The 55,436-nt window shown below is 72.6% G+C and carries 52 protein-coding genes (1 of these 52 running past the window's edge); 23 read left to right on the forward strand and 29 right to left on the reverse strand.

The window, feature by feature from the left end:
* Positions 1 to 422 precede the first annotated feature (422 nt).
* The 4 genes from ACIP82_RS34195 to ACIP82_RS34210 form a co-directional block, all read right to left on the reverse strand.
* Positions 423 to 677, reverse strand: a complete 255-nt coding sequence (locus tag ACIP82_RS34195; protein ID WP_363607459.1) for a Txe/YoeB family addiction module toxin — start codon at positions 675 to 677, stop codon at positions 423 to 425.
* A complete protein-coding gene (locus ACIP82_RS34200) occupies positions 674 to 955 on the reverse strand; it encodes a type II toxin-antitoxin system prevent-host-death family antitoxin (RefSeq protein ID WP_363607458.1) in 282 nt (93 codons plus the stop codon). The genes ACIP82_RS34195 and ACIP82_RS34200 overlap by 4 nt, the downstream gene beginning before the upstream one ends.
* A gap of 198 nt (positions 956 to 1,153) precedes the next feature.
* A complete protein-coding gene (gene ychF, locus ACIP82_RS34205; protein WP_363607457.1) occupies positions 1,154 to 2,227 on the reverse strand; it encodes a redox-regulated ATPase YchF in 1,074 nt (357 codons plus the stop codon).
* Positions 2,228 to 2,302: 75 nt separating this feature from the next.
* Positions 2,303 to 2,719 (reverse strand): glyoxalase, encoded by a 417-nt coding sequence (locus tag ACIP82_RS34210; RefSeq protein ID WP_400659137.1) that lies wholly within the window; start codon positions 2,717 to 2,719, stop codon positions 2,303 to 2,305.
* Between the two features lie 115 nt (positions 2,720 to 2,834).
* On the opposite strand from ACIP82_RS34210, the gene ACIP82_RS34215 reads away from it, so the two are divergent.
* Positions 2,835 to 3,473, forward strand: a complete 639-nt coding sequence (locus ACIP82_RS34215) for a DUF6542 domain-containing protein (protein ID WP_363607455.1) — start codon at positions 2,835 to 2,837, stop codon at positions 3,471 to 3,473.
* A 116-nt stretch (positions 3,474 to 3,589) separates the two neighbouring features.
* Here the strand turns inward: ACIP82_RS34215 and ppgK are convergent, their stop codons facing one another.
* Both ppgK and ACIP82_RS34225 read right to left on the reverse strand, forming a co-directional pair.
* The gene (gene ppgK, locus ACIP82_RS34220) at positions 3,590 to 4,336 is read right to left on the reverse strand and encodes a polyphosphate--glucose phosphotransferase (protein ID WP_400659139.1); all 747 of its coding nucleotides are present in this window, start codon (positions 4,334 to 4,336) and stop codon (positions 3,590 to 3,592) included.
* Between the two features lie 121 nt (positions 4,337 to 4,457).
* Positions 4,458 to 5,432, reverse strand: coding sequence for a 4-hydroxy-3-methylbut-2-enyl diphosphate reductase (locus ACIP82_RS34225; protein WP_363607453.1), 975 nt, complete (start codon positions 5,430 to 5,432; stop codon positions 4,458 to 4,460).
* Positions 5,433 to 5,519: 87 nt separating this feature from the next.
* On the opposite strand from ACIP82_RS34225, the gene ACIP82_RS34230 reads away from it, so the two are divergent.
* Complete coding sequence (locus ACIP82_RS34230; RefSeq protein ID WP_400659142.1) at positions 5,520 to 6,863, forward strand: APC family permease; 1,344 nt, start codon at positions 5,520 to 5,522, stop codon at positions 6,861 to 6,863.
* A gap of 10 nt (positions 6,864 to 6,873) precedes the next feature.
* The gene (gene xseA, locus ACIP82_RS34235) at positions 6,874 to 8,127 is read left to right on the forward strand and encodes an exodeoxyribonuclease VII large subunit (RefSeq protein WP_363607451.1); all 1,254 of its coding nucleotides are present in this window, start codon (positions 6,874 to 6,876) and stop codon (positions 8,125 to 8,127) included.
* Here the strand turns inward: xseA and ACIP82_RS34240 are convergent.
* On the reverse strand, positions 8,118 to 8,609 hold the full coding sequence (locus ACIP82_RS34240; RefSeq protein WP_363607450.1) for a GNAT family N-acetyltransferase: 492 nt from the start codon (positions 8,607 to 8,609) through the stop codon (positions 8,118 to 8,120). The genes xseA and ACIP82_RS34240 overlap by 10 nt on opposite strands.
* Positions 8,610 to 8,765: 156 nt before the next feature.
* Between ACIP82_RS34240 and ACIP82_RS34245 the strand changes: the two genes are divergently transcribed.
* Entirely contained in the window at positions 8,766 to 9,014 is a 249-nt protein-coding gene (locus tag ACIP82_RS34245; RefSeq protein WP_363607449.1) for an exodeoxyribonuclease VII small subunit, read from the forward strand.
* A 114-nt stretch (positions 9,015 to 9,128) separates the two neighbouring features.
* Positions 9,129 to 9,740 carry a malonic semialdehyde reductase gene (locus tag ACIP82_RS34250; protein WP_363607448.1) on the forward strand — a complete coding sequence of 204 codons (612 nt, stop codon included), beginning with the start codon at positions 9,129 to 9,131 and terminating at the stop codon, positions 9,738 to 9,740.
* A gap of 100 nt (positions 9,741 to 9,840) precedes the next feature.
* Here the strand turns inward: ACIP82_RS34250 and ACIP82_RS34255 are convergent, their stop codons facing one another.
* Positions 9,841 to 10,377 (reverse strand): DUF4245 domain-containing protein, encoded by a 537-nt coding sequence (locus tag ACIP82_RS34255; protein ID WP_363607447.1) that lies wholly within the window; start codon positions 10,375 to 10,377, stop codon positions 9,841 to 9,843.
* Between the two features lie 216 nt (positions 10,378 to 10,593).
* Between ACIP82_RS34255 and glpX the strand changes: the two genes are divergently transcribed.
* Positions 10,594 to 11,634: a class II fructose-bisphosphatase gene (gene glpX, locus ACIP82_RS34260; protein WP_363607446.1), complete on the forward strand. Its 1,041-nt coding sequence runs from the start codon at positions 10,594 to 10,596 to the stop codon at positions 11,632 to 11,634.
* Positions 11,635 to 11,809: 175 nt separating this feature from the next.
* Here the strand turns inward: glpX and ACIP82_RS34265 are convergent, their stop codons facing one another.
* Positions 11,810 to 12,151: a WhiB family transcriptional regulator gene (locus ACIP82_RS34265; protein ID WP_400659208.1), complete on the reverse strand. Its 342-nt coding sequence runs from the start codon at positions 12,149 to 12,151 to the stop codon at positions 11,810 to 11,812.
* 311 nt (positions 12,152 to 12,462) lie between these two features.
* A complete protein-coding gene (locus tag ACIP82_RS34270; protein WP_363607482.1) occupies positions 12,463 to 13,152 on the reverse strand; it encodes a DUF1707 domain-containing protein in 690 nt (229 codons plus the stop codon).
* Between the two features lie 204 nt (positions 13,153 to 13,356).
* Between ACIP82_RS34270 and ACIP82_RS34275 the strand changes: the two genes are divergently transcribed.
* Positions 13,357 to 15,024, forward strand: a complete 1,668-nt coding sequence (locus tag ACIP82_RS34275) for a fumarate hydratase (protein ID WP_363607445.1) — start codon at positions 13,357 to 13,359, stop codon at positions 15,022 to 15,024.
* Between the two features lie 93 nt (positions 15,025 to 15,117).
* Here the strand turns inward: ACIP82_RS34275 and ACIP82_RS34280 are convergent, their stop codons facing one another.
* The gene (locus tag ACIP82_RS34280; protein ID WP_400659146.1) at positions 15,118 to 15,876 is read right to left on the reverse strand and encodes a GntR family transcriptional regulator; all 759 of its coding nucleotides are present in this window, start codon (positions 15,874 to 15,876) and stop codon (positions 15,118 to 15,120) included.
* 192 nt (positions 15,877 to 16,068) lie between these two features.
* Between ACIP82_RS34280 and ACIP82_RS34285 the strand changes: the two genes are divergently transcribed.
* The gene (locus ACIP82_RS34285) at positions 16,069 to 16,401 is read left to right on the forward strand and encodes a hypothetical protein (protein WP_363607443.1); all 333 of its coding nucleotides are present in this window, start codon (positions 16,069 to 16,071) and stop codon (positions 16,399 to 16,401) included.
* A 75-nt stretch (positions 16,402 to 16,476) separates the two neighbouring features.
* Here ACIP82_RS34285 and ACIP82_RS34290 read toward each other — a convergent pair whose 3' ends face one another.
* On the reverse strand, positions 16,477 to 16,725 hold the full coding sequence (locus tag ACIP82_RS34290) for a hypothetical protein (RefSeq protein WP_363607442.1): 249 nt from the start codon (positions 16,723 to 16,725) through the stop codon (positions 16,477 to 16,479).
* A 220-nt stretch (positions 16,726 to 16,945) separates the two neighbouring features.
* On the opposite strand from ACIP82_RS34290, the gene ACIP82_RS34295 reads away from it, so the two are divergent.
* From ACIP82_RS34295 to ACIP82_RS34305, 3 genes are all read left to right on the forward strand, one after another.
* Positions 16,946 to 19,924, forward strand: coding sequence for an AfsR/SARP family transcriptional regulator (locus ACIP82_RS34295; protein ID WP_400659149.1), 2,979 nt, complete (start codon positions 16,946 to 16,948; stop codon positions 19,922 to 19,924).
* A gap of 590 nt (positions 19,925 to 20,514) precedes the next feature.
* Complete coding sequence (locus ACIP82_RS34300) at positions 20,515 to 21,279, forward strand: class I SAM-dependent methyltransferase (RefSeq protein WP_400659151.1); 765 nt, start codon at positions 20,515 to 20,517, stop codon at positions 21,277 to 21,279.
* Positions 21,280 to 21,335: 56 nt separating this feature from the next.
* Positions 21,336 to 23,168: a SpoIIE family protein phosphatase gene (locus ACIP82_RS34305; RefSeq protein WP_400659153.1), complete on the forward strand. Its 1,833-nt coding sequence runs from the start codon at positions 21,336 to 21,338 to the stop codon at positions 23,166 to 23,168.
* A gap of 61 nt (positions 23,169 to 23,229) precedes the next feature.
* On the opposite strand, the gene ACIP82_RS34310 is transcribed toward ACIP82_RS34305, so the two are convergent.
* Positions 23,230 to 25,419, reverse strand: coding sequence for an MMPL family transporter (locus tag ACIP82_RS34310; RefSeq protein ID WP_400659156.1), 2,190 nt, complete (start codon positions 25,417 to 25,419; stop codon positions 23,230 to 23,232).
* A gap of 169 nt (positions 25,420 to 25,588) precedes the next feature.
* Between ACIP82_RS34310 and ACIP82_RS34315 the strand changes: the two genes are divergently transcribed.
* Entirely contained in the window at positions 25,589 to 26,206 is a 618-nt protein-coding gene (locus ACIP82_RS34315; RefSeq protein ID WP_400659158.1) for a TetR/AcrR family transcriptional regulator, read from the forward strand.
* Positions 26,207 to 26,255: 49 nt separating this feature from the next.
* On the opposite strand, the gene ACIP82_RS34320 is transcribed toward ACIP82_RS34315, so the two are convergent.
* Positions 26,256 to 27,206: a LysR substrate-binding domain-containing protein gene (locus tag ACIP82_RS34320; protein ID WP_363607436.1), complete on the reverse strand. Its 951-nt coding sequence runs from the start codon at positions 27,204 to 27,206 to the stop codon at positions 26,256 to 26,258.
* A 194-nt stretch (positions 27,207 to 27,400) separates the two neighbouring features.
* Here ACIP82_RS34320 and ACIP82_RS34325 point away from each other — a divergent pair, with 194 nt between their 5' ends.
* From ACIP82_RS34325 to ACIP82_RS34335, 3 genes are all read left to right on the forward strand, one after another.
* Positions 27,401 to 27,952 carry a peroxiredoxin gene (locus tag ACIP82_RS34325; protein ID WP_363607435.1) on the forward strand — a complete coding sequence of 184 codons (552 nt, stop codon included), beginning with the start codon at positions 27,401 to 27,403 and terminating at the stop codon, positions 27,950 to 27,952.
* 3 nt (positions 27,953 to 27,955) lie between these two features.
* Positions 27,956 to 28,498, forward strand: coding sequence for an alkyl hydroperoxide reductase (locus ACIP82_RS34330; RefSeq protein ID WP_363607434.1), 543 nt, complete (start codon positions 27,956 to 27,958; stop codon positions 28,496 to 28,498).
* A 129-nt stretch (positions 28,499 to 28,627) separates the two neighbouring features.
* Complete coding sequence (locus tag ACIP82_RS34335; protein ID WP_400659161.1) at positions 28,628 to 28,966, forward strand: hypothetical protein; 339 nt, start codon at positions 28,628 to 28,630, stop codon at positions 28,964 to 28,966.
* Positions 28,967 to 29,003: 37 nt separating this feature from the next.
* On the opposite strand, the gene ACIP82_RS34340 is transcribed toward ACIP82_RS34335, so the two are convergent.
* The 4 genes from ACIP82_RS34340 to ACIP82_RS34355 form a co-directional block, all read right to left on the reverse strand.
* A complete protein-coding gene (locus ACIP82_RS34340; RefSeq protein WP_363607432.1) occupies positions 29,004 to 30,467 on the reverse strand; it encodes an AI-2E family transporter in 1,464 nt (487 codons plus the stop codon).
* Between the two features lie 466 nt (positions 30,468 to 30,933).
* The gene (locus ACIP82_RS34345; RefSeq protein ID WP_400659162.1) at positions 30,934 to 31,707 is read right to left on the reverse strand and encodes a transglycosylase SLT domain-containing protein; all 774 of its coding nucleotides are present in this window, start codon (positions 31,705 to 31,707) and stop codon (positions 30,934 to 30,936) included.
* 452 nt (positions 31,708 to 32,159) lie between these two features.
* On the reverse strand, positions 32,160 to 33,494 hold the full coding sequence (locus tag ACIP82_RS34350; protein WP_363607430.1) for a PhoH family protein: 1,335 nt from the start codon (positions 33,492 to 33,494) through the stop codon (positions 32,160 to 32,162).
* 198 nt (positions 33,495 to 33,692) lie between these two features.
* Positions 33,693 to 34,487, reverse strand: coding sequence for an isoprenyl transferase (locus tag ACIP82_RS34355; protein ID WP_363607429.1), 795 nt, complete (start codon positions 34,485 to 34,487; stop codon positions 33,693 to 33,695).
* 410 nt (positions 34,488 to 34,897) lie between these two features.
* On the opposite strand from ACIP82_RS34355, the gene ACIP82_RS34360 reads away from it, so the two are divergent.
* Positions 34,898 to 36,493 (forward strand): carbohydrate binding domain-containing protein, encoded by a 1,596-nt coding sequence (locus tag ACIP82_RS34360; protein ID WP_363607428.1) that lies wholly within the window; start codon positions 34,898 to 34,900, stop codon positions 36,491 to 36,493.
* A gap of 105 nt (positions 36,494 to 36,598) precedes the next feature.
* Here ACIP82_RS34360 and ACIP82_RS34365 read toward each other — a convergent pair whose 3' ends face one another.
* Positions 36,599 to 37,312, reverse strand: a complete 714-nt coding sequence (locus ACIP82_RS34365; RefSeq protein WP_400659165.1) for a prepilin peptidase — start codon at positions 37,310 to 37,312, stop codon at positions 36,599 to 36,601.
* A 582-nt stretch (positions 37,313 to 37,894) separates the two neighbouring features.
* Here ACIP82_RS34365 and ACIP82_RS34370 point away from each other — a divergent pair.
* Positions 37,895 to 39,109 carry a pyridoxal phosphate-dependent aminotransferase gene (locus ACIP82_RS34370; RefSeq protein WP_363607426.1) on the forward strand — a complete coding sequence of 405 codons (1,215 nt, stop codon included), beginning with the start codon at positions 37,895 to 37,897 and terminating at the stop codon, positions 39,107 to 39,109.
* A gap of 179 nt (positions 39,110 to 39,288) precedes the next feature.
* Here the strand turns inward: ACIP82_RS34370 and ACIP82_RS34375 are convergent, their stop codons facing one another.
* Positions 39,289 to 41,130, reverse strand: coding sequence for a phosphoenolpyruvate carboxykinase (GTP) (locus ACIP82_RS34375; protein WP_400659167.1), 1,842 nt, complete (start codon positions 41,128 to 41,130; stop codon positions 39,289 to 39,291).
* Positions 41,131 to 41,405: 275 nt separating this feature from the next.
* On the opposite strand from ACIP82_RS34375, the gene ACIP82_RS34380 reads away from it, so the two are divergent.
* Positions 41,406 to 42,071 (forward strand): hemolysin III family protein, encoded by a 666-nt coding sequence (locus tag ACIP82_RS34380; protein ID WP_400659169.1) that lies wholly within the window; start codon positions 41,406 to 41,408, stop codon positions 42,069 to 42,071.
* Here the strand turns inward: ACIP82_RS34380 and ACIP82_RS34385 are convergent.
* Positions 42,042 to 42,533: a hypothetical protein gene (locus ACIP82_RS34385; protein ID WP_400659171.1), complete on the reverse strand. Its 492-nt coding sequence runs from the start codon at positions 42,531 to 42,533 to the stop codon at positions 42,042 to 42,044. The genes ACIP82_RS34380 and ACIP82_RS34385 overlap by 30 nt on opposite strands.
* A 306-nt stretch (positions 42,534 to 42,839) precedes the next feature.
* Here ACIP82_RS34385 and ACIP82_RS34390 point away from each other — a divergent pair, with 306 nt between their 5' ends.
* Positions 42,840 to 44,447: an MFS transporter gene (locus ACIP82_RS34390; protein ID WP_400659173.1), complete on the forward strand. Its 1,608-nt coding sequence runs from the start codon at positions 42,840 to 42,842 to the stop codon at positions 44,445 to 44,447.
* An 8-nt stretch (positions 44,448 to 44,455) separates the two neighbouring features.
* Entirely contained in the window at positions 44,456 to 45,112 is a 657-nt protein-coding gene (locus tag ACIP82_RS34395; RefSeq protein WP_363607421.1) for a TetR family transcriptional regulator, read from the forward strand.
* A gap of 74 nt (positions 45,113 to 45,186) precedes the next feature.
* Here ACIP82_RS34395 and ACIP82_RS34400 read toward each other — a convergent pair whose 3' ends face one another.
* Positions 45,187 to 46,035 (reverse strand): hypothetical protein, encoded by an 849-nt coding sequence (locus ACIP82_RS34400; protein ID WP_400659176.1) that lies wholly within the window; start codon positions 46,033 to 46,035, stop codon positions 45,187 to 45,189.
* 9 nt (positions 46,036 to 46,044) lie between these two features.
* The gene (locus ACIP82_RS34405) at positions 46,045 to 46,638 is read right to left on the reverse strand and encodes a papain-like cysteine protease family protein (RefSeq protein WP_363607481.1); all 594 of its coding nucleotides are present in this window, start codon (positions 46,636 to 46,638) and stop codon (positions 46,045 to 46,047) included.
* Between the two features lie 316 nt (positions 46,639 to 46,954).
* Here ACIP82_RS34405 and ACIP82_RS34410 point away from each other — a divergent pair, with 316 nt between their 5' ends.
* On the forward strand, positions 46,955 to 47,887 hold the full coding sequence (locus tag ACIP82_RS34410; protein ID WP_400659178.1) for a hypothetical protein: 933 nt from the start codon (positions 46,955 to 46,957) through the stop codon (positions 47,885 to 47,887).
* 39 nt (positions 47,888 to 47,926) lie between these two features.
* Here ACIP82_RS34410 and ACIP82_RS34415 read toward each other — a convergent pair whose 3' ends face one another.
* From ACIP82_RS34415 to mca, 4 genes are all read right to left on the reverse strand, one after another.
* On the reverse strand, positions 47,927 to 48,787 hold the full coding sequence (locus ACIP82_RS34415; protein WP_363607418.1) for a GNAT family N-acetyltransferase: 861 nt from the start codon (positions 48,785 to 48,787) through the stop codon (positions 47,927 to 47,929).
* A gap of 66 nt (positions 48,788 to 48,853) precedes the next feature.
* Positions 48,854 to 50,905 (reverse strand): thioredoxin domain-containing protein, encoded by a 2,052-nt coding sequence (locus ACIP82_RS34420; RefSeq protein WP_400659180.1) that lies wholly within the window; start codon positions 50,903 to 50,905, stop codon positions 48,854 to 48,856.
* Positions 50,906 to 50,947: 42 nt separating this feature from the next.
* Positions 50,948 to 51,139 (reverse strand): hypothetical protein, encoded by a 192-nt coding sequence (locus ACIP82_RS34425; protein WP_363607410.1) that lies wholly within the window; start codon positions 51,137 to 51,139, stop codon positions 50,948 to 50,950.
* Between the two features lie 48 nt (positions 51,140 to 51,187).
* Positions 51,188 to 52,093, reverse strand: coding sequence for a mycothiol conjugate amidase Mca (gene mca, locus ACIP82_RS34430; protein ID WP_363607409.1), 906 nt, complete (start codon positions 52,091 to 52,093; stop codon positions 51,188 to 51,190).
* Positions 52,094 to 52,366: 273 nt separating this feature from the next.
* Here mca and ACIP82_RS34435 point away from each other — a divergent pair, with 273 nt between their 5' ends.
* Both ACIP82_RS34435 and greA read left to right on the forward strand, forming a co-directional pair.
* Entirely contained in the window at positions 52,367 to 52,780 is a 414-nt protein-coding gene (locus ACIP82_RS34435; protein ID WP_363607408.1) for a DUF4307 domain-containing protein, read from the forward strand.
* Between the two features lie 283 nt (positions 52,781 to 53,063).
* The gene (greA, locus tag ACIP82_RS34440; protein WP_363607407.1) at positions 53,064 to 53,564 is read left to right on the forward strand and encodes a transcription elongation factor GreA; all 501 of its coding nucleotides are present in this window, start codon (positions 53,064 to 53,066) and stop codon (positions 53,562 to 53,564) included.
* Positions 53,565 to 53,633: 69 nt separating this feature from the next.
* On the opposite strand, the gene ACIP82_RS34445 is transcribed toward greA, so the two are convergent.
* Both ACIP82_RS34445 and ACIP82_RS34450 read right to left on the reverse strand, forming a co-directional pair.
* The gene (locus tag ACIP82_RS34445) at positions 53,634 to 54,491 is read right to left on the reverse strand and encodes an ABC transporter permease (RefSeq protein WP_363607406.1); all 858 of its coding nucleotides are present in this window, start codon (positions 54,489 to 54,491) and stop codon (positions 53,634 to 53,636) included.
* A 1-nt stretch (position 54,492) separates the two neighbouring features.
* Positions 54,493 to 55,436, reverse strand: partial view of an ATP-binding cassette domain-containing protein gene (locus ACIP82_RS34450; RefSeq protein WP_400659184.1) — the 3' portion only. It continues 142 nt past the right edge of the window; 944 of the gene's 1,086 nt are visible here — the last part of the coding sequence; its start codon lies off the right edge, out of view — the gene reads right to left on this strand; the stop codon is at positions 54,493 to 54,495.

Here is a 55,436-nt window from a genome sequence, read left to right on the forward strand (position 1 = left end):
GTGAAACGGAGGTCGTCGCCGTGTCCGGCAGATCCCCATGTGGGTGACCAGATCGAACAACCTCAAGCCGATCACCGGAGGTAAAACGACAAGCTGAGGGTCGGCGGCCGAGGCGCGACAGGACGACCCCCGGCCCGATACTCGGGAAGCCGCCCGCCTGCCGCTCCAGGACGGCGCACCGCAGTGATCCGCCCCGAATCTCAGCACCAGGTCGGCACGGAAAAGAAATCGAGGCTTGCCTCAAGAGAGGCAAGCCTCGCCCGACCTGTGCATTTGACAGATCAAGTTAACTTAGGACATTAACCCGGTCACACGTTGAAGCGGAACGTTGAGTACAGAGCTCCGACCTGTGGAAACGTCGATTCCAGCGACCTAAGTCAGCACGAAATCAGCACGGTGGGACGACCTTCGCCAGAGGACGATCAGTAGTGATAGCGAGCAGCGAGGATGATGATCTCCTCATCCGTGACCAGGTAGACGAGGCGATGCTCGTCGTCGATCCGCCGTGACCAGGCGCCGGCCAGGTGGTACTTCAGCGGCTCGGGCTTGCCGATCCCGGCGAAGGGATCACGGCAGGCGTCCTCAATGAGCTTGTTGATCCGGGCGAGCATCTTGCGGTCGCTCTTGAGCCAGGACGTGTAGTCCTCCCAGCCCTGATCCTCGAAGACGAGCCTCACGCGGCGCCCTGCCCCGCATCCGCCGCATCGGGGTCGACCAGTTCGCGCTCGGCGAGGTTGATGCGACCGAGAGCGTTTTCGTACGCCTTGAGCAGGCGGCGGGCATTGGCGGGCGAGCGCAGCAGATAGGAGCCCTCGCGCAGGGCGGCGTAGTCCTCGGCGGATACGAGGACGGCATTCCCGTGCTTGGAGACGATCTCGATGGCCTCGTGATCGTCATTGACTTTCTTGATGAGCGGGAAGAGATCCTTGCGGGCCTCGCTCGCAGTGATGGACATGGCAGGAAACCCTTCGAGAGTGGTACCGAATAACGTACCACTCACGGCGATGACCAGTGAGGCATTCAGCGCGATGCCGACCCGGAGAAGCCAGCACCAAGTCAGCACGGGAACAAGCAAGGGGCCCACCCCCCGAGAGAGTGGGCCCCATCTGACCTGCACAGTTGACAGGTCATCTAGCGCAAAGTATGCACATCGTCACACGTTGAAGCGGAACTCCACCACGTCGCCGTCCTGCATGGTGTATTCCTTGCCCTCGATGCGGGCCTTGCCCTTGGCGCGGGCCTCGGCGATGGAGCCGGTCTCGACCAGGTCGGCGAAGGAGATGACCTCGGCCTTGATGAAGCCCTTCTGGAAGTCGGTGTGGATCACACCGGCGGCCTCGGGGGCGGTGGCGCCCTTCTTGATGGTCCAGGCGCGGGCCTCCTTGGGGCCGGCCGTGAGGTAGGTCTGCAGGCCCAGGGTGTCGAAGCCGACCCGGGCGAGGGTGGCCAGGCCGGGCTCGTCCTGGCCCATGGACTGGAGGAGCTCCAGCGCCTCGGCGTCGTCCAGCTCGATCAGCTCGGACTCGATCTTGGCGTTGAGGAAGATCGCCTCGGCCGGGGCGACCAGCGCGCGCTGGGCGTTCTTGAAGTCCTCGTCGGCCAGCTCGTCCTCGTCGACGTTGAAGACGTAGAGGAAGGGCTTGGCGGTCAGCAGGTGCAGCTCGCGGATCGGGGCGGTGTCGAAGCCGGCCTCGAAGAGGGTCTTGCCGGTCTCCAGGATCGCCTGCGCGGCCTCGGCGGCGGCCAGCACGGGGGCGGTGTCCTTCTTCAGGCGCGCCTCCTTCTGGAGCCGGGGCAGCACCTTCTCGACGGTCTGGAGGTCGGCCAGGATCAGCTCGGTGTGGATGGTCTCGATGTCGTCCTTGGGCGACACCTTGCCGTCCACGTGCACCACGTCCGGGTCGGTGAAGGCGCGCACGACCTGGCAGATCGCGTCCGACTCACGGATGTTGGCGAGGAACTTGTTGCCCAGCCCCTCGCCCTCGCTGGCGCCGCGCACGATGCCCGCGATGTCGACGAAGTCGACCGTCGCCGGCAGGATCCGCTGCGAGCCGAAGATCTCGGCGAGCTTGCCCAGCCGGGCGTCCGGGACACCGACGACGCCCACGTTCGGCTCGATGGTGGCGAACGGGTAGTTGGCCGCCAGCACGTCGTTCTTGGTCAGGGCGTTGAACAGGGTCGACTTGCCGACGTTCGGCAGGCCGACGATTCCGATCGTGAGCGACATGAAGCGCAGTCCCGTGGGCTTGGAGGAGTTGGGTCGGCACCGTGCGGGCCGATCCCCCAGTCTACGGGCAGCCGGTCAGGCCGCCGGCGCCGCCAGCAGCGGCTCCAGGAACTCCAGGCGGTTGCCCAGCCGGTCGCTGGAGTGGAACCGCCGGTAGCCGGGCAGGTCACCGTCCCAGACGACGTCATGGCCGTGGGCCGCCAGCCGCTCGGCGAGCGCGTCCAGCCCGCGCACCTGGAGGCCCGGGTGCCCCTTGCGGGCGGGCCGGAACTCCGCCGCCACGCCCAGGTGCACCTCCACCCCGCCGCCCCGGAACCAGCAGCCGCCGCGCGCGGCCAGCACCGGCGGCTTGGTCACCTCCGTCATGCCGAGCACGTCCCGCCAGAACGCGCGGCATTCGTCCTCCGCGCCGGCCGGGATGTCGAGCTGGACGTGGTGCAGCCGCTCGAAGCCGAAACCGCCGGTGAGATCGCTGGTGAAATCGCTGGTCATGAATCCCCCTGGCCGAGTTGATCGACGATCACACGAGTACTCCGTCCGAAGACACGGACGAAGCCTCGAACAACCATTACACAGTGTGGCGATGATCGGACCGTACGTTGGGTGGGTGGAGCAGAGCATCCGAACCCAGCCGCCAGGGCCCAGACGCCGACCGCCGAGCAACGCGGCCAGGGCCGCCGTCCCCGGGCCCAAACGGGCCCCCGAGACCGCCGGAGCGCCCGCCCCCTCCCCCTCCCGGCTACGCCCCGTGGCCGGCGTCCCCGCCCCGAGCCGCTCCGGCGGGCCCCGGCTCCGGCTGCGTCTGCCGCTCGCCGCCCGTGGCGAGCGGCCGGCCGAGGGCCGCGTCTACGGCCGGCAGCGCAACGGCCGGCCGACCCGGCTGACGGCGATCGGCACCGGGGTGGCCGCCCTGGTCGCGACCGTCGCCGTGGCGGGCCTGGACCGGCTGGTGTTCGGCGGTCTCGGCCCGCTGTTCGGCATCGGCTACCTGGTGATCTGCTTCCAGCTGGCCGTCCGGGTGCGCTTCGCCGACCTGCCGGCCGCCCCGATCAGCGGGCCGATCGGCTTCGCCGTCGCCCTGCTGCTGTTCGGCCCGGTCACGTCCACGGGCACGACGGCCCAGGTGGTGGCGCTGGCGACGGGTCTGGCGCTGCGGGCCGGCTGGCTCTTCTCCGGCACCGGCCTGGCGGCGGCGATCGTCCTCGCCCGGTTCGTGGCCCAGCGGCGGATCCACCGCGCGCGCTGAGGAGTGGGAAGTCGGCCGGTCCGACCTTCCACTCCTGCGGCCGTGGATCGCCACGGTCCACCGGCCGGTACCGCGGGCCCGCCCGGCGCCGGACCCACCGCCGGCCGGACCGTCCGTCAGCCGGACGCCCGGGCCGCCGCCATGGCCGCTCCGACGATCCCGGCGTCGTTGCGCAGCTCCGCCGGGACGATCCGCGCCTCCCGCGCGCGCAGCAGCGGCAGGAACTTCTCGTGCTTGCGGCTCACCCCGCCGCCGATCACGACCAGCTGCGGCGAGAACAGCATCTCCACCGCGTCGAGGTACTCGTCGACCCGGACCGCCCACTCCTCCCAGGTCAGCCCGTGCCGTTCCTTGGCCGCCGAGGAGGCCCGCCGCTCGGCGTCCTTGCCGCGCAGTTCGAGGTGGCCCAGCTCGGTGTTGGGCACCAGTGTGCCGTCCACGAACAGGGCGCTGCCGATGCCGGTGCCGAAGGTGAGGACCAGGACCACGCCCCCCTGGTCGCGGCCGGCGCCGTGGACGGTCTCGGCGTACCCGGCCGCGTCCGCGTCGTTCAGCACGGTGGCCGGCAGGCCCAGCGCCTCCCGGAACAGGCCCTCGGCGTCCAGGCCGATCCAGCCCTTGTCGACGTTGGCCGCCGTCCTGGTGTGCCCGTTCACCACCACACCGGGGAAGGTCAGCCCGACCGGGCCCTGATGGTCGAACTGGCGCACCACCTCGCACACGGCGGCGACCACGGCCCCGGGGGCGGAGGGCTGCGGGGTGAGGACCTTGTACCGCTCCTGGGTGAGCTCCCCCCGGCCCAGGTCGACGGGGGCGCCCTTGATGCCCGAACCGCCGATGTCCACGCCGAATACCGCCGTCATGACGATCACCCTCCGCCGAAACCCTTGTCCACAGGCCTGTGCACAAAGCTACGAGAGGCCGGACGGCCCCGCACAGCAGAGAGCCCGGTACCCCGCAGGGGCACCGGGCATCCGCGTCCGGCTACAGCTTGCCCGCGGCCTCGGCGCGCAGGTCGCGGCGGAGCTCCTTGGGCAGCGAGAAGATCAGGTGCTCCTCGGCGGTCTTGACCGTCTCCACGTCGGCGTAGCCGCGCTCGGCGAGCCAGGAGAGCACGCCGTCGACCAGGATCTCCGGCACCGAGGCGCCGCTGGTCAGGCCGACCGTGGTGACGCCCTCCAGCCAGGACTCCTGGATCTCGTCGGCGAAGTCCACCAGGTGGGCGGCCTTGGCCCCGTACTCCAGACCGACCTCGACCAGACGGACGGAGTTGGAGGAGTTCTTGGAGCCCACCACGATCAGCAGGTCCGCCTCGGGCGCCAGCTGCTTGACGGCGACCTGGCGGTTCTGGGTGGCGTAGCAGATGTCGTCGCTGGGCGGGCTGACCAGCAGCGGGAAGCGCTTCTTCAGCTCGCCGACGGTGGCCATGGTCTCGTCCACCGAGAGGGTGGTCTGGGAGAGCCAGACGACCTTCGACTCGTCCCGGACCCGGACGCCGGCCACGTCCTCGGCACCGTCCACCAGGTGGATGCGGTCCGGGGCCTCGCCCATGGTGCCGACGACCTCCTCGTGGCCCTCGTGGCCCACCAGCAGGATGTCGTAGCCCTCGTCGGCGAAGCGGACGGCCTCCTTGTGCACCTTGGTGACCAGCGGGCAGGTGGCGTCGATGGTGGCGAGTCGGCCGGCCTCGGCCTCGTCGTGGACGGCCGGCGCGACGCCGTGCGCGGAGAACACCACGATCGAGCCCTCCGGCACCTCCTCCGTCTCATCGACGAAGATCGCGCCCTGCTTCTCCAGGGTCTGCACCACGTACTTGTTGTGGACGATCTGCTTGCGGACGTAGATGGGCGCCCCGTACTGCTCCAGGGCCTTCTCCACGGCGATCACGGCGCGGTCGACGCCCGCGCAGTAACCCCGGGGGGCGGCGAGCAGGACACGGCGCTGCGCGGTGTTGGACATGGCTCCATCGTACGGGCGGCGGCGAGCCGCGCCGACGGCCGGCGCCTTCGGGGCGGAATCGGTCCCGAATGCTCAAATGTGGAGTTTATGAGCGAGCGAGTCGAACCCGGCGGGCTGCGACGCAGCCTGGGTGTCCGCGATCTGATGGTCTACGGGCTGCTGTTCATCGCCCCGATGGCGCCGGTCGGCGTGTTCGGTGTGCTGGACGCCAAGAGCCACGGCGCGGTGGCCTCGGTGTACCTGGCGGCCACGGTCGCCATGGGATTCACCGCCTTCTCGTACGCCCAGATGGTGCGCGCGGTGCCGCAGACCGGCTCGGTGTTCGCCTACGCGCGGGCCGGACTGGGCGAGGGGCCGGGGTTCATCGCCGGGTGGATGGCGATGCTCGACTATCTGCTGATCCCGGCGGTGGCGTACCTGTTCTCCGGCATCGCGCTGAACTCCCTGGTGCCGGACGTCTCGCGCTGGGTCTGGACGGCGCTGGCGGTGCTGGTGACCACCGCGCTCAACCTGGTCGGGGTGCGGACGGCGGCGGCGGTCGGCTTCGCGGTGCTGGCGATGGAGATCGCGGTGCTGGCGGTCTTCGTGGCCGCCGCCGTGGTGGTGCTGGTCCGGGACGGCGCGCAGCGCGGCCTGGCCACGCCGTTCACCGCGGTCGGCGCCTTCTCGATGACCGCCGTAATCTCCGCGGTCTCGGTGGCGGTCCTCTCCTACCTGGGCTTCGACGCCATCGCGACCTTCGTGGAGGAGGCCGTGGGCGCCTCGGCGGCGGTGGCCAGGGCGGTGCTCTGGTGCCTGGTGCTGGCCGGGGTGCTGTTCGTGGCGCAGACCTACCTGGCGGCGCTGCTGGAGCCGATGACCCCGCAGCAGCTGGCGGCCGACCCGGCGGCACAGGGCTCGGCGTTCTACGACACGGTGGAGAACGGCATCGGGCACTGGCTGCACGTGCTGGTGGCGGCGAGCAAGGCGATCGGCGCGGCCTTCGCGGCGCTGGCCGGGCAGGCCGCGGCCGGGCGGCTGGTCTTCGCGATGGGCCGGGCGGGCCGGCTGCCGCGCTTCCTGGGCGCGGTCGACCCGGCCTCGGCGGTGCCGCGCCGGGCGCTGCTGACGGCGGCGGTGATCACGCTCGCCGCGGCGGTCTGGGCGGCCCGCCGGGACGACGGGCTGGACCAGCTGACCTCGGTGGTGAACGTGGGCGCGCTGACCGCGTTCGCCCTGCTGCACGCCTCGGTCATCGGCTGGTACGCGGTGAAGCAGCGCTCGCGGGACCTGCTTCGGCACGTGGTGGTACCGGTGCTGGGGATCGCGGTGATCGGCGCGGTGGTCTACGAGGCCTCGTCCACGGCGCAGACCGTGGGGGCGGTGTGGCTGCTGGTCGGGCTGGTGGTGCTGGCCGTCCAGGGCTCCCCCGGTGTCGGCGTGCGCCACTAGGTTGGTACGCATGGCCACCACCAGTTCTCCCGAAGCCCCGCTCCCGGTCGGCAAGGTCTCCGCACTGATCGGCGGCTGGATCGACCGGCTCGGCGCCGTGTGGGTGGAGGGGCAGATCACCCAGCTCAGCCGGCGGCCGGGCGCGGGTGTCGTGTTCCTGACGCTGCGCGACCCGCAGGCGGACGTCTCGCTGACGGTGACCTGCTTCCGTTCGGTCTTCGACCGGGTCGCGGACGCGGTGCAGGAGGGCTCGCGGGTCGTCGTGCACGCCAAGCCGGAGTGGTACGCGGCCCGCGGCCAGCTCTCGCTGCGGGCGGCGGAGATCCGGCTGGTCGGGCTGGGTGAGCTGCTGGCCCGGCTGGAGCAGCTGAAGCGGCGGCTCGCCGGGGAGGGCCTGTTCGCGGCCGAGCGGAAGCGGCCGCTGCCGTTCCTGCCGCAGTGCGTCGGGCTGGTCACCGGGCGCGGCTCGGCCGCCGAGCGGGACGTGCTGGAGAACGCCCGGCGGCGCTGGCCGGCCGTCCGCTTCGAGGTGCGCAACGTGCCGGTGCAGGGGGTCAGCGCGGTGGAGCGGGTGAGCGCGGCCGTCCGGGAGCTGGACGAGCACCCGGAGGTGGACGTGATCGTCGTGGCCCGGGGCGGCGGCAGTGTGGAGGACCTGCTGCCGTTCTCGGACGAGGGGCTGGTGCGGCTGGTCGCGGCCGCCCGGACGCCGGTGGTCAGCGCGATCGGGCACGAGCCGGACCAGCCGCTGCTGGACTTCGTCGCCGATCTGCGCGCCTCGACCCCGACGGATGCCGCCAAACGGGTGGTGCCGGACGTCGGTGAGGAGCTGACGAAGATCCGCCACCTGCGCGACCGGGCCCGCCGGCACGTCCTCGGCCGGGTGGAGCGGGAGCAGCACGGGCTGGACGGCGTGCGCAGCCGCCCGGCGCTGGCCGCGCCGCACCGGATGCTGGACGGGCGCGCCCATGAGCTGGAGTCGCTGCTGGAGCGGGCCCGGCGCACCCTCGGGCACCGGCTGGACCGCGCGCAGGGCGATCTGGGGCACACCCTGGCCCGGGTGGTCGCGCTCTCCCCGGCGGCCACCCTGGAGCGCGGCTACGCGGTGCTCCAGCGGGCCGACGGCACGGTGGTGACGGACCCGGCGCAGACGGCGCCGGGCGAGGGGCTGCACGCCCGGGTGGCACACGGCTCGTTCGGGGTGACCGTCGGGGAGCCGGCGGCCGTCGGAGCCGAGGCCCCCGCCGGCCGGGATCAGCCGTAGGAGCGCTGCCGGGAGAGCGCGACGGAGTGCTCGCCGAAGCCCAGGCTGCGGTAGAGCGCCTCGCCGCCACTGCTGGCATGCAGGTCGATCCGGCCGACCCGGCGGGCGTCGAACCAGTCGAGCAGCGCCTCGGTGCAGGCCCTGGCGTAGCCGCGGAGCCGGTGGCCGGGGTCGGTGCAGATGTTGAAGACGAAGCCGAACCGGCCGTCCGGGTTGCCCGGCGAGGGCAGCCGCTGCTCCAGGGTGCCGACGGCGCAGGCGGCGAGCGCGCCGGGGCGGCGCGGGTCGTCGACCACGAAGGACGGCATGGTGAGCAGTTCGGCCGGGACGGCGAGGCGTTCGCGCAGTACCGCCTCGGCGGTGGCCTGCCAGGGTCCGGGGCCGTGCAGGCCGGCCATGCCGGGCATGGCCTCGAACATCAGGTCGCGCAGGCGGACGAGCTCAGGTGCGTCGGCCGGAACGGCCGGTCGAACGTCGATCATGCGGCGGAGGTTAGCGCCCGGGGGCGCCGGGGCCTACTTGTTTTCCCCGGACGGACGAACGGGCGGACGGACGAACGGACGGACGAACGGACGGCCGGGCGAGCGGTACGCGCCGGAGGGGCCGCGCTGTCGGGGGCACCCTCTACGCTGGCTCCCATGGCAGATCAGCAGGAGCAGGCCGCGCCGCGGACCCCGGACGACGCGCTGGGCTACGAGCACGCCCGGGACGCGCTGCTGGAGGTCGTCCGGCAGCTGGAGAACGGCGGCACGTCGCTGGAGGAGTCGCTGGCGCTGTGGGAGCGGGGCGAGCAGCTGGCGAAGGTATGCCAGCGCTGGCTGGACGGCGCCAGGGCCCGGCTGGACGCCGCGCTGGCCGCCGGGGAGGACGAGCCCGCGGGCGAGTGACGCAGGTCACGCCGGCCGCCGGGAACAGTTGAAACTTCACTCATGTTGGGACCAGGTGATCGGCACCGGCCGACCGCACAGACGAACCCCGTTCCTCATGAGGTGTAGAGAAACATGACCACCGCCGCCACCGACGCCCTGGTTCTGGACGACGCCGCTCAGGACCTGCTGTTCCGCGAGGCCCGCACCGCGAACACCTTCACCGACGAGCCGGTCTCCGAGGAGCAGATCCAGGCCATCTACGAGCTGGTCAAGTTCGGCCCGACCGCCTTCAACCAGCAGCCGCTGCGCGTCGTCCTGGTCCGTACCGCCGAGGGCCGTGAGCGCCTGGTCCAGCACCTGGCCGACGGCAACAAGGCCAAGACCGCCGCCGCGCCGCTGGTCGCCATCCTGGCCGTGGACAACGAGTTCCACGAGGAGCTGCCGACCCAGCTCCCGCACTTCCCGCAGGCCAAGGACCTCTTCTTCACCGAGCGCTCGGTGCGCGAGCAGTCGGCGGTGCTGAACGGCGCCCTCCAGGCCGGCTACTTCATCATCGGCGTGCGCGCCGCCGGCCTGGCCGCCGGCCCGATGACCGGCTTCGACGCCGCGGGCCTCAACAAGGAGTTCTTCGGCGACGGCGAGCACTCGGTGCTGGCCGTGGTCAACATCGGCAAGCCGGGCGAGGACGCCTGGTTCCCGCGTTCGCCGCGTCTGGCCTACGACGAGGTCGTCACCTCCGTCTGAGCCTGACGGTCGCGTCCGACCGGCACGCGAAAGGGCCCCGCACCGGTGCGGGGCCCTTTCGTGTGTCCCGGGGCACGGCCCGGGGCGGCTTTCGCCAGGGTTACTTGAGCGCCTGCGCCAGCTCGGCCAGCTCCTCGTAGGAGGCGGTGCCGGTGAGCACGGTGGTGGCGCTGCCGCTCTGGATCGTCAGGGCGCGGGACTTGGGGCCCTGGAGGCGCTCCCAGGTCTGCCCGGCCACCTCCGAGGTGCCGTCCGGCTTGCCGCCGGCGACCGTCGAGCCGAGCACGGTGTCGCGGGCGAGATCACTCTGCTCGACCGCCGCGTACTGGCCGGACGGGGTGACGAAGCCCAGGTGCCAGGCGTTGCCCTTGCCGCCGCCGAGCGCGGCCGGCTGGTACGTGACCGAGGTGGCCCGCCACTGGTCGCTCAGGCCGTCCGGAGAGAGCAACGGGTACGGCGCGCCGCGCTTCGCCGAGGCCGCCGCCACCTTGTACTCGACCTTGTGCACGCCGTCGCCGTCCGCGTCGTGCGGAAGGAACAGGTACCCGATCCAGACCACGAAACCGACCGCGACCATCGACAGGACCATGTCCCGTACGGTCTGCCGACCCCTCATGCCCTTGTTGTTTCCTGCCACCCCCACATGGTGACTCATCGGGTCCGCGGTCCCGACACCCGGGGGTGTGCGCGCACGGGTGAAGCGGGACGAACCGGCCGGTTCCGACGGGGGGTGGCGACCCGCGCCACAGACAGTCATCTCATGGGCAGATACGATCGCAGGACCCTCACCACGGCGTTCGACCTGGCAGTAGTCGGGCGCTTACTGGCCGTCGCGTACAGAGAGGTAACGACGATGACCACGCAGTACCCGCACAATCTTCCGCGATCCCTTGAGGTCGCGCCCGAGGCTCCCGACCGGAACCTCGCGCTCGAACTCGTCCGGGTGACCGAGGCGGCCGCGATGGCCGCCGGCCGCTGGGTCGGCCGGGGCGACAAGAACGGCGCGGACGGTGCCGCCGTGAAGGCGATGCGCACCCTGGTCTCGACCGTGTCGATGAACGGCGTCGTCGTCATCGGCGAGGGCGAGAAGGACGAAGCCCCGATGCTCTACAACGGCGAGCGGGTCGGCGACGGCACCGGCGCCGAGTGCGACGTCGCCGTGGACCCGGTCGACGGCACCACGCTCACCGCCAAGGGCATGAACAACGCGGTCGCCGTACTGGCGGTCGCCGACCGCGGCACCATGTTCGACCCCAGCGCCGTGTTCTACATGGACAAGCTGGTCGCCGGCCCGGAGGCCGCCGAGTTCGTCGACATCACCGCCCCGCCGGCCGTCAACATCCGCCGGGTCGCCAAGGCCAAGGGCAGCGCCGTCGAGGACGTCACCGTCGTCATCCTCGACCGCCCCCGCCACGAGAGCCTGGTCCAGGAGATCCGCGAGGCCGGTGCCCGGATCAAGTTCATCTCCGACGGCGACGTGGCCGGCGCGATCATGGCCGCCCGCGAGGGCACCGGCGTCGACCTGCTGATGGGCGTCGGCGGCACCCCCGAGGGCATCATCGCGGCCTGCGCCATGAAGTGCATGGGCGGCGTGATCCAGGGCCGGCTCTGGCCGAAGGACGACGCGGAGCGCCAGAAGGCCCTCGACGCCGGCCACGACCTGGACCGCGTGCTCACCACCGACGACCTGGTCAGCGGCGAGAACGTGTTCTTCGTCGCCACCGGCATCACCGACGGCGAGCTGCTGCGCGGCGTGCACTACCGCCAGGAGACCGCCACCACCAGCTCGCTGGTGATGCGTTCCAAGAGCGGCACCATCCGGGAGATCCACTCCACCCACAAGCTGTCCAAGCTGCGGGCCTACAGCGCGATCGACTTCGACCGCGCCAACTGACCCCCGGAGGCGCACCGCGCCCCGCGGGCCCACCACGACGGCAGAACCCGGGGCCTCGGCGGAATCCCCCTCCGCCGAGGCCCCGGGCGTCCGGCCCACCGGCCGTCCGGCCGGCCGGGCGTTCCATCGGCGTCCCGCCGGCCACGCTCGGCCGGCGACGGGCGCTGACGCCCGCTCAGCCCGCTATCCGGCGCTGGGCGGCCTGCACCCGGGCCGGCTCGCGCAGTTCCGTCTCCCGGCGCCGCCGCCGGGCCAGCACCACCCGGCGCTCGGCCGCCGTCAGCCCGCCCCACACCCCGTAGGGCTCCGGCTGCGCCAGCGCGTGCTCCCGGCACTCGAGCAGCACCGGGCAGCGCGCACAGACCTGCTTCGCCTGCTCCTCCCGCGAAAGCCGGGCCGCCGTCGGCTCCTTGGACGGCGCGAAGAACAGCCCCACCTCGTCCCGGCGGCAGGCCGCGCCGGTGTGCCAGGGGTCGTCCTCCCCCTGTGGCTGGGCGCCTGGCCGGCGTTCCAGCAGCTGGGCGGCGGCAACGGGCGAGGTGGTGCGGGACTCGATCGGATGCAGCACGGCCGTACTCCTGACGAGGCTCTCGGACACGGGGGAAGCTCGCTCCCCTGCCCGGCTGCGAGCCCCCGCTCTTCACCCCCCGGGCCGGCCTCAGGCCGGCTCCGGTGCGCAGCCGTACAAGAAGCGATGTGCGAGAGGAACTACCCCGCCGCGCCGCGATTCATGCACACTGCACGCAATCGACTACGGAGTGCACCGGCCGCAACGACAAGTGCCCGGCCGGGAGTTGCTCCCGGCCGGGCAGTCCGGTCAGACAACTCCTAGTCGGCGCCGAGCTGCTTGCGCACCCACTCCTTGAGCTTCTTGCCCTTGCGCGGCTTGGCCTCGCAACCGCCGAACACCGCCGCCCCCTTGACCCGCACCACCGGCGCGTACGGGTCGGCGGCGGTCTGCTCCTTCACGTCGAAGCCCCCGAAGATGCCGACGCCGCCGCCGTGCAGGCTGACGTTCTCCGGCACCTTGATGTCGACCCCGCCGAACAGGGCCGTCACCTCGATCACCACCTCGGGCGACTCGAAGACCGCGTCGGTCAGGTCGATCTCCACCCCGCCGAAGACCGCGACCGCCCGCAGGTGCGAGCCGACCCGCCAGCGGCCCTTCCGGGACGCCCCGCCGAAGATCGCCACCATGGACGGCGACTCCTGCCGGGCCGGCAGCCGCACCGGGCCGGCCGGGCGCTGGTCCGGGGCGTCCAGCGGGGGCTTCTCGAAGGAGACCGCCCGGTGTGCGGGAAGGTCCCGGGTGAGCGGCACGAGGTCCCCCAGGGTCTTGGCCCCGTAGGCGGCCTCGATCCGCTCGGCGTGCTCCTCGACGTCCAGCCGGCCCTCGGCGTAGGCGTCGCGCAGCAGCTCCGCGACCCGCTCGCGGTCGGCGTCCGAGGCCCGCAGCTCGGCCTCGGCCACCGGAGTGTGCTCGGTCCGGACGGCGGGCTTGGCCTCCGGTTTGGTCATCGGTACGGGCGGCTGCCCCTGGTCGTCCTGCGACGGCGAGTTGTCCACGCGCCAAGCCTAGTCAACCGGGCAAGTCCCGTACGCGTGTCCGAGTGACCCCGGTCACGCAGGCCGACCTCTCCGCGTGCGACGTTCCGCCGGGTCCTACCCTTGAGGGTGCTTCGCCGACGCAGCCGGACCACTGGAACACTAAGGACCGCCCCCATGGCTCCCACGCCAGACTTCGAGTACAGCGACCTGCTCCCCCTGGGCGCTGACCCGACCCCGTACCGCAAGCTGACCTCCGAGGGTGTCTCCACCTTCGAGGCCGGCGGTCGCACCTTCCTCCAGGTCGAGCCCGAGGCCCTGCGGCTGCTCACCGCCGAGGCGATGCACGACATCTCGCACTACCTGCGCCCCGCCCACCTCGCCCAGCTGCGGCGCATCCTGGACGACCCGGAGGCCAGCCCCAACGACCGCTTCGTCGCGCTGGACCTGCTGAAGAACGTCAACATCTCGGCCGGCGGCATCCTGCCGATGTGCCAGGACACCGGCACCGCGATCGTCATGGGCAAGCGCGGCCAGAACGTGCTGACCTCCGGCGGCGACGACGCGGCGATCGCGCGCGGCGTGTACGACGCGTACACCAGGCTCAACCTGCGCTACTCCCAGATGGCGCCGGTGACCATGTGGGACGAGAAGAACACGGGCAACAACCTGCCCGCCCAGATCGAGCTGTACGCGACCGACGGCGACGCCTACAAGTTCCTGTTCATGGCCAAGGGCGGCGGCTCGGCCAACAAGTCGTACCTGTACCAGGAGACCAAGGCGATCCTGAACGAGGCGAGCATGCTCTCGTTCCTGGAGCAGAAGATCCGCTCGCTCGGCACGGCCGCCTGCCCGCCGTACCACCTGGCCATCGTGGTCGGCGGCACCAGCGCGGAGTTCGCGCTGAAGACCGCCAAGTACGCCTCGGCGCACTACCTGGACCACCTGCCGACCGAGGGCGACGCCCGGACCGGCCACGGCTTCCGCGACCTGGAGCTGGAGGCCAAGGTCACCGAGCTGACCCAGCAGATCGGCATCGGCGCCCAGTTCGGCGGCAAGTACTTCTGCCACGACGTCCGCGTCATCCGGCTGCCGCGGCACGGCGCCTCGCTGCCGGTCGCGATGGCCGTCTCCTGCTCCGCCGACCGCCAGGCGCTCGGCAAGATCACCGCCGAGGGCGTCTTCCTGGAGCAGCTGGAGACCGACCCGGCCAGGTACCTGCCGGACACCACGGACGAGCACCTGGACGACGACGTGGTCCGCGTCGACCTCAACCAGCCGATGTCCGCGATCCGCGCCGAGCTGTCCAAGTACCCGGTCAAGACCCGGCTTTCGCTCACCGGCACGCTGGTGGTCGCCCGCGACATCGCGCACGCCAAGATCAAGGAGCGGCTGGACGCCGGCGAGGGCATGCCCAAGTACCTCCAGGACCACCCGGTCTACTACGCCGGCCCGGCCAAGACCCCGGAGGGCTTCGCCTCCGGCTCCTTCGGCCCGACCACGGCCGGCCGGATGGACTCCTACGTCGACCAGTTCCAGGCGGCCGGCGGCTCGATGGTCATGCTCGCCAAGGGCAACCGCTCCAAGCAGGTCACCGACGCCTGCGCCAGGCACGGCGGCTTCTACCTCGGCTCCATCGGCGGCCCGGCGGCCCGCCTGGCCCAGGACTGCATCAAGAAGGTCGAGGTCCTGGAGTACGCCGAGCTGGGGATGGAGGCCGTCTGGCGGATCGAGGTCGAGGACTTCCCGGCGTTCGTCGTGGTCGACGACAAGGGCAACGACTTCTTCCGGGAGACCACCGAGGGTCCGCTGATCACCAGCCTGCGGGTGCGCTCCAAGGAGTGACGCGCCCGGCTCCGCACGGCACCGCCCCGGCCGCCCGCACGGCGTCCGGGGCGGTGCCGTCGGCCGCCTCCGGGCCCGGCGGGCGCGGCGTCCTCACGCGTCGAAGTCGTACTCCAGGACGTAGGACGCCGCGTCGAGCGTCATCTCGTTCAGCTCGACGACCTGGCCCTCGTCGGCGAAGGCCGTCCGGCAGATCAGGATGACCGGGGTACCGGCGGACAGGTCGAGCCGGCTGCTCTCCTCCGCGCTGGGCATCCGGGACCGCACCTCCTCGCGGAAGTGGACGGGCTTCGCGCCGATCTCGGCGAGTCGGGCGTAGGTCCCGCCCGGGCCGGTGTCCTCGCGGGTGATCGCCGTGCCGGCGACCAGCCCGGCCGGGAGGTAGGAGGTGGAGAGCAGCACCGGCTTGCCGTCCAGGACGAACCGGCGGTGCCGCACGCACATCGGCACCCCGAGGTCGACGCCCAGGACCCTGGCCACGTGGTCCGGCGCGCCCTGCTCGGTGACCGACACCTGGTCGACGACCAGCGTCCGCCTGTCGATGTCCGCGGACCATATCGACCGCCCGGACCCCCACTGCCCCTGGGCGAGCCGCTGGATCCCGCGCCGCCGCAGCGGCCGGAAGTCCCGGACGAAGACCCCCGCGCCCTTGCGCGCCTCGGCGATGCCCTCGCTCTGCAGGACCCCGAGCGCCTGACGGGCGGTCATCCGGGCGACGCCGTAGGTCTCCATGAGGTCGTTCTCGCCGGGCAGCCGGTCGCCGGCGCGGTACTCCCCCGAGTCGACGGCGGCCCTGAGCGCGTCGGCGATCCGTTGGTACTTGGGCTGCTTCTCGCCACTGCTGCCGGCCATCGCCCTGTTCCTCTCCTTCGCGAAAACCCTAGGCGCGCCCGCGGCCGTCGGTAAACCGATAAGACCGTTGACATCTCTAGAGATATTAGCTTCTCTAGAGATGCTGGGTAGTCGCCGAGCAGAACACGCACCGACAGCGACCAGGGCCGGCGAACCCATCGCCGCGCCCGCACCAGAGCAAGGAGCAGCGCGGTGAGCACCCGAAAGCGCGACGCCGCGGCCTACCGGCCGCGTGCGGGTGAACTCGTCCTGGACGGCAGGACCGGACGCACCGGCATCTACATGGACACCATCGGCGGGGAGCACTACCTGCGGCCCCTGGGCGGCGGCCGCGAGTGGACCACCCGCCCCGACCGCGTCGGCCCGGCACCGGAGGCGGTCCCGGAACCACGGACGGCCCAGGAACCGCAGACGGCCCAGACCGGGGCGGACCCCGATCCCGCCGCCGAGAGCCGGGCCAGGCTCAGCGCCCGCCTGGCGGCCCGCAACCGGGACTCCCGCCTCAACGAGGGCCGGGTGGCCTGACCCGGCGGGCCGGGAACGACGAACGCCCCGCACCTCAGGAGCGCCGAGGTACGGGGCGGATGGCCTTGCGGGCGGCTACGGGTGAGCGTTGATCGCACCGAGCGGGACGGTCTCGCCCGGCTTGGCCTCGACGTGCTCGGGCTCGACGGCCTCGCCGCCGAAGAGCTCCTGCGGCTCCTCGTGCTTCTCGTCGGCGGGGGCCGTGTACCCGGCCACATCGGCCGCAGCCTCGGCGATGACCTCGGCAGCCGTCTTCGCCGCGGCCTCGGGGGTGTCCGCATCGGCCGACGGGGTCGTGGCGCTGGTGGGCTCAATCTCGGCCATGGCTGGCTGCCTTTCAGGTCATCGGGATCTGCGTGCGCCCGACCGGTTCGACCCAGGCGCCCGGACAGTATCGTAGGAACCGTTAAATGTCCTATAAACATCGCAACGCTGATGCTGATCTCCAGCGTTTGCAGCTGTCCGCCTAAGCTGATGCGACCGCAGCGGGACCGCCGAACGCCCTGTACGTGCAGGGCACCGCCACAGGTCATCGGGGGAATTCATGGAGCCTCAGGAAACGCCGCACAGTTCGACGCTGCGCTTCCAGGTGCTCGGTCCGGTGCAGGCGTGGCGCGGCCCGGAGTCGCTCGCGCTGGGCTCTCCGCAGCAGCAGGCGGTGCTCACCTCGCTCCTGCTCCAGCAGGGCCGCCCGGTCGCCACCCAGGATCTCGTCGACGGCCTCTGGGGTGATCGCCCCCCGCCGCAGGCCATCGCCGCACTGCGCACCTACGTCTCCCGCCTCCGGGCGGTGATCGAACCGCATCGCGAGGTTCGCGCACCGGCCGAGATCCTCATTTCGGTGAGCGACGGATACGCCCTGCGGACTTCCTCGGAAGCACTCGATCTCACGGTCTTCGAGACCACCGTCGCGCAGGCCACCGCGGCCAGGGCCGACGGCGACCTGTTCGAGGCCCACCGGCTGCTGGTGTCGGCACTCGGGCTGTGGAGCGGCCGGGCCCTGGCCGGAGTGCCGGGGCCGCACGCCGAGACACAGCGGAGCCGCCTCGCCGAGCGCCATGTCTCGGTGTGGGAGGAGTGCTGCGCCGCCGCGCTGGAGATCGGCCAGCACACCGAGGTCGTCTCCGAGCTGAGCTCGCTCACCGCCGAACACCCGCTCCGGGAACGGCTGCGCGAACTCCTGATGCTCGCGCTCTACCGCTGCGGCCGGCAGGCCGAGGCGCTCGGCGTCTACACGGACACCCGGAAGCTCCTGATCGACGAGCTCGGGGTCGAGCCCGGAGCCGGCCTGTCCACCATGCACGCGCGCATCCTCGCGGGAGATCAGGCCCTGACCCCGGACCCGCCCGCGCGACCGCACAGCCGGAGCCGGGACGACGGTTCCGCGGTCTCCCCGGCGCCGGCCCAACTGCCCGCCGACGTCTCCGACTTCAGCGGCCGGACCGCACTGGTCGCGGAACTGCGGGCGACCCTGCGCAACGGCACCGGCCAGGCGGTCGTGGTGACCTCGCTGGCCGGCATCGGCGGCGTCGGGAAGACCACCCTGGCCGTGCATGTCGCGCACAGCGTGCGCTCCGAGTACCCGGACGGCCAGCTCTACGTCGATCTGCGCGGCGCGGGCGCGTCCCCCGCCGACCCCGCCGTCGTACTCGGCGACTTCCTGCACTCGCTGGGCGCCACCGAACTGCCCGACTCGCTGGAGCAGCGGGCGGCCCTCTACCGCTCCCTCCTGGCCAAGCGCCGCATGCTGATCCTGCTGGACAACGCCCAGGACGCCGACCAGCTGATGCCACTGATCCCCGGCGTGTCCGGGTGCGCGGTGCTCGCCACCAGCCGGTCCCGGCTGGCCGGAATTCCCGGCGCCCACCTGGTCGACGTCGAGGAGATGACTCCCGAGGAGGCCCTGGCGCTCTTCTCCACCATCGTGGGTGAGCAGCGGGTCGCCGCCGAACCCGACGCGGCGCTGGCCGTGGTCTCCTCCTGCGGTTTCCTGCCGCTCGCGGTTCGGATCGCCGCGGCGCGGCTGGCCAGCCGGCCTCGCTGGAGCGTCTCCGATCTGGCCCGGCGGTTAGCGGACCAACGGCGGCGGCTCGACGAGCTGCAGCTGGGCAACCTCGCGGTGGAGACCACCATCGGCCTCGGCTACGGCCAGCTCCGGCCCGACGAGGCCCGCGCGTTCCGTCTGCTCTCCCTGGTGGACTCGCCCGACCTTCCGCTCGACGCGGTGGCGGCGCTGCTCGGGGAGGAACAGGCGTACGCCGAGACGCTGGCGGAGTCGCTGGTCGAGGCGAACATGCTGGAGTGCTTCACACCCGGCCGCTACCGGTACCACGACCTGCTGCGGCTGTACGCCCAGCGCAAGAACGAGAAGCTGGCGGACTCCGCCGAGCAGGAGCGCGCCGTTCTCCGGCTGCTGGAGCACGTGCTGCCGACCATGCGCAACGCCGCGCAGGCCATCGAGCCCGACGACCAGCTGCCCGAACCGCTCGACGGGCTGAAGACGCCCGGGCTCGCCCTGGCGACCGGGGCGGCGGCACAGCAGTGGCTGCGGACCGAGGTCGGCATGCTGCTGAGCACGGTGGAGGCCGCGGTCAACGGGCCGTCCGCCCTGCTGCGGCCCGCTCTCGATCTGCTGATCGCGCTCAACAGCATCGTCGAGGACCCGACGCACGGTCCCCGCACGCGCCGGCTGCTGGAGACCGCCGAGTCCAACGCGCAGGCGCACGGGGACACCCAGGCCCTCGCCCGGGTCCATTTCGCCCTCGGGACGCTGGAGTACTTCGCCAACAACTTCCAGGGCGCCGAGCGCTCGCTGCGGGCCAGCCTGGACCTTCAGGGCACGGACGACATCACCGTGCTGCGCTCGATGGTCGCCAACATTCTCGGGATCGTGCTGAGCGTCTCCGACCGCGCCGCCGAGGCCCTGCCGTTCTTCGAACAGGCCCTGGCGATCAGCCGGGTCATCGGGTTCCCCATCGGCGAGGCCCGGCTGCTCGGGAACATCGCCCGCGCCCAGCTCAACGCGGGGCAGAGCGAGTCCGCGGTCCGTTCGGTGGAGGAGGCGGCCGTCACCGCCCGGCGTTCCGCGAACGGGCCCTGCCTCGCGGACACCCTCTACCAGCTCGGCGTGGTGCTGTCCTCGACCGGTTCGCCGGCCGAGGCGGTCGCGCACCTGCGCGAGGCCCACCAGCTCTACCAGACCCAGCAGAACCGGCTCCGCGAGGGCTACGCGCTCGCCCGGCTCGCGGTGAGCCTGCTGGCGAGCCGGCAGACCGCCGAGGCGGCCGAGGCGGCGGGCGAGTCGCTGGCGATCGCCCAGGAGATCGACGGCGCCTACTGCCAGGGCCTGGCCAACGCCGCGCTGGGCGAGGCGCTGCTCGGCCTCGCCCAACCGGCGCGCGGACTCGCGTGCCTCCAGGAGGCCCACGCGATCTTCATACGGCTCGGTGTGCCAGAGGCCTCCCCCGTGGCGGACCTCATCTCCCAGCAGCACACCGAGCCCCTCTGTCCCCCCGCGCCGTAGACCTCCGACGTCCCCCGACATCCCCCCGTGGAGGTCTCCCCCGATGCGTTCGGTGCCCCCGCAGCCCCCCGGCTGCGGGAGCACCCTCAACGCTTCCCCGGCGCTGGTTCCACTCTGCACCGGACCGATTGACGTTCGATAAACGCCGGGTCGTCGGCCCGCCGGACCGCCCGCTCGCAGGTCGGCGGCGCAGGTCAGCGGCGCGGCTCGAACGCGCCATGCGGCGTGCGGTCCCGGCCCGCACCACCTCGGCCCGCACCGTCGTGCTTCCGCAACCCGGGCCACACCACCCCAACCGCGACGAGTTGGCTGGAAAGGGACCCTATGGTGGAGTGATCACGCATATTCTCAGATGCCAGTACACACACGAGTGCACCTGTCCGGCGGAGCATCCGGAAACGGCAGCGCGCAGGCGCTCCCACGGTGCAGAGTGTCTCTGTGCAAAGTGTCAGAGTGCAGTCAGAGTGACGCGGGGAGCGTGACGTACCGCCACCGGCAGCTGGCCGGCGGGGCAGCGCGGGCGCCGGGAGGACGGCGGCCCGGCCTCGTACAGCCGACCGGAGGCCAGGGTGGAAGGGTGCCTCTCAATCGTGACGACCGGACAGATATCCGACCCGTTCCCCGTCGACGAGGACGCGGGTGACGACGAGCCCGACGTGCTGCGCCGCCGGGCCGCTCGCGCCCTGCAGGCGGTCGCCTTCGACACCATCGGCACCGGCTACGCCGAGGCGTTCCCCGCCAAGGACGGACAGCTCGCCTGCGGCCACCGGCTGCTGGCCGCGCTCGAACCGGGTGCCGCCGTCCTCGACGTCGGCTGCGGCGCCGGTGATCCGACCGTCCGGCAGCTGGTCGCGGGCGGTGCGCACGTCACCGGTATAGACCTTTCGGACGTTATGCTCACGCTGGCCCGGCAGGCCGGCCACGGCGGCCCGCACCCGCCCGCCTTCCACCGCATCGACCTGTACGACCTGGCCACCGAACGGGCCGACCGCGCCTGGAACGTCCCCGAACTCGGGCCGCGCGGCCGGGGCACCTTCGCCGCCGTCACCGCGTTCTTCTCCCTGATCCTCCTCCCCCAGGACGAGATCCCCACCGTGCTCGCCCGGCTCCGCGAACTGCTGCGGCCCGGCGGGCTGCTGGCGCTCGGCATGGTCGAGGCGGATCTGGATCACGTTCCCCTCCCGTTCCTCGGCCGGGAGCTGCGGATCAGCGGGTATCTGAGGGAGGATCTGGAACGGGTACTGGTGGAGTCCGGGTTCGCCGTCGAGGAGCGGTCGGGGCATTCCTACGCACCGGCCAGTACCTCGCTGCCGCCGGAGGAGCAACTGTTCCTGTGCTGTCGACGCGTCGGCTGACCACCCGCCAGACCAGAAGAGCCAGTACTCCCCACCGATCCCCAGGACAGGCAGCCGTGCGCGACCAGCTCAAACCCGAGGCCGGACAGCCTCCTGCCGTCCCGAACCGGCGCCGCCCGCCGGACACCGCGGACGGCCGGACGGGCGACGACCCCGGACAGGTCGCCGAACGGCTCTCCTACCTCGACTCCGCCACCCGGCGGATCAACAGCGCGCTCGACCTCGCCGCCACCCTGCGCAACATCTGCCGGGTCCTGGTCCCGGCCCTGGCCGACGCCGCCGTGGTGCACCTGCGCGACCCGCTGCCCAACGTCGAGCGCGAGCCCGGCTTCCCGGACGAGCTGCGGATCCACCACAGCCACGGCACCCGGCTCGGCCGCCGCGGCCGCCCCAGCGGCGGGGCCGACCACCGCAACTCCCGCTACGCCACCCGGTACGGCTCGCGCTCCACCGCCGACACCGGGCCCGCCACCCCGGTCACCCGGGGCGGAGCGCTCGCGCACGCCCTGCTGAGCCGCCGCCCCGCCGAGCCCGCCGTACTCGGCACCCCCGGCGCCGAACGGACCGCCGGGCTGCTGCGCGAGCTGTACGGCGCCCGCGGACTGGCCCGGCTCGGCCCGGGCACCTCCGTCCTCGCCCTGCCGCTGCGCGGCCGCAAGGCCGTCCTGGGGATGCTGGTGCTGATCCGCCGGCCGTCCGAGAAGACCGGCCGCCCCACCTTCGACGCCACCGACACCGCCACCGCCGCCCACCTCGCCACCCAGGCGGGCCTGGCGATCGACACCGCCCTGCGGTACGCCCGCGAGTGGGAGATAGCCAACGAACTCCAGCGCAGCATGCTGCCGTTGCGCCTCCCCCAGCCGCACGGCGTCCGCCTCGCCCAGCGCTACCTGCCCGGCGAGCGCGGCGCCCAGGTCGGCGGCGACTGGTACGACGCCGTCCCGCTGCCCGGCAACCGGGTGGCGCTGATCGTCGGCGACGTGATGGGCCACTCGCTCACCTCGGCCGCCATCATGGGCCAACTCCGCACCAGCGCCCAGACCTTGGCCGCGCTCGACCTGCCGCCGCACGAGGTGCTGTACCACCTCGACGAGCAGGCCCAGCGGCTCGGCCGGGAACAGCACCTGGCCACCTGCGTGTACGCGGTCTACGACCCGATCGCCAACCGGGTGGTGCTCGCCAACGCCGGGCACGTACCGCCGGTGCTCGTCCAGCCGGACGGGACGGCCGAGTTGCTGGAGCTGGACGCCGGGGCGCCGATCGGGGTCGGCGGCGTCGACTTCGCCTCCGTCGAACTGCCCGCACCGCCCGGCTCCTCCCTGCTGCTCTTCACCGACGGCCTGGTGGAGACCCGCAGCCGCCCGATCAGCGACGGGCTGGAACTGCTGCGCGCCCGCCTCGCCAGCGCGCAGCGGCACACCCCCGAGCAGCTCTGCCAGGAGGCGCTGCGCATCCTGCCGCCGGGCGACCGGGGCGACGACATCGCGCTGCTCGCCGCCTGCTTCGAGGGCATCCCGGCCGGGGATGTCGCGCACTGGTACCTGCAACCGCGCAACGAGACCCCGGGGCGGGCCCGTCGGCTGGCCGCCCACACGCTGCGCCGCTGGGGCCTCGACGAGCTCTGCGAGGCGACCGAGCTGATGGTCAGCGAGCTGGTGACCAACGCGGTGCAGCACGCCACCCGCCCGGTCACCCTGAGCCTGGTCCGCACCACCCGGCTGCGCTGCGAGGTCGGCGACGACAGCCCGCTGCTGCCCCGGCCGCGCCGCATCGGCCCGGAGGACGAACGCGGGCGCGGGCTGCAGATAGTGGCCCGGTGCGCCGAGCGCTGGGGCGCCACCCGGCTCGGCACCGGCAAGGTGGTCTGGTTCGAGCAGCGGCTGCCGTGACCGGCGGACGCCCGGTGGTCCCCGCGGACCACCGGGCGTCCCCGGGCCGGCCCGGAACGGGTCAGACCGGCTCGGCCACCTTCACCGGCCCGGGCCGCTCCTCCAGGTGGGCCATCAGCTGCTCGCCCTCCATGTCGACCCTCGGCACCACCTTCTCCAGGCTCTTCGGGAACCACCACGCCGCCCGGCCGAACAGCGCCATCGCGGCCGGCACCAGGGCCATCCGCACCACGAAGGCGTCCACCAGCACGCCGGTCGCGAGCGCGAAGCCGATCGGCTGGACGATCGGGTCGTGGCCGAAGACGAAGCTGCCGAAGACCGCCACCATGATCAGCGCCGCCGCGGTGACCACCCGCGCGCCGCCCCGCACCCCGGCGACCACCGCGTCCCTGGGCGCCATGCCGTGCACATGGTGCTCCTTCATCCCGGAGACCAGGAACAGCTCGTAGTCCATCGCCAGCCCGAACAGCACCCCGATCAGCAGGATCGGCACGAAGCTCACCACCGGCCCGACCTTCGGCACGTCGATCACACCGTCCAGCCAGCCCCACTGGTAGACGGCGACCACCGCGCCGAGCGACGCCGTGATGCTGAGCAGGAACCCGGCCACCGCCTTGAGCGGCACCAGGATCGACCGGAACGCCAGCGCCAGCAGGACCATCGCGATGCCGACGATCACCGCGACGAACGGCGGCAGCGCCTGCCCGAGCTTGGTGGAGACGTCGATGTTGGCGGCCGTGGTGCCGGTGACGTCGATCCGCGCGCCGGTCGCGGCCCGCAGTCCGTCGCGCTGGTCGCGGATCCCGGAGACCAGCGCCTCGGTGTCCGCGTGGTCCGGGCCGGTCTCCGGGATGACGGTCAGCAGCGCCGTCCGGCTCACCGGGTCGACGGTCGGGGGCAGCAGCGTCCGCACCCCCTTGAGCGTGCCCAGCTTCTCCGCGACGTCCTGCACCGCCTGCTCCGGCCGCGGCGCGCCCTGGGCGTCCACGACCACCACCAGCGGAGCGTTGAAGCCGGGCCCGAAGCTCTCGCCGATCAGGTCGTACGCCTTGCGGGCGTCCGTTCCGGCGGCCTGCGAGCCGCCGCCCGGCAGGCCGAGGGTGAGGCTCGCCGCCGGCACCGCGAGGGTGACCAGCGCGGCCAGCCCGGCGAGCAGGACGGGCAGCGGCCGGCGCACCACGAACCGGGCCCAGCGCTCACCCATCGGCGGCCGGCCCGGCTCGGTCCGCGGCGCCCGCCGGCGGACCGGCAGCCGGTCGACGGCCCGCCCGGCGAAGCCGAGCAGCGCGGGCAGCAGGGTGATCGCCACCAGCACCGCCACCACCACCGCGCCGGACGCGGCCAGGCCCATCACGGTGAGGAACGGCACGTCCGCGACGGCGAGCCCGGCGAGCGCGACGACGACCGTCAGCCCGGCGAAGACCACCGCGCTGCCCGCCGTCGCGTTGGCCCGCGCGGCGGCCTCGTCCGGATCCAGGCCCTCGGCGAGGTGCCGGCGGTGCCGGGAGACGATGAACAGGGCGTAGTCGATGCCGACCGCCAGGCCGACCATCAGGGCCAGCACCGGCGCGGTGGTGATGATCTCGAACGAACCGGAGAGGGCCAGCAGCGCGGCCATCGCCACGCCGACCCCGACGAAGGCCGTCAGCAGCGGCAGCCCGGCGGCGACCAGGGAGCCCAGCGTGAGCACCAGGACCACCCCGGCGACCGCGAGGCCGACCGCCTCGCCGCCCTCGACCTGTGCCATCCGGTTGTACGCGTCGCCGCCGAAGGCGACCGTCAGCCCGGCGGCCCGGGCCGGCTCGGCGGCCGCCTTCACCGCGTCGCGCTGCTCGTCGGTGATGTCCGCGAGCTTGCGGTCGAAGGAGACCAGGGCGATCGCGGCCCTGCCGTCCGGTGAGACCGCCCCGGTGGCATACGGGTCGGGCACGGCCGCGACGCCGGGCACGCCGGCTATCCGGCCGACCGCCTCGGTGACGGCCCGGCCCGCCTCGGGAGCGGCGATGCCGCCCGGCCCGGCGGCGGCGAAGACCACCTGCGCGGAGCCGTGGCCCTGGGCCGGGAAGGTGTCCTTGATCCGGTCCAGCGTGCTCTGGGCCTCGGTGCCGGGCACTTTGAACTCGTCGCTGGTCTTGCCCGCGAACGCCCCGGCGGCGCCGCCGACCGCGATCAGCACGGCGAGCCAGACGGCGAGCACGGCCCGCCGTCGGCGGAAGCAGTAGCGGCCAAGGCGGTACAGATACGTGGCCATGAGTGAGCCCTCGGTCAGGTCGGTCGGGCAGCCGAGTGCCCGAACAGGTCGCCCACTACCGTAGGGGCAAGTTTGTCATCTGACAAAGTCGTTCGACAGAGCCGCTCGACCGAGTCGATGTGTCACGTCGTTCGACCACGTCAATCGACCAGAGCGCTACCCTGTCCCAATGGCTCACGTCCCCGCCGCCGAAAGGCGTCCGCAGCTCGTCCAGGCGGCCATCGACCTCATGGCCCGCGAGGGCGTCCCCGCCGGCAGCACCCGGGCGATCGCGGCCGAGCTGGGCGTGGCGCAGGCGACGGTGCACTACACCTTCGGCACCAAGAAGGACCTGTACCGGGCCGTGGTGGAGCAGCTGATGGCCGACTTCATCGGCCAGGTGCGCGCCGCGGCCCCGGGCGAGGGGCCGTTCGGGGAGCAGGTGCGGGCGCTGGTGCACGCGCTCTGGGCCAGCACCACCGGGGAGCCGGGGCGGTGCATCCTGCTCGCCGAGCTGGAGACGCTGGCGATGCGCGACCCCGGTCTGCAGGACATCATGCGCGGACTCCAGGACGAGATGGAGCGGACGGCGGCGGGCATCATCACCGCGCTCGCCGAAGCGCACGGCCAGCCGCTGGCGCGGCCCGCGCACGACATCGCCGTCCACTTCCTGGCCGGCTTCGACGGCCTCTGCGGGCGCTATCTGGTGCTCAGGGACGCCGGCCCGGCGGCCGAAGCGGAGGCGGTCCGGGCGCTGGACCTGCTGGTCGCCACCACGGTCGACCTCTGCGCCGCACCGCCCGCCTGACCACCGCCCGCCTGACCACCACCGGCCGGCCTGCCACCGGCCGCCGCGGCTACTGGACGATCCGGACCGGCAGTTCCACCAGCACCTCGCGCAGCGAGGCGGCGAAGCGGTCGTACTCGCCGCTGCGGGCGGAGCCCGGCCGGGTGGCGAGCCCGATCCGACGGCCCGGCGCGGGGGCGGCGAAGCGGACGGCGGCCAGCCGGTCGGTGCGGCCCGCCTCGACGTCCAGGGCGGTGGCCGGCAGCAGGGTGACCCCCAGACCCCCGGCGACCAGCTGGACCAGGGTGGAGAGCCCGGCCGCCCGGGTGGTGGAGCCGCCGGGATCGGCGCCGACCTCACGGCAGATGTCGAGCGCCTGGTCGCGCAGGCAGTGCCCCTCCTCCAGCAGCAGCACCTCCAGGTCGAGCAGCACGTCGCGCGGAACGTCGATCCGCCCGGCGAGCGAATGCCCGGGCGGGGTGACCAGCACGAAGTCCTCGTCGAACAGCGGGACGTCCCGGGTGGGCGAGGCCCCGCCGGCCGGGAGCGCGAGCAGCAGCACGTCCAGCCGCCCGGCGGCCAGCCCCTCCAGCAGCGAGGGCGTGCGCTCCTCGTGGACGTGCAGCTCCAGCTCCGGGTAGCGGTCGCGGACCAGCCGCAGCACGGTCGGCAGCAGATAGGGGGCGACGGTCGGGATCACCCCGAGGTGCAGCGGGCCGGTGAACGGGCGGCGGGCGGCCTCGACCTCCTCGGTGAGGGCCTGCACGGAGGCCAGCACCCGGCGCGCGTGTTCGACCACACGCTCCCCCAGCGGGGTGACAATGACCTTGCGCGTCGTACGCTCGACCAACTGCGCGCCGAGCGACTCCTCCAGCGCCGCGACCGCCCCCGACAGAGCCGGCTGGCTGGTCCCGGTGGCGGCCGCCGCCTCCCGGAAGTGCCGGTGCTCGGCCACCGCGACGAACGCCCTGAGCTGGGCGACCGTGGGTGTGCGGGGGCTGCGGACTGTGGCGCTCGACACAGTCGCGTCGGGTTTGCGCGAGGCGCCCTTGCGGGGCCTGGTCCCAGCGGGGGGCGGCGGGGTATTGATAGCTCTCTCCGATCAGACACAACGAGTCTAGCTATTTCCCTGATCAGTCCACGATGTGGAATCGTGGAGGGCGTTCCGCAATCCGGACAAAACTCCCCTCAGTCTCACCTTCAGGAGAAGCGAACGTGCTCACGATCGGTGACAAGTTCCCCGAGTTCGAACTCAACGCCTGTGTCGACCTGGACGCCGCGAACGCCTTCGCCGAGATCAACCACAAGTCCTACGAGGGCAAGTGGAAGATCGTCTTCTTCTGGCCGATGGACTTCACCTTCGTCTGCCCGACCGAGATCGCCGCGTTCGGCAAGCTGAACGAGGAGTTCGCCGACCGCGACGCCCAGATCCTCGGCATCTCCGGCGACTCCGAGTTCGTCCACCACGCCTGGCGCAAGGACCACAAGGACCTGCGCGACCTGCCGTTCCCGATGCTGGCCGACGTCAAGCACGACGTGATGCGCGCCTGTGGCGTCGAGGCCGCCGACGGCACCGCCCAGCGCGCGGTGTTCATCGTCGACCCGAACAACGAGATCCAGTTCGTCATGGTGACCGCCGGCTCCGTCGGCCGTAACCCCAAGGAGGTCCTGCGGGTGCTGGACGCCCTGCAGACCGACGAGCTGTGCCCGTGCAACTGGACCAAGGGCGAGGACACCCTCGACGCCCAGGCCCTGCTGGCGGGCTGACCCATGGCCCTCGACGACCTGAAGTCCGCCCTCCCGGACTACGCCAAGGACCTCAAGCTCAACCTGAGCGCGGTCATCGGCAACTCCGACCTCCCCGCCCAGCAGCTCTGGGGCACCGTGCTCTCCTGCGCGATGGCCACCCGCAGCCCCGCGGTGCTGCGTGCGCTGGAGCCCGAGGCCAAGGCCAACCTCTCCCCGGAGGCGTACAACGCCGCCAAGGGCGCGGCCGCGATCATGGGGATGAACAACGTCTACTACCGGACGCTGCACCTGCTCTCCGACAAGGAGTACAGCAGCATGCGGGCCGGTCTGCGGATGAACATCATCGGCACTCCGGGCGTCGAGAAGGTCGACTTCGAGCTCTGGTGCTTCGCGGTCTCCGCCATCAACGGCTGCGGCCAGTGCCTCGACTCGCACGAGGCCGTGCTCCGCAAGGCGGGCGTCGAGCGCGAGGTCGTCCAGGCCTCGATGAAGATCGCCGCCGTGCTCCAGGCCGTCGCGGGAGTCCTCGACTCCGAGGCCGCGCTGGCCGACGTCGACGCCTGACACCTGGCGCCGCACCACGCGGGCCCCGCCGGACCTTCCGTCCGGCGGGGCCCGCGCGCGTTCGCACCGGAACCGCTACGGCGGCGCGGGCGTCCGGGACAGAGAAGATCAACCCTGGGGGAGAGCGCCATGACCGACGCCGGCCGGCCGGAGGCGGAGTCGCTGTGGCCGACCCTCGCGTTCATCAGCTGGGGACTGGTGGCGATCGCCGTCGCGGGCTGGGCAGCGATCGGCGGGGTGATGGCGACGGCCTGGGCCGACGACACCGACGGGCTCCGGCGGGCCGCCACCGTGTTCCTGCCCCCGCTGCTCGGCCCGGCCATCGGCGCCGCCCTGGCGTGGACGGCAATGGCGCTCACCGCCCCGGCCCGGCAGTGGGCCGGAGCGATGAGGACGGCCGTGACCGGCGGCGCCGCCCTGCTCGGCGGCATGGCCTCGGCCTTCGGCTGGGCCCTGATGCCGCTCTGACACCCGCTCCGGCCCCGGCCGGGAATCCGCGTCCCCCTCAGGGCGCCGGGGTCTGCGGCGCCGTCGCGGCGGTGCGCCCGGCGGCCTCGCGGGCGGCCTCCAGCGCGGTGAAGACGGCCTGACCGGCCTCGTTGCGGCGGCGCAGATGGGTGACCACGGTGTTGGTGACCGCGATCAGCGGCACCGCGACGATCGCACCGCCGATACCGCCGATGATGCTGCCGGCGGCGACGCCCAGCACCACGCCCAGCGGGTGGACCCGGACGGCCCGGCCGAGGATCAGCGGCTGGAGCACATGCCCCTCGATCTGCTGGACGGCGACCAGCACCACCAGCACCATCAGGGCGGTGAACGGCCCCTCGGTGACCAGCGCGATCAGGACCGCGACGGTGCCGGTGACCAGCGCGCCGACCAGCGGGACGAAGGCACCCAGGAAGATGATCACGGCCAGCGGCAGCGCCATCGGCACCCCCAGCAGCTCGATGCCGATCCCGATGCAGACGGCGTCGATGAAGGCCACGCAGACGGTGCCGCGCACATACGCGGTGAGCGTCGCCCAGGCCTTCGGCCCGGCCCCGGCCATCGCGTAGCGGGAGTGCCGGGGCAGCCCGCGCAGCGCCCAGTTCCAGATCCGCTCGCCGTCGTAGAGGAAGAAGAAGGTGGTGAAGAACGCCAGCAGCACGGCGGTCAGCACCTCGACGGCGATCTGCGCGCCGGTCAGGCTGGCCGAGGTGATCTGCTCGGTGTTGGTGCTGATCGCCTTGGTGATCTGGTTGGCGAAGTCGGTGATCTGCTGCTGGGTCAGGTGCAGCGGGCCGGTGATCAGCCAGTCCCGCAGCTGGTCGACACCGGCCTGGACCTTGGTGGTGACCGTCGACAGGTTGGTGGTCACCTGCCAGACCACGAACCAGCCGACCAGCCCTATCCCGGCCAGACCGCTCATGAACACCCCGCCGGCGGCCAGCGAGCGCGGTACGCCGTGCCGGCGCAGCCAGGAGACGGTGGGCTCCAGCAGCGCGGAGATCAGCAGCGAGGCCAGCACCGCGAAGGCGACCAGCCGCAGCATGTCGACGACCATGAAGACGACGTAGAGCGCGGCGCCGAGCAGCAGCAGCCGCCAGGTCGACTCGGCGGCCACCCGCAGACCCCACGGCACGGCCTCGGCGGGGGTGGCGGGCCGCCCGAGGTGCGGCTCCCGTCCGAACGCCGCGTGCGGGGCCGGCCCCGGAACCGGTGCGGGCGCGGGCTCCCCGGCCGTCCCGGGCAGGGCCGGCGGCACGGGGGCGGTCTCCGCCCGCGGCGCCGGAAGCGGTCCCGCCACCGCGGCGATCGCCGCGGCCTCGACCCCGGCCCCGGACTCGATCTCGGTCCCGGTGACCGGTGCCCCGGCGAATTCGGCCGCCATCGCGGCCCGTCGGCGCCGCTCGATCACGGCGGCCGCACTGGCCACCACGGCCACGCCCTTGGCCACGACCTTGAAGGCCTTCCCGCCCCGCGCCATCCCTGCTACCACCACTCCCCGCCGGGCCGCCGTACCCGGCGGTACGCCGTGGGTCCTGCCACGGCCGTCGGGGATGACGCTACCCGCCCGGCGGGCCGTGAGTCCGGCGGGCCGGGCGGTTCCCCGCCCCCGGCGGCGATCGGCCGGCCCGGTCCGGTCCCGGACCGCCCCCGAGCCGGCGCCCGAATCAGGGCGAACCATCGGAAACAGGTGGTTTCAGGCAGGGGGCAGCGGGGAGGAGCCCGAACGGGGCCCGGAGCCATCTGTCGGCGGACCGGCCGGTGCGGGGAGCAACCAGGACCCCTTCCCGCGCCCCGCGTCCGCACCCAGGGCCGCACCGCCCGCGAGCGCACTGGTCAGCGCGGCCCGGGCGGCGCGGCCCGCTCGTCCCAAGCGGAACGGCCCCCGACCGGAGAGCGGTCGGGGGCCGTTCGGCGGCTCCGGTGGTGGCCGGTGCCGGTGGTTCCTAGTACCAGTGGTGCGACTGCCAGAACGACCAGGCGCCACAGGGGCTGCCATAGCGGCTGTTCATGTAGCTCAGGCCCCACTGGATCTGCGTCGCCGGGTTGGTGCGCCAGTCGGCGCCCGCCGAGGCCATCTTGGAGCCGGGCAGCGCCTGGACCAGGCCGTAGGCGCCGGAGCTCTTGTTGGTGGCGGTGTAGTTCCAGCCGCTCTCGCGCTTCACGATCTGGCTGAAGCACTGGAACTGCGCGTCGTTGCCGACGATCTGCTGGGCGAGCGCCTGCACCGAGCCGGGGCTGGCCGAGACCGGCGGAGCCGAGGTGTCGGTGGCGGACATCGACGAGCGGGCCTTGGAGCGGTTGGCGGCGGCCTCGTCGGCCTTGCGCTTCTCCTCGGCCGCCTTGGCGGCCTTCTCCGCTTCGGCCTTCTCCGCGTCGGCCTTGGCCTGCGCGTCGGCCTTCGCCTGGGCATCGGCGGCGGCCTGCTGACGCGCGGCCTCCTCGGCCGCCTTCTTCTCGGCGGCCTCCTTGGCGGCGGCGTCGGCCGAGGCCTGCTGGGCGGTCGCCTGCTGGCCGATGTTGTCACTGATGGTCTGCGCCTGGGCGCCAGAGGGGACTTCGGCAAGCAGGGTCGCGCCGGCGACATCGACCGTCTGCGTCGTCTTGCCCTCGCTGCCCGAGGCCACACCCACGACGGCACCGACAGCGGTGACGGCGGTGGCGGAGGCCACAGCAACTCCCCGGACCGAGATCCGAGTCACATGGTTTCCTTCCAGCATCGCCCACGCGTGACCGTGCGGGCGCAACCTGCCCCTTGGCGCTGCCCTCCGTACGGTGCTGGTCACGGGAGGTACTGACCCGGCGTCCGGCCGAGGTGAGGCGACCGGGCGTTGCGATCGGGCGGCGTACGGCTAGTCGGTGTTCAATTGTGCGTCCACTCAACAGAGTTGGCGGACTGTCCGGGTCGGACTCCCGAGACTCCGGAAGCCCTGTCACGCCGTACGCGGGGCCTGACAGAACCCTCACCATGCCGCACCGGGCCGCGTCGACGCAATTCCCTGTTGCGTGGCGCATCTCACATTCACCACACCGGAGTTCTTCGGACAGAAAGCACTCGATGTGATGAAAAGGGCGGGGGCCCGCCCCGTCAGGAGCGGGCCCCACGCCCAGAATTGACCATATTGTCCGACTATGACCGAATGGGGCGGTCAGGCCGGAACAGCCCCCCGGCTCACGGGTTGATGTCCTCCAGCATCTCCGTGACCAGCGCCGCGATCGGCGAACGCTCCGAGCGCGTCAGCGTGATGTGCGCGAACAGCGGATGCCCCTTCAGCTTCTCCACCACCGCCACCACCCCGTCGTACCGGCCCACCCTGAGGTTGTCCCGCTGCGCCACGTCGTGGGTGAGCACCACCCGCGAGCCCTGGCCGATCCGGGACAGCACCGTCAGCAGGACGTTGCGCTCCAGCGACTGCGCCTCGTCCACGATCACGAAGGCGTCGTGCAGCGAGCGCCCCCGGATGTGCGTCAGCGGCAGGACCTCCAGCATCCCCCGGGAGATGACCTCCTCGATCACGTCCGGGGTGGTGACGGCGGAGAGGGTGTCGAAGACCGCCTGCGCCCAGGGGCTCATCTTCTCCGTCTCGGAGCCCGGCAGATAGCCGAGCTCCTGGCCGCCGACCGCGTACAGCGGCCGGAAGACCATCACCTTGCGGTGCTGCCGCCGCTCCAGCACCGCCTCCAGGCCTGCGCACAGCGCCAGCGCGGACTTCCCGGTGCCGGCCCGGCCGCCCATCGAGACGATGCCGACCTCCGGGTCGAGCAGCAGGTCCAGCGCGACCCGCTGCTCGGCGCTGCGCCCGCGCAGTCCGAAGGCCTCACGCTCTCCGCGCACCAGCCGGACCCGGCCGTCACCGGTCACCCGGCCCAGCGCCCGGCCGCGCTCGGAGCTGAGCACCAGTCCGGTGTGGACGGGCAGTTCGGCGGCGCCCTCGATGTCCACCGCGGCGTCGTGGCCGGCCGCGAACAGCGCGTCCACCTCGTCCGCCGCGACATGCAGTTCGGACATGCCCGTCCAGCCGGAGGTGATCGCCAGCTCGGCCCGGTACTCCTCGGCGAGCAGGCCCACCGAGCTGGCCTTGATCCGCAGCGGCAGGTCCTTGGAGACGACCGTGACGTCGTACCCCTCGGCCTGGAGGTTGCGGGCCACCGCCAGGATCCGGGTGTCCGCCTCGCCGCCGCCGGCGCGGTAGCCGACCGGCAGTATCGACAGGTCGGAGTGGTTGAGCTCGACCCGGATGGTGCCGCCCAGCTCGCCGACCGGGATCGGCTCGTCCAGCCGGCCGAAGCGGATCCGGTAGTCGTCGAGCAGCCGCAGCGCCTGACGGGCGAAGTAGCCCAGCTCCGGATGGTGCCGCTTGGCCTCCAGCTCGGTGACCACGACCACCGGCAGGACGACCTCGTGCTCCTCGAAGCGGGTCATCGCGAGAGGGTCCGCGAGGAGCACGCTGGTGTCGAGAACGTACGTGCGCCGGTCTGGCGTCCGGCGGCTCTTGGAACTGACCACTAGGCCTCCAGAGCGGATGACCCTGCGTCATCCGCGGCAAGCCGGCCCCCGCTGCCCCGGTGGCCTCGGGGCCGGTCTGACTGGAGTATTCCCAGGCGAGGGACGGTGCATTCGCGCCCCCGGCGAACTGACGGATCATTGCCGGTGAACGTTTGGCCTCGCGCGGACTCCGGGTAGGCCAGGCCTACGGGCCCGAGGTCAGAGCCCCATTCGCCGGTTGCGCTGTTCGAAGGCGCGCAGCGCCCGCAGGAAGTCCACCTTGCGGAAGGCCGGCCAGTACGCCTCGCAGAAGTAGAACTCGCTGTGCGCGCTCTGCCAGAGCAGGAAGCCGGACAGCCGCTGCTCGCCCGAGGTGCGGATGACCAGGTCCGGATCGGGCTGGCCCTTGGTGTACAGGTGCTCGGCGATGTGCTCGACGTCGAGGATTTCGGCCAGTTCCTCGATCGAGGTGCCGCGCCCGGCGTGCTCCTGGAGCAGCGAGCGGACGGCGTCGGCGATCTCGTGCCGGCCGCCGTACCCGACGGCGACGTTGACGGTGATGCCCTCGATCCCGGCGGTCTCCTCGGCGGCGCGCTTGAGCACGTCCGCGGTGTGCTGCGGGAGCAGGTCCAGCGCACCGACCGGGTTGACCCGCCAGCGGCGGGCGCCGGCCAGGCCGGTGACGGCGTCCTCGATGATCCCGAGCAGCGGGACGAGCTCGTCGGCGGGCCGGGAGAGGTTGTCGGTGGAGAGCATCCACAGCGTGACGACCTTGACGTGGGTCTCGTCGCACCAGCCGAGGAACTCGCTGATCTTGTCGGCGCCGCGCTGGTGGCCGTAGGCGGTGGAGCCACCGGTGGCCTTCGCCCAGCGGCGGTTGCCGTCGAGGATCACCCCGATGTGGTGGGGGGTGCGGGCGAGGTGGACCTCGACCCGGCGGCCGTAGAGGCCGTACATACCGTCCAACAGGGTGCGCAGCCCCGGCGTACGTTCGACGACATCGCGCAGACCCATGATTTTCGGCCCCTCCGTACTCATTCCCGGGGGTCCGTCACAACCCCTGGCGCAGCCTACTCCCGCCCGGAGTCGGGCGGGAAAGCCGCAGGTAGCGGTCGGGTCACGGTCCTGTACGAAGTCTGTCGCGACAGGTGTGGCGGCTGTGGCCGGAAGGCGCGCCCGGACACTCCGGGGCCTCCGCGCTGCTCCGGATACGGAACGGTCTCCGGTTCCTTAAGGAATCCGTAAGCCGACGGTTCAATGCTTGACGACCCCCAATGGTCTAGTCCAGCTTTTGACCCAGGGCGGAACGAACTGCTGAACCCCGCCCTACCAGAAGCAGTACTGCGGACCTCCCCTCCCCCACACGCGGCCGCCGCGCCCCCCACCGCGGCGGCCGCCCCTCCTCTCCCAGGAGCGTCACCCCCATGGCCCGTACGCTGAACCAGCCTGCGCACAAGCGCCGCAGCACGCTCCCGGCCCTCGCGGCCGGAGCCACCGCCCTCGCCCTCGCCGGCAGCGGCCTCGCCCTCTTCGCCGGCGGCGCCAACGCGGCCGTCGGCAACCTGGTCACCAACGGCGGCTTCGAATCCGGCAGCCTGGCCGGCTGGAGCTGTACCGGCAACGCGGGCGTCGTCACCACCCCGGTCCACTCCGGCACCGGAGCGCTGCAGGCCACCCCCGGCGCCGGCGACACGGCCGAGTGCACGCAGACCATCAGCGTGCTGCCCAACACCAGCTACACCCTGAGCGGCTGGGTCCAGGGCCCGTACGTCTACCTCGGCGCGCGCGGCACCGGCGGCACCGACCCGAGCGTCTGGTCCAACCAGAACAGCTGGAACCAGCTCTCCACCACCTTCACCACCGGCGCGAGCGCCAGCAGCATCACGCTCTACGTGCACGGCTGGTACGGCCAGAGCGCCTACTTCGCGGACGACATCACCCTGAGCGGCCCGGGCGGCACCTCCTCGCCGAGCCCGACCGCGACGGCCACCCCCACCCAGACGCCGACCGCCACCGCCTCGCCGACCCAGACCGCGACGCCGACGGCCACCGCCACCCCGACCCAGACCGCGACGCCGACCCCCACGGCGACCGCGACCAGCACCAACCCGCCGGTCACCGGCCTGCCCAAGCACGCCGTCACCGGCTACTGGCAGAACTTCGACAACAACTCGACCGTCCAGAAGCTCGCCGACGTCCAGAGCGCGTACGACATCATCGCGGTCTCCTTCGCCAACGCCGTGCCGACCAGGGCCGGCGCGATCAGCTTCACCCTGGACCCGGGCCTGTCCAAGGCCCTCGGCGGCTACACCGACGCCCAGTTCCGGGCCGACCTCAAGGCCAAGCAGGCGGCCGGCAAGAAGGTCATCCTCTCGATCGGCGGCCAGGACGGCACGATCGTCGTCAACGACCCGACCGCCGCCGCCGCGTTCGTCGACAGCGCGTACGCCGTCATCAAGGACTACGGCTTCGACGGCATCGACGTCGACCTCGAGAACGCCATCAACCCGACCCAGCTCGGCAACGCGCTGCACAGCCTGCAGGCCAAGGTCGGCCCGAACTTCGTCCTGACGATGGCCCCCGAGACCATCGGGATGTACAGCACCGCCGGCGCCTACTTCCAGCTGGCGCTGAACACCAAGGACATCCTGACCGTCGTCAACACCCAGTACTACAACTCGGGCGGCATGAACGGCTGCGACGGCAAGGTCTACAACCAGGGCACCATCGACTTCATCACCTCGCAGGTCTGCACCCAGATCCAGGGCGGCCTGCGGCCCGACCAGGTCGGCATCGGCGTCCCCGCCTCCACCAAGGCGGCCGGCGGCGGCTACGTCTCGCCGACCGTGGTGAACAACGCGCTGGACTGCCTGGCCACTGGCAACAACTGCGGCAGCTTCGTCCCGCCGGCCAAGTGGCCGACCATCCGGGGCGCGATGACCTGGTCCACCAACTGGGACGCCAACAACGGGAACGCCTTCTCCAACACGGTCGGCCCGTTCGTCCACAAGATGCCGTAACTCCCCCCGGCGCGCCGCTCCTTGAGGGTGGGGCCTGCGCGCCGACGGCGGGGCCCGTCGTACCTGACCGGTACGGCGGGCCCCGTTCGCCGTTGCCGCGGGCCGTTACCGCAGGGAGACCGCGGCCACCGTACCGAGCAGCAGGAACGGGCCCATCGGCAGTTCGATCCCGCGGACCGGCCGACGGCGCGCCAGCGCGGCGGCGGCCCGGCCGAGGCCCCAGAGCCCGGCCGACAGCACGGCCGCGAACAGCGCGGTGAAGGCCGCGCCCCAGCCGTACCAGCCGAGCAGGGCACCGAGCGCGAACGCCAGCGGGGGGTCGCCGCCGCCCATCAGGCCGAACCAGACCGGGAGTTCGAACAGCGCGGCGGCGGCCAGCGCCACCAGCAGACAGCGGAGCAGCACCCCCGGACGGCCGTCCGTCAGCGCGGCCGCCACCAGCAGCCCGGCGACCCCGGCGGCCAGCGCCAGCGTCAGCGGGTACGGCAGCCGGCGCACCCGGGCGTCGACGAAGGCGAGCACCACGCCGAGCCCGGCCGCCCAGACCAGCGCCACTCCCTGCGGCCCGTCCGTGGCGACCGCCACCGCGGCGGCGACCGCCACCGCGACCAGTTCCACCCGCCAGGCACCGGGCCCGAGCCGCTCCCGGCAGCCCGGACACCGCCCGGTCGGCGGCAGCCCGCGCAGCGTCCGCCCGCACAACGGGCAAGCGGTGCACCACGGTTCGCCCTCGGGCACGGCGTACCGCACCACCAGGCCCCGCAGCGCCGGTGCCACCAGCAGGCCGGCCAGCACCGCCCCGACCACGGCTGCGATCACGGCGCGCCCCCTCTCGCTCACCGCCGGGGGGGGCCCCCCCGCCCCGGGGGGGGGGGCCCCCCCCCCGCGCCGCCCGGGGCCCCCCCCCCCCCCCCCACACCCCCCCCCCCCCCCCCCAACCAACAACCGGCGGGCCCCCCCCCCCGCCCCCCCGCCCCCCCCCCCCCCCCCCCGGCGCGGCCCCCCGCCCCCCCCCCCCCCCCCCCCCGGCCGCCCCCCCCCGGGGCGGGGGGGCCCCCCCCGGCGTCCGTCCACGTCCGGTCGGCGCGGCGAACGCCGACTCAGGGCGCCGCACCGACCACATCATCCACGGGGAGGCCACCGCGGCACCGCGGCCCGGCCGGGAAAGTCCGCCCCGCCCGCGCGGCCGGGGGCGCCCGAAGCGGTGTGCCCTCCGTCTCGTCCCGCACGGCTTTCCGCCCGGCTTCCTCGCCTACGGCACTCTCCCGGGCGGCCCGGCCCCGGTTTGGAAGGCCCGTCGGCCACCCCGGCCTGCCGATCGAAGGAGGGCTCCCGGGGTCCTTCGATCGCGTCCCGGGACACGGCCCGACCAGCGCCGTTCTGCCCCTAAAGTAAGCAGGCATGCAGGTCATCCAGTCCAGCAAGCTCGCCAACGTCTGCTACGACATCCGCGGCCCGGTGCTCGACGAGGCGATGCGGTTGGAGGAGCAGGGCCACCGCATCCTGAAGCTCAACACCGGCAACCCCGCCGTGTTCGGCTTCGAGGCGCCCCCCGAGATCCTCCAGGACATCCTGCGCAACCTGGCGTCCGCGCACGGGTACGGCGACTCCAAGGGTCTGCTGTCCGCCCGCCGCGCCGTGGTGATGCACTACGAGGAGCGCGGCCTGCACGGGCTCGGCGTCGAGGACGTCTTCCTCGGCAACGGCGTCTCCGAGCTGATCCAGCTGGCCATGACCGCGCTGCTGGACGACGGCGACGAGGTGCTCGTCCCGGCCCCGGACTACCCGCTCTGGACGGCCTCCGTCTCGCTGGCCGGCGGCACCGCCGTGCACTACCGCTGCGACGAGCAGTCCGAGTGGTACCCGGACCTCGCCGACATCGAGGCCAGGGTCACCGACCGGACCAGGGCGATCGTGGTGATCAACCCGAACAACCCGACCGGCGCGGTCTACCCGCGCGAGGTGCTGGAGGGCATCGTCGAGATCGCCCGCCGGCACCAGCTGGTGGTCTACGCGGACGAGATCTACGACAAGATCCTCTACGACGACGCCGAGCACATCCCGCTGGCCACCCTGGCGCCGGACCTCTTCTGCGTCACCTTCAACGGCCTGTCCAAGGCGTACCGGGTGGCGGGTTTCCGCTCCGGCTGGATGGTGCTCTCCGGCGAACGCCAGCGTGCCCACAGCTATATCGAGGGCCTGACGGTGCTCGCCTCGATGCGGCTCTGCGCCAACATGCCCGCCCAGCACGCGGTGGCCGCGGCGCTCGGCGGCCGGCAGTCGGTCAAGGACCTCGTCCTGCCCGGCGGGCGGCTGCTGGAGTCCCGGGACGCCGCCTACCGGCTGCTGAACGACATCCCGGGCGTCAGCTGCGTCAAGCCGAAGGGCGCGCTGTACGCCTTCCCCCGGCTCGACCCGAAGGTCTACAAGATCAAGGACGACGCCCAGATGGTGCTGGACCTGCTGCGCGCCCAGCGGATCCTGCTGGTCCAGGGCACCGGCTTCAACTGGCCCGAGCCCGACCACTTCCGGCTGGTCACCCTCCCCCGCGCCGAGGAGATCACCGACGCCGTCACCCGGATCGGCGACTTCCTCAGCGGCTACACCCAGCCGTGACCGGCCCTTGATCGACACGTACCCCGGACGGCCGCGGGCTCCGGGCGCTCCGCCGCCCGGTGACCCGGTGTCTCCGCCCCGCACTCGCGCCGGAGCCCCGGCCGGACGGCCTCCGCTCGTGCGGGAGGGCCGTCCGGCCGGGGCTCCGGCCGTACTGTCCGACCGGTTCGGCGCCCGGCTCAGCCGAGGCGCTTCACCAGGGCGCGGTACTCGTCCCACAGCTCGGTGGGCGTGTGGTCGCCGAAGAGCTCCAGGTGGGCCGGGACGAGCGCGGCCTCCTGGCGCCAGATGTCGGCGTCCACGGTGAAGAGCAGATCGCGGTCGGCCTCGGAGAGGTCCAGGCCGGACAGGTCGAAGCCGTCCACTGTCGGCAGCACGCCGATCGGGGTCTCGACGCCCTCGCCGGTGCCCTCCAGGCGCTCGACGATCCACTTCAGCACGCGGCTGTTCTCGCCGTAACCCGGCCAGACGAACTTGCCCGCGGAGTTCTTGCGGAACCAGTTCACGTAGTAGATCTTCGGCAGCTTGGCGGCGTCCGCCCGGGCGCCGACCTTCAGCCAGTGGGCGAAGTAGTCGCCCATGTTGTAGCCGCAGAACGGCAGCATCGCGAACGGGTCGCGGCGCAGCTCGCCGACGGTGCCCTCGGCGGCGGCGGTCTTCTCGGAGGCGATGTTGGCGCCCAGGAAGACGCCGTGCTGCCAGTCGAAGGACTCCGTCACCAGCGGGACGGCGGTGGCGCGGCGGCCACCGAACAGGATGGCCGAGATCGGCACACCCGCCGGGTCCTCCCACTCGGGGGCGATGGTCGGGCACTGCGCGGCCGGGACGGCGAAGCGCGCGTTCGGGTGGGCGGCCGGGGTGCCGGACTCCGGCGTCCAGTCGTTGCCGCGCCAGTCGGTGAGGTGCGCCGGGGGCTCCTCGGTGAGGCCCTCCCACCACACGTCGCCGTCGTCGGTGAGGGCGACGTTGGTGTAGACGGTGTTGCCCCAGAGCGTCTCGATGGCGTTGGCGTTGGTGTCCACGCCGGTGCCGGGGGCGACGCCGAAGAAGCCGGCCTCGGGGTTGATGGCGTACAGCCGCCCGTCGGCGCCGAAGCGCATCCAGGCGATGTCGTCGCCGATCGTCTCGACCTTCCAGCCCGGGATGGTCGGCTGGAGCATGGCGAGGTTGGTCTTGCCGCAGGCGGACGGGAAGGCGGCCGCGACGTACTTGGGCTCGGCGGTGCCCGCGGGGCCGGCCGGCGGGGTGAGCTTGAGGACGAGCATGTGCTCGGCCAGCCAGCCCTCGTCGCGGGCCATCGTCGAGGCGATGCGCAGCGCGTAGCACTTCTTGCCGAGCAGGGCGTTGCCGCCGTAGCCGGAGCCGAAGGACCAGATCTCCTTGGTCTCCGGGAAGTGCGAGATGTACTTGGTGCTGTTGCACGGCCACGGCACGTCCGCCTGGCCCTCGGCCAGCGGGGCGCCGACGGTGTGCACGGCCCGGACGAAGTCGCCGTCCTCGCCCAGCTGGTCGAGCACCGCCTGGCCCATGCGGGTCATCACCCGCATCGACACGGCGACGTAGGCGGAGTCGGTGATCTCGACGCCGTACGCGGCCAGCGGGGAGCCGACCGGGCCCATCGAGAAGGGCACGACGTACATCGTGCGGCCCTTCATCGCGCCGCGGAACAGCCCGTCGGTGCCCTGGAAGACCTCCCGCATCTCGGCGGGGGCCTTCCAGTTGTTGGTCGGACCGGCGTCCTTCTCCTGCTCGGAGCAGATGTAGGTGCGGTCCTCGACGCGCGCCACGTCCGTGGGGTCCGAGGCGGCGTAGTAGGAGTTGGGGCGCTTCTCCTCGTTGAGCTTCCGGAAGGTGCCCTGAGCCACCAGCAGGTCCGCGAGGCGCTGGTTCTCCTCTTCGGAACCGTCGCACCACTCGATGCGGTCAGGCTGGGTGAGCTCCGCGATCTCGCTCACCCAGGCCAGCAGACGCGTGTGGCTGGTGGGCGCGGATGCGCTGAGAGCAGAGTTCTCGTACGACACGATCGCTCCGTTTCACGCCATCTCGGCAGAGAGACGGCGTAGCGGGGGTTTGAGGGTGCTTGCAGCGTAGCTCCGGCCCCAAGCCCCGACTGCGGCGCAGCGGTGAAATTGACTCACCTTTTACTCCATTAAGTATGATTACTTATGGGTAACCACGCGCTTCCGTCCCAGCCCCGGCGCGCGACCCGTCGCTCCGAACACTCCAAAACGTCCAAGAGTGACGATCGCCACTACCTACGCGCGAGTAACCTACGGATCCGTAGGTAACGGGTAGCATGCTGCCCATGACTGCTGAGCTCCACGAGAGCAAGCCGAAGTGGCGCGGCTGGCTGCACGCCGGGATGTTCCCCGCCACGGTCGCCGCCGGGATCGTGCTGATCTGCCTGGCCGACTCCACCCCCGCCAAGATCGCCTGCGCGATCTACTCGGTCAGCGCCTGGCTGCTGTTCGGGGTGAGCGCCGTCTACCACCGGTTCACCTGGGGTCCGCGCGGTGACGCCGCCCTGCGCCGGCTCGACCACGCGAACATCTTCCTGATCATCGCGGGCACCTACACCCCGTTCACCATCCTGCTGCTGCACGGCGCCGCGCAGCAGGTGCTGCTCTGGGTGGCCTGGGGCGGCGCGCTGGCGGGCATCGCGTTCCGGGTGTTCTGGGTCGGCGCACCGCGCTGGCTGTACACACCGGTGTACATCGCGCTGGGCTGGGCCGCCGCGTTCTTCCTGCCGGACTTCCTGCGCACCGGCGGCGTCGCCGTCATGGTGCTGATGATCGTCGGCGGGGTGCTCTACAGCATCGGCGGTGTGGTGTACGGGCTCAAGCGGCCCAACCCGTCACCGCGCTGGTTCGGCTTCCACGAGGTGTTCCACGCCTTCACCCTCGGGGCCTTCATCGTGCAGTACGTCGGCGTCTCACTGGTGGCGTACAGCGCGGCCGGCTGAACCCGGCACCCCGTCACGGGCGGTCGACCGGTCCAGCGACCGGGCGGCCGCCCGTTCCGCCGTCCAGTCCGGGGCGGGGCGCTCCCGACCGAAGCGCTCCGGGGCCGGGCGGTCGCGGAACGGGCGCTCGGGCACAGGGCGCCCGGGCACGGAGCGCTGGGGGGCGGAGCGCTCACGGGAGCGCGTCTGCCGGGCGTCCAGCGCCTCGCGGGCCCGGCGGCAGCGCTCGCAGTGCGCGGCGTCCGGGGTGCCCCCGGCCGGGCGGTGTCCGCGCGGCACGGCCGGCCGGCGCAACGCCTGCCAGCGCCGGGCGACGTACACCATCAGCAGCAGCACCTCGACCCCCGCGACCATCAGTACCAGCGCGGCGCCGTTGATCAGATAGGCCGCGACCACGGCCAGCGCTGACATCACGACCACCGCCGCGCCCAGGACCTGGACGCTCGACTCCTTGTCGGCCATTCGCCTTCCCCTTCCTGCGCCGGGCTCGTGGTCGGCTCCTGCCGCCCCACCCCTTCTCCGCTCTCGGCACGCGTCGGTCCGCACTGACCGATTGCCACATCCTATCTACCGACAGTCACCCGCCACCGCCCCGAAGCGGCGAACGACAGATCAACGTTGCGTCAATTCCGTGTGCGGAACCCGCACTTCCAGGACACATGACAGAGCGTATCCGGGCGGCCACCTGCCGGACATATTGACTGTCGGAATCTTTTAGGAGTTACTGTCATTTGACAGGGACTTCCCCACAGCCTCCCGGAGGTTGCCGTGCCCGCCGCACCCGACTCCCCCGTACCCGAGCCCCCCGAGCCCCCCGAGCCCCCCGGGGCCGCGACGGCACCCGACCCCCGGCGCTGGCTCGCGCTGGTCGCCGTCGCGCTGAGCGTCCTGGTGATCAGCTTCGACATGACGATCCTCAACGTCGCCCTGCCCACCCTGGCCTCCCAGCTACAGGCCACCACCGGGCAGCAGCAGTGGATCGTCGACTCCTACACCGTGGTCTTCGCCGCCGTGATGCTCCCGGCCGGGCTGGTCGGCGACCGGTTCGGCCGCCGCCGTACCCTCACCGTCGGCCTCGCCCTCTTCGGCCTCGCCTCCGCCGTCGGCATGCTCGCCGACAGCCCCGGCACGCTGGTCGCCGCCCGCGCCGCGATGGGCCTGGCCGGCGCCCTGGTCATGCCGATGTCCATGGCCGTGATCCCCGGACTGTTCCCGGCGGGCGAGCAGCGCCGCGCCACCGCGATCCTGGCCGCCGCGCTCGCCCTGGGTACCCCGCTCGGCCCACTGCTCGGCGGCTTCCTGCTCCAGCACTTCTGGTGGGGCGCGATCTTCGTGATCAACATCCCGCTGACCGTGATCGGCATCGTCGCCTGCCTGCTCCTGCTCCCGGAGACCCGCAACCCCACCGCGCCCAGGATCGACCTGCTCGCCACCCTGCTCGGCGCGGGCGGCCTCTCCGCACTCACCTACGGCATCATCGAGGGCCCCGACCGCGGCTGGGCCGACCCGCTGGTGCTCGGCGTGATCGGCGGCGCCGTGGCCGCCCTCACCCTGCTGGTGCTGCGCAGCCGCCACCAGCGCGACCCGATGCTCGACCTCTCGCTGCTCGCCGACCCGACCTTCCGCTGGTCGGCGGTGGGCGCCACGCTGGTCTCGGTCGTCCTGTTCGGCGCCTTCTTCGTCCTGCCGCTCTACTTCCAGAGCGTGCTCGGCGCCGACGCCTTCGGCACCGGCCTGCGGCTGATGCCGATGATGCTCGGCCTGATGGTGGCCGCCAAGGCCGGCGACCGGCTGGTCACCCGGATCGGCCCCCGCGCGGTCATCACCTTCGGACTGGCCGCGCTGGCGGCCGCCCTGCTGCTCGGCAGCCGCACCCGGGTCTCCGACGGCTACGGCCTGGCGGCGGTCTGGCTCACCCTGCTCGGCCTCGGCATGGGGCTGTCACTCATCACCGCGCAGGCCTCCGCCCTGCTCACGCTGCCTCCCGGCCGGGCCGGCGTCGGCTCCGGGCTGCTGCAGACGCTCCGCCAGGTGGGCGGCGCGATCGGGGTGGCGGTCTTCGGCAGCCTGCTGGCCGACTCCTACCGGGGCGCGCTGGACACCGCCGGCCTCCCCGCCGAGGCGGCGGACCGGGCCGGGCAGTCGGTGATCGCCGCCGACGGCATCGCCGGAGCCACCGGGAACCCCGCGCTGGCCGCCTCCGCGCACGCCGCCTACGTCCACGGCATGGCGCTGGTGCTGCTGGTCGCCGGGGCGGTCGCGGTGCTGTCGGCGGTGCTCGTCGGGCTGCGGATGCCCACCGCCGAACCGCGCGGAGCCACCGGGCCGGGACCGGAGCAGGAGCCGACGACGGTGCCTGCCGGCGATCACGGATAATCGAAGGTATGAGCGCACCCCGGTCGACAACGGCGCATCCGGCAGGCCCGGCCAACCCGGTCCAGGCGATGCTGGAAGCGCCGCTGTCGCTGCGCGAACGCAAGAAGCTGAAGACCCGCCAGGCGATCCGCCGGGAGGCCTACCGGCTGATCGCCGAGCAGGGGTACGAGAACACGACCGTCGACCAGATCGCGGCCGCGGCCGAGGTCTCGCCGTCCACCTTCTTCCGGTACTTCGCCACCAAGGAGGACCTCGTCCTCTCCGACGAGTACGACCCTGCGATGATCACCGCGCTGCTGGCCCGGCCCGCCGACGAACCGTTCCTCCGCTCCTGCCGGGAGGCCGTCATCGGCCTGCTCCGCGAACTGCTCCAGCACGAACGCGAGGAGCTGCTCACCCGGATGCGGCTGGTCGGCGAAGTCCCCGCGCTGCGCGCCCGGATGATCGACACCGCCAACGACCCGCAGCGGCTCTACCTCGACGTGCTGACCCGGCGGGCCGGCGTCGACCAGCCGACCCTGGACATGCGGATCACCGCCGCCGCCCTCGGCGCCGCCACCACCGAGGCGGTGCTGCACTGGGCCGAGGGCCGCGGCGAGCAGGACATCGTCGACCTGGTCGACCACACCTTCGCCGTACTGGAACGGGGCTTCGCCGGCCTGTAGCGGGGAAGGGACCCGCACCCGCGGCGGCGGGACCCGGCCGCATCCCGGGCCCCGCCGTCCTCCGCGCGGCCGCCCTACCCTCGCCGGGCGCCCGCCCGCCGCCGCAGGACGACACCCGCGCCCGCGAGCGCGGTGACGCCCAGGGCCGCGGCCGCCGTGACGGCGGGCAGCGCGGTGCCGCCACCCTCCGCCTCCGTGGCGGTGGCACCGGGCTGGTAGCCACCGCCCTTCCCGGCCCGGTCGTACGCCGAGCCGGGCAGCTTGTCCCCGTACCGCTGCTGGACCAGCTTCTGGTAGGCCGCCAGGCCCACCCCCGCCGTGCCCACCGAGCGCCGCGCCTCGTCGTCCAGCGGCAGTACCCGGCCGTCGCGCAGCACGTACCAGGCGTTCAGCTGCGGCTCCCGGAAGGCCGTACCGCCACCGCCGGCCGCCGCCTTCGCCGCGTAGTCGCCCTCGTCGCCGCCGGAGGCGATGTTGACCACCCGCCAGCCGTCGCCCTGCTTGACCGTCCAGACCGAGGCGACCTGGCCGTCCGCCGAGACGGCCCGGCTGGCGGTGAACTCGGCCTTCGCCACCGGTGCGCCCGGGGTACCGGACACGAAGGCCGCGTCCAGCGTGTACACCGGCACGGTCTCACCCGACAGCCGTGGGGCGGCCGCGCTCGCCGCCCGTGCCTCCTCGGCCGCGCCGATGGTCAGCTGCTGGGTCGGCGGCACGCCCTTGCGGGCGAAGAAGTGGCCCAACTGGTCGAGGACGGCCGGGCTCTGGGCCGCGCCACGGGCCTGCGCCAGCTCGGCGGCGGTGACCGGGACGGGGGCGCCCGCCGGACCGTCCGCGTGCGCGGCCGGGGTGACGGCCAGGCCGAGGCCGGCGGCGAGCAGGACGGTGACGGCGGCCCGGCGGGCCTTGCTGAGGTCAGTCATGATCGCCCCTCACGCGCCGATCCGGTACAGGGAGTGGGTCCAGGAGAACGTGCCGTTGGACACGTAGTAGTTGTAGTCCGCCCAGTTGTAGCGGTTGTTGGACGGCCAAGGGTCGCCCCAGTAGACCCAGTTGTTGCCGGCGTCGTAGCCGTACAGCACGTGCATGTGGCCGCCGCCGGAGCTCCACTGGATCCGGGTCTCCACCGGACGGTCGGCGTTCACCTCGGTCTGCACCGTGCTGTAGCGCAGATAACCGGTGACGTACGAACCGGGGTTGATGCCGGCCCAGCTCAGGCCGTTCTGCACATCGCCCAGCGTGGCCTGGCTGTTGGGGCAGCTGGAGTTGGCCGAGCGGCCGAACGCGGCGTTGCAGAACTGGTTCTGGCTGTAGGTGTGGCCGAACCAGGTGGCGATGGTGTTGCCGCTCGCCGCCCAGCACCAGTTGGTCTGCTGTTGCTGCTGCATGGTGATGTTGAGCTTCTTGTACGTGCCGGCCGCGTCGAGCGTGCTGCCCGGCGCCGCGGCCGGACGGACCTGGGCGGGCGCGGCGGGCGCCGCCTGGGCGGGGGTGGTCACCGCGACGCCGAGCGCCGGGCCGATCATTCCGAGCGCGAGCACCGAGACCGCGCGGCGCAGCCGTATCCGTGGAACTGGCATGGGGGGATGCCTCCTTGCATAGGCAGAGGAGTCGAGGGGGTGGGTGTGCGGTCCGGATCGCGCCCCGAGCATCGCGCCGTTGACAGAGCCAGGTCAACGGCCGTCCCGCCGGCCGGGCCCGGGTGTGAACGGCCCCGCGCGGATGTGAACACCGCCCCGAAAACCCCCGTGCGGCAGGCCCCGACCGGTGACAAACCGCCCTTCACATGTGAATATTCACGACCAACCGGGCCGGCCCGCACCCGCCCACGAGGAGGCAGTCATGCAGCGCGGCGACCAGTCCGACCTCACCACCGCCCTGCGCACCGGCCCGTTCCACCTCGCCCTGCGCACCGCCATCACCGCCCGCGGCCTCACCCTGCACCGGGTCCGCCGGCACCTCGCACTGCGCGGCGTGCACGTCGGGGTCACCAGCCTCAGCTACTGGCAGCAGGGCCGCCGCCGCCCCGAACGTGCCGAGTCGCTGCGGGCCGTGGCCGCGCTGGAGGAGGTCCTGGAACTCCCCGAGCACTCGCTCACCCGGCTGCTCGGCCCCCGCCGGGCCACCCCCGCCGGCCCCACGGGCCCGCCCGTCCTCCCCTACCGGGACCTCATCACCCCGGCCACCGCCGTCGACGACCTGCTCGCCACCATCGCGAGCCCGCGCGACACCGGCCTGCACACCATCACCCACATCGAACGCGTCCGGATCGGCGCCGACCGCCGGATGCTCCGCCGCGACTCCCAGCACGCGCTGCGCGCCCACCGCGACGGCATCGACCGCTATCTCGCCATCTACCAGGGCGATCCGGGCGGCGACATCACCCGGGTCGACGTCCGGGCCGAGGAGAACTGCCGCCCCGGCCGGGTCCGCCGCGACCAGGCCCACGACCTGCTGGTCGCCGAGCTCCTCCTCGACCACCGGCTGCGCGCCGGCGACACCCGGCTGCTCGGCTACGGCTTCGACGACGCGCCGTCACCGGCCCCCAGCCGCGAATACGTCCGCGGCTTCAACTCCGGCGCCGGCCAGTACGTCCTCCAGGTCACCTTCCACCCCGCCGCCCTGCCGGTCCGCTGCCACCGCTTCGCCCTCCACTCCCCCGGCGAAAAGCCCTACGAGAACGAGGAGTTGACCCTGGACGGCCACCGCTGCGTCCATCTGGTGGCCTCCGCGGTCCGGCCGTGCCTGCTGGGGATCGGCTGGGACTGGGAGTAGGGCTTGTCCGGCACTTCGCGCCGCATCGGCGCGCGGCCGTCAGCGCCGGAAGTCCAGCGCCAGGCAGTCCTCCACCGGCCGGTAACCGATCTTCTGGTAGATCGAGTTGCTGGTCGGGTTGGCCAGGTCGGTGTAGAGCAGCACCTCCGACGCGCCCCGCGCCCGCGCGTACGCCGACGCCGCCGCCGTGATGCCGCTGGCGTAGCCGTGGCCGCGGCGCTCGGGCGGGGTGTAGACCGGGCCGATCCGGGACATCCCGACGATCACCGGGCTGTTGCCGGCCATCGCGACCGGGTGGCCGCCGTCCTCCCAGAGGTGCAGGAGGCCCGCGGCCACCCGCTCGTCCACGCTGCGCGGAACGCCGGGCAGCTGCACCCCGACCTCGAGCAGGAACGCCTCGTACCAGGCGATCAGCAGCTCCCGGTCGGCCGGCGCCGCCACCCGGTGGCGGCCTGCGGGCGGGCGCGGCGGTTCGGTCAACTCGCCGAGCCGGTAGAGGCGTTCGCTGGACCGGACGGATTCGGCGGCCCCGGTGGCGGCCTGCCAGGCGGCGGCGAACGCCCGCACCGCCGACTCGCCGCCGGCCACCCCGTCGACCTCGGTGAAGCCGGCCCCGGCCGCGGCCAGTTCGGCCGCGAGCCCGGCCGCCGCCTCGTCTGGCATCACCCCGAGGCGCGGGCTGAACGGGGGCGTCCGCAGAAAGGCGCCCTCGACCGGGCCGCCCGGCTCACGGCTCCACCACCCGAAGACCGGCGGACGCTCCCCGAAGACGTCCAGCCCGTGCTCGGCCAGCCGGTGCACGACCGTGAGCAGCACGGTGTTCTCCACCGGACGGGCATCGAGGAAGCCGCCGGCCCCGGCGCGGAAGTCGTCCAGCGAGGTGGTCAAGGTCCAGGTCATGGCAGAGTCTCCCACCCCGGTCACGTCGGACACCAACCGTTTTACCGACCCGGCGGCCGCACCGCGTCACGCCCCGGGCGTTCCCCCCAGCCGCTCCGCCAGCACCGCCGGGTCGGTGGTCGGCGCCTCGCAGCTGAAGTGCCGGCAGACGTACGCGGCGGGCGCGCCGCCTACCAGCGGCCGGTCCGCCAGCAGCGGCACCCCGCCCGACCCGGGCTCGCCGACCGCGACCACCACGCCGGGCGCGGTACCCCGCAGGGCGGCCCGGTGCAGCGCGGCGGTCGCCGGGTCACCGGCCGGGCCGACCACGGCGACTTCGCGCGGACCGTCCGCCAGCGCCTCGGCGACGGCCAGGCCCCAGCCGACGAAGCGCGGGGCCCGCGAGGCGAGCGCCCCGACGATGCCGAGCGCCCGCTCGGCGGCGGTGCGGTGGCGCGCCGAACCGGTGTACGCGGCATAGCCGAGCAGCGCGCCCGCGGCGGCCGTCCAGCCGGACGGGGTGGCGTTGTCGGTCGGGTCCTGCGGGCGCCGGATCAGCTCCTCCGCGTCGTCGGCGGTGTCGTACAGCGCACCGGACGCCTCGTCGGCGAAGTGCTTCAGCACGGTGTCCAGCAGCCCGCCGGCCAGATCCAGCCACTCGGCCCCGCCGGTGACGGCGTACAGCGCGAGGAAGCCCTCGGCGGTGTCCGCGTAGTCCTCCAGCACCCCCGCGTTGGCACCGGGCCGGCCGTCCCTGGAGGTGCGCAGCAGCCGGCCGTCGGGCGTGAGGTGGACGGCGAGCAGCAGGTCGGCGGCACGCTCGGCGGCCTCGACCAGGTCGGGCCGGTCCAGCAGGGCGCCGGTCTCGGCGAGCGCCGCGATGGCCAGCCCGTTCCAGGCGGCGACCACCTTGTCGTCCCGCGCGGGCGCCGGCCGCCCGGCCCGCGCCTCGAACAGCCGCGCCCGGACGCGCTCGTACGCCTCGGCGTCCTGCGGGTCGGACAGCAGCTGGAGCACCGAGGCCCCGTGCTCGAACGTCCCCGCCTCCGTCACCTCGAACAGCCCGGCCGCGAGGGCGCCGTCCGCCTCCCCCAGCACCTCGGCCAACTGGCCCGGCGTCCAGGCGTAGTACGCCCCCTCCGCCGACTCGCCGCTCACCGGGTCGAGGCTGTCCGCGTCCAGCGCCGACGCGAACGCCCCCTCGGGGGTGCGCAGTTCACGCAGCAGGAAGTCGGCCGTGGAGAGCGCGGTCCGGCGCGCCAGGCCGTCGCCGGTGGCCCGCCACAGGTGCAGGTAGGCGCGCAGCAGCAGCGCGTTGTCATAGAGCATCTTCTCGAAGTGCGGCACCACCCACCCGGCGTCCACCGAGTACCGGGCGAAGCCGCCGCCGAGCTGGTCGTGGATCCCGCCGCGGGCCATCGCCTCGCCGGTGCGGACGGCCATCTCCAGCGCCGCCTCCGAGCCGGTCCTGGCGTGGTGGCGCAGCAGGAACTCGACCACCATGGCCGGCGGGAACTTGGGCGCGCCCCCGAAGCCGCCGCGCCGGGCGTCGAACTCCCGGCTGAGCACGACCAGCGCCTGGTGCAGATCGGCCGCCCCGGGCGGGTGGAGGGCGCTGCCGCCCACCGTGTACACCGAGGCCCGCTCGGTCAGATCGGCCCGGATCCGGGCGGCGACCTCACCGACCTCCTCCCGGCGGTCGCGCCAGGCCGCGTCCACCCCCTCCAGCACCTGCCGGAACGACGGCATCCCGTGCCGGGGCTCGGGCGGGAAGTACGTCCCGAAGTAGAACGGGTCCTTGTCGGGCGTCAGGAAGACCGTCATCGGCCACCCGCCGTGCCCGGTGGCCGCCTGCACCGCCTCCATGTAGACGGCGTCGACGTCCGGCCGCTCCTCACGGTCGACCTTCACCGCGACGAACCGCTCATTGGCGTAGGCGGCGAGCGCCTCGTCCTCGAACGACTCGTGCGCCATCACATGACACCAGTGGCACGCCGCGTACCCGACCGAGAGCAGCACCGGCACCCCGCGCCGCCGTGCCTCCTCGAACGCCTCCACTCCCCACGGCCACCAGTCGACCGGGTTCTCGGCGTGCTGCAGCAAATACGGCGAGGTCGCATCGGCGAGGCGGTTCGGCATGCCCCCATCCTCGCGCATCGGCGCCGGTACGGGGGCGGTGTCTCACTCCTTCGGCGGCTCCGGCTCCTCGACGAAGTTGACGCGCTTGAACTGCCGGTTCATCGATTTGGCCAGGAACCAGGTGGCCACGCCGAGGGCGGCGAAGACGACGAAGCCCAGCAGGCCGGGGGTCACCTTGGCGTCGTCGACGGCGAGCGAGGCGGCGAGGTGGGTGAGGTTCACGGGGGTGCTCATCTCTCCATGGTGGCCCGGCTCACGACGAGCCGGGCCACCGGGGGTGGGTCAGTCGCGCGTGTCGGCGGCCTCGACCGCCATGGAGGGGGTGCGCAGGCCGGCGAACAGGTCGTCCTCCGGCAGGTCGGCGTCGATCAGGGTGCGGGCCAGCTCGTAGTCCTCGGTCGGCCAGACCTCCCGCTGGACGTCCAGCGGGACACGGAACCAGGGCCCGTCCGGGTCGATCTGGGTGGCGTGGGCGATCAGCGCGCGGTCCCGGGTGCCGAACCAGTCGCCGCAGTGGACCCGGGTGGTGATCTCGCGCTCCTTGCGGCCGCTCTTCTCCCAGCCCTCGATCCACTCGCCGTACGGCGACTCGTGGCCGTGCTCGGTGAGGTAGGCGTGCAGCGCGCGGATCCGGCCCATCGGGAAGCCGTGGTTGTAGTAGAGCTTCAGCGGCTGCCAGGGCTCGCCGGCCTCCGGGTAGGCGTCCGGGTCGCCGGCGGCGTCGAAGGCCAGCATGGTGATCTTGTGGGTCATGATGTGGTCGGGGTGCGGGTAGCCCCCGTTCTCGTCGTAGGTCGTGATGACCTGCGGCTTGAACTCGCGGATCAGCCGGACCAGCGGCTCGGCCGCCTCCTTCACGTCCTGCAGGGCGAAGCAGCCCTCGGGCAGCGGGGGCAGCGGATCCCCCTCGGGCAGGCCGGAGTCGACGAAGCCGAGCCAGGCCTGGGTGACCCCGAGGATCGCGCGGGCCTCGTCCATCTCCTTGCGCCGGACCTCGTGGATGTTCTCCTCGATCTCCGGGCGCCCCTGCAGCTTGGGGTTGAGGACCGACCCGCGCTCACCCCCGGTGCAGGTGGCCACGAGCACGTCCACCCCCTGGTCGACGTACATGGCCATGGTGGCCGCACCCTTGCTGGACTCGTCGTCCGGGTGAGCGTGCACCGCCATCAGTCGCAACTGCTCAGTCAACGCCAGCGTTCCTTCCACAATGTCTGGGCCTTCCGCGAAGTCCGGTCTGCCCATCGTCCGAGCCGCTCAGTTCGGGACCGCGTCACCGCGGGACCGGCCGGGCATGGCGCCGACACGGCCGAGCCCCGCCCCCGCCGGACCGGCCGCGGGCGTGCCCCTCCTATAGTGACGGACTGGAGGACCCTTCCATTCCCCCGCACCACCCCTGGCCCCTGGGGGTACCCTCCGGCCGCCGGGCCGGGGGACGCCCTCCCCAGGAGAGGACTGACTCCGATGAGCGCAGGCACCACCACCCCGCAGCTGCCCGAGGGGCGCTACGGCCGGCGCGGCGACCGCGAGGCGGACCGCCGTCTGAAGGTGGTGGGCGCGGCCTGCGGCGTGCTGCTGCTGGGCCTGGTGGCCTGGCTCGGCGGCTCCTACCTGATCCGCGAGACGAAGATCAACGGCACCGTCCCGTCCTTCGAGGCGGTCTCGGACTCCGAGATGCGGCTGCACCTGGCGGTGCGCAAGGGCGACGGCACGGCGGGCAGCTGTACCGTCCGCTCGCAGGGCGAGGACGGCGCCGTCGTCGGGGTGGCCGACTTCGCCGTACCGGCGGACGGCTCCAGCTACGACGCCGTGGTGAGCCTGCGGACCACCGCCCGCGGCACCACCGCCGAGCTGCTGGGATGCACCCCCGCCAAGTGACCCCCGGCGGTTGCGGCACGCCCGGGCGCATATTCGATCGCGGGAGCGGGAATCCGTAGAGGAGCCCCGCACCATTGCTGTACACCTTGGCGCAATGCTGTCGTCAATGGCGCGCCAACGACCCTCCCGCTTGTCGGCGGGAGTTGTTAGGCTCGTGATTTCGCCCCTTCCGCACCGGATGGTACGGGAGCGGGCGTTGCTTTGTAGTTAAGACCGAAATCACCACCACCCCGGCTGACGACTCACACCCTCAGCACAGCCCCAGCACCTACGAGGAGCACCTGTGACCCAGACCAGCGAACACGTGACCTGGCTCACTCAGTCCGGCTACGACCAGCTCAAGGCCGAGCTGGACCACCTGACCGGCCCCTGGCGCATCGAGATCGCCCAGAAGATCGAGGCGGCGCGCGAAGAGGGTGACCTCAAGGAGAACGCCGGTTACCACGCGGCCAAGGAGGAGCAGGGCAAGTACGAGCTGCGCATCCGACAGCTGACCCAGCTCCTGGAGCGCGCCAAGGTCGGCGAGGCCCCGGCGGACTCGGGTGTGGTGGCTCCGGGCATGGTCGTCACGGTCGCCTTCGACGGCGACGAGGACGACACCATGAAGTTCCTGCTCGGCTCGCGCGAGGTGGCCGGCGACGACGACCTGGACATCTACTCGCCGCAGTCGCCGCTGGGCCGCGCGATCGACGGCAAGACGATCGGTGACGACGCGACGTACGAGCTGCCGAACGGCAAGCAGGCCTCGGTCCGGATCATCGAGGTCAAGCCGTACGCCGGCTGATCACCCGCACCTGACGAGGGCGGCCGCGGAGAGTCTCCGCGGCCGCCCTCGCGGCTGCTCCGGCGGGGCTCAGGCACTGGCCGAACGGTACTTGCGCACCGACAGCCAGGAGAACACCGCGGTGATCACCAGCGACCAGAGCACCGACACCAGCGTCGCGTGCTGCATCGGCCAGGCGCTGTCCACCGGGCCGACCTGGTTGCCGAACAGGTCGCGGCAGGCCTGCACGGTGGCGCTGAACGGGTTCCAGTAGGCGATCCCCTGCAGCCAGCCCGGCATGCTGCCGATCGGCACGAAGGCGTTGGAGATGAAGGTCAGCGGGAACAGCCAGATCAGCCCGGCCGAGGTGGCCGCCTCGGGGCTGCGCACCGAGAGGCCGATCAGCGCGCCGATCCAGGAGAAGGCGTAGCCGAGCAGGAGCAGCAGCCCGAACGCGCCCAGCGCCTTCAGTACGCCCTCGTCGGTCCGCCAGCCGACCAGCAGCGCCACCATCGCCAGGACGACCAGCGTGAACGCGGTCTGGCAGAGGTCCGCCAGGGTACGGCCGACCAGCACCGCCGAACGGGCCATCGGCAGCGAGCGGAACCGGTCCACCAGACCCTTGGTCATGTCCTCGGCGATACCGGCGGAGGCTCCGGCCGTCGCGAAGGTCACGGTCTGGGCGAAGATGCCCGCCATCAGGAACTGGATGTACGTGGACGAGCTGGCCTGCGTCCCGGGGATCTGGATCGCCCCGCCCATGACGTACGAGAACAGCAGCACGAACATCACGGGCTGCATCAGCCCGAACACCACGATTTCGGGTATCCGGGTCATCCGGCGCAGGTTCCGCCGGGCGACCACCCAGGAATCGTGCAGGATCGCGGCCGCGCCCCGGCGCTGCCGGGGTACCGCTCCGCCGATGGCGTGCTCGGTGGCGGTCGTCATCTCACAGCTCCTTACCGGCCGCGACGGCCTGCTTGTCCGGGCCGGGGCCGGGGCCGGGGCCGTCCCCGCCGCCCGTCGTGCCCCTGCCGCGGCCGCCCCGGCCCCGGCTCCTTTCCCCGCCCTCGACGCCGTTCTCCTCGCCCTCGGCCGCGGCGGCGTGGCCGGTGAGCGAGAGGAAGACGTCGTCCAGGGTCGGACGACGCAGGCCGATGTCGTCGATCTCGATCGACCGGGCGTCCAGCTCGCGGATCGCGTCCGCGAGCACCCGGGCGCCGCCGCTGACCGGGACGGTGATCTTCCGGGTGTTCCTCTCCAGCACCGGCTCGCCCTTGGCGTACCCGGCCAGCGCGGCGACCGCGTCGCCGACCAGTTCGGCGCGGTGCACCACGACCTCGATCCGCTCGCCGCCGATCTGCGCCTTGAGCTGGTCGGCGCTGCCCCGGGCGATCACCCGGCCGTGGTCGACCACGGCGATGTCGTGGGCGAGGCGGTCCGCCTCCTCCAGGTACTGGGTGGTGAGCAGCAGCGTGGTGCCCTGCTCGACCAGGGTCTCGATGACCTCCCAGAGGGCGAGCCGGTTGCGCGGGTCGAGGCCGGTGGTCGGCTCGTCCAGGAACATCACCGGCGGCCGCACGACCAGGGCGGCGGCGAGGTCGAGCCGGCGGCGCATACCGCCGGAGTAGGTTTTGGCGGTGCGGTTCCTGGCCTCGGTGAGGTTGAACCACTCCAGCAGCTCCAGCGCCCGCGCCTTCGCGTCGCGGGCGCTCATCTGGTAGAGCTCGCCGACCATCTGGAGGTTCTCGAAGCCGGTGAGGTACTCGTCCACCGCCGCGTACTGGCCGGAGAGGCCGATCAGGCTGCGGACCTGGTTGGGGTGCTTGAGCACGTCGACGCCGGCCACCACCGCGCGGCCGGAGTCGGGGCGGAGCAGGGTGGTGAGGACGC

Source organism: Kitasatospora sp. NPDC088548, assembly GCF_044753005.1.
Lineage (GTDB): Bacteria > Actinomycetota > Actinomycetes > Streptomycetales > Streptomycetaceae > Kitasatospora.

What these genes read in the sequence shown, in the direction of transcription:
- ACIP82_RS34200 (WP_363607458.1), bottom strand. Translation starts at nt 955, where the DNA reads ATGTCCATCACTGCGAGCGAGGCCCGCAAGGATCTCTTCCCGCTCATC.
- ychF (WP_363607457.1), bottom strand. Translation starts at nt 2,227, where the DNA reads ATGTCGCTCACGATCGGAATCGTCGGCCTGCCGAACGTCGGCAAGTCG.
- ACIP82_RS34210 (WP_400659137.1), bottom strand. Translation starts at nt 2,719, where the DNA reads ATGACCAGCGATTTCACCAGCGATCTCACCGGCGGTTTCGGCTTCGAG.
- ppgK (WP_400659139.1), bottom strand. Translation starts at nt 4,336, where the DNA reads ATGACGGCGGTATTCGGCGTGGACATCGGCGGTTCGGGCATCAAGGGC.
- ACIP82_RS34225 (WP_363607453.1), bottom strand. Translation starts at nt 5,432, where the DNA reads ATGTCCAACACCGCGCAGCGCCGTGTCCTGCTCGCCGCCCCCCGGGGT.
- ACIP82_RS34230 (WP_400659142.1), top strand. Translation starts at nt 5,520, where the DNA reads ATGAGCGAGCGAGTCGAACCCGGCGGGCTGCGACGCAGCCTGGGTGTC.
- xseA (WP_363607451.1), top strand. Translation starts at nt 6,874, where the DNA reads ATGGCCACCACCAGTTCTCCCGAAGCCCCGCTCCCGGTCGGCAAGGTC.
- ACIP82_RS34240 (WP_363607450.1), bottom strand. Translation starts at nt 8,609, where the DNA reads ATGATCGACGTTCGACCGGCCGTTCCGGCCGACGCACCTGAGCTCGTC.
- ACIP82_RS34245 (WP_363607449.1), top strand. Translation starts at nt 8,766, where the DNA reads ATGGCAGATCAGCAGGAGCAGGCCGCGCCGCGGACCCCGGACGACGCG.
- ACIP82_RS34250 (WP_363607448.1), top strand. Translation starts at nt 9,129, where the DNA reads ATGACCACCGCCGCCACCGACGCCCTGGTTCTGGACGACGCCGCTCAG.
- glpX (WP_363607446.1), top strand. Translation starts at nt 10,594, where the DNA reads ATGACCACGCAGTACCCGCACAATCTTCCGCGATCCCTTGAGGTCGCG.
- ACIP82_RS34270 (WP_363607482.1), bottom strand. Translation starts at nt 13,152, where the DNA reads ATGACCAAACCGGAGGCCAAGCCCGCCGTCCGGACCGAGCACACTCCG.
- ACIP82_RS34275 (WP_363607445.1), top strand. Translation starts at nt 13,357, where the DNA reads ATGGCTCCCACGCCAGACTTCGAGTACAGCGACCTGCTCCCCCTGGGC.
- ACIP82_RS34280 (WP_400659146.1), bottom strand. Translation starts at nt 15,876, where the DNA reads ATGGCCGGCAGCAGTGGCGAGAAGCAGCCCAAGTACCAACGGATCGCC.
- ACIP82_RS34290 (WP_363607442.1), bottom strand. Translation starts at nt 16,725, where the DNA reads ATGGCCGAGATTGAGCCCACCAGCGCCACGACCCCGTCGGCCGATGCG.
- ACIP82_RS34295 (WP_400659149.1), top strand. Translation starts at nt 16,946, where the DNA reads ATGGAGCCTCAGGAAACGCCGCACAGTTCGACGCTGCGCTTCCAGGTG.
- ACIP82_RS34310 (WP_400659156.1), bottom strand. Translation starts at nt 25,419, where the DNA reads ATGGCCACGTATCTGTACCGCCTTGGCCGCTACTGCTTCCGCCGACGG.
- ACIP82_RS34315 (WP_400659158.1), top strand. Translation starts at nt 25,589, where the DNA reads ATGGCTCACGTCCCCGCCGCCGAAAGGCGTCCGCAGCTCGTCCAGGCG.
- ACIP82_RS34330 (WP_363607434.1), top strand. Translation starts at nt 27,956, where the DNA reads ATGGCCCTCGACGACCTGAAGTCCGCCCTCCCGGACTACGCCAAGGAC.
- ACIP82_RS34335 (WP_400659161.1), top strand. Translation starts at nt 28,628, where the DNA reads ATGACCGACGCCGGCCGGCCGGAGGCGGAGTCGCTGTGGCCGACCCTC.
- ACIP82_RS34340 (WP_363607432.1), bottom strand. Translation starts at nt 30,467, where the DNA reads ATGGCGCGGGGCGGGAAGGCCTTCAAGGTCGTGGCCAAGGGCGTGGCC.
- ACIP82_RS34345 (WP_400659162.1), bottom strand. Translation starts at nt 31,707, where the DNA reads ATGCTGGAAGGAAACCATGTGACTCGGATCTCGGTCCGGGGAGTTGCT.
- ACIP82_RS34355 (WP_363607429.1), bottom strand. Translation starts at nt 34,487, where the DNA reads ATGGGTCTGCGCGATGTCGTCGAACGTACGCCGGGGCTGCGCACCCTG.
- ACIP82_RS34360 (WP_363607428.1), top strand. Translation starts at nt 34,898, where the DNA reads ATGGCCCGTACGCTGAACCAGCCTGCGCACAAGCGCCGCAGCACGCTC.
- ACIP82_RS34370 (WP_363607426.1), top strand. Translation starts at nt 37,895, where the DNA reads ATGCAGGTCATCCAGTCCAGCAAGCTCGCCAACGTCTGCTACGACATC.
- ACIP82_RS34380 (WP_400659169.1), top strand. Translation starts at nt 41,406, where the DNA reads ATGCTGCCCATGACTGCTGAGCTCCACGAGAGCAAGCCGAAGTGGCGC.
- ACIP82_RS34385 (WP_400659171.1), bottom strand. Translation starts at nt 42,533, where the DNA reads ATGGCCGACAAGGAGTCGAGCGTCCAGGTCCTGGGCGCGGCGGTGGTC.
- ACIP82_RS34395 (WP_363607421.1), top strand. Translation starts at nt 44,456, where the DNA reads ATGAGCGCACCCCGGTCGACAACGGCGCATCCGGCAGGCCCGGCCAAC.
- ACIP82_RS34400 (WP_400659176.1), bottom strand. Translation starts at nt 46,035, where the DNA reads ATGACTGACCTCAGCAAGGCCCGCCGGGCCGCCGTCACCGTCCTGCTC.
- ACIP82_RS34405 (WP_363607481.1), bottom strand. Translation starts at nt 46,638, where the DNA reads ATGATCGGCCCGGCGCTCGGCGTCGCGGTGACCACCCCCGCCCAGGCG.
- ACIP82_RS34410 (WP_400659178.1), top strand. Translation starts at nt 46,955, where the DNA reads ATGCAGCGCGGCGACCAGTCCGACCTCACCACCGCCCTGCGCACCGGC.
- ACIP82_RS34415 (WP_363607418.1), bottom strand. Translation starts at nt 48,787, where the DNA reads ATGACCTGGACCTTGACCACCTCGCTGGACGACTTCCGCGCCGGGGCC.
- ACIP82_RS34420 (WP_400659180.1), bottom strand. Translation starts at nt 50,905, where the DNA reads ATGCCGAACCGCCTCGCCGATGCGACCTCGCCGTATTTGCTGCAGCAC.
- ACIP82_RS34425 (WP_363607410.1), bottom strand. Translation starts at nt 51,139, where the DNA reads ATGAGCACCCCCGTGAACCTCACCCACCTCGCCGCCTCGCTCGCCGTC.
- ACIP82_RS34435 (WP_363607408.1), top strand. Translation starts at nt 52,367, where the DNA reads ATGAGCGCAGGCACCACCACCCCGCAGCTGCCCGAGGGGCGCTACGGC.
- ACIP82_RS34445 (WP_363607406.1), bottom strand. Translation starts at nt 54,491, where the DNA reads ATGACGACCGCCACCGAGCACGCCATCGGCGGAGCGGTACCCCGGCAG.